General features: G+C 68.9%; 72 protein-coding genes (2 of these 72 cut by a window edge). 23 read left to right on the top strand and 49 right to left on the bottom strand.

Going from position 1 to position 53,344, the window contains the following annotated elements; genetic code table 11:
* A protein-coding gene (locus ACIQK6_RS28690; protein ID WP_329099560.1) for a DUF389 domain-containing protein crosses the window boundary here: on the top strand, positions 1–562 show its 3' portion. 410 nt of this gene lie to the left of the window's left edge; only the last 562 of its 972 coding nucleotides appear in the window; the start codon falls outside the window, past its left edge; the stop codon is at positions 560–562.
* A gap of 5 nt (positions 563–567) precedes the next feature.
* On the opposite strand, the gene glmM is transcribed toward ACIQK6_RS28690, so the two are convergent.
* The 43 genes from glmM to rfbB all read right to left on the bottom strand — a co-directional run bounded on the left by glmM (position 568) and on the right by rfbB (position 30,635).
* On the bottom strand, positions 568–1,926 hold the full coding sequence (gene glmM, locus ACIQK6_RS28685; protein ID WP_329099561.1) for a phosphoglucosamine mutase: 1,359 nt from the start codon (positions 1,924–1,926) through the stop codon (positions 568–570).
* Between the two features lie 136 nt (positions 1,927–2,062).
* A complete protein-coding gene (rpsI, locus tag ACIQK6_RS28680; protein WP_030388851.1) occupies positions 2,063–2,581 on the bottom strand; it encodes a 30S ribosomal protein S9 in 519 nt (172 codons plus the stop codon).
* A 42-nt stretch (positions 2,582–2,623) separates the two neighbouring features.
* Positions 2,624–3,067, bottom strand: coding sequence for a 50S ribosomal protein L13 (rplM, locus tag ACIQK6_RS28675; RefSeq protein WP_030008481.1), 444 nt, complete (start codon positions 3,065–3,067; stop codon positions 2,624–2,626).
* Between the two features lie 231 nt (positions 3,068–3,298).
* Positions 3,299–4,594 carry a glycosyltransferase family 87 protein gene (locus ACIQK6_RS28670; protein ID WP_402695694.1) on the bottom strand — a complete coding sequence of 432 codons (1,296 nt, stop codon included), beginning with the start codon at positions 4,592–4,594 and terminating at the stop codon, positions 3,299–3,301.
* A 70-nt stretch (positions 4,595–4,664) separates the two neighbouring features.
* Complete coding sequence (locus ACIQK6_RS28665; protein WP_329099563.1) at positions 4,665–6,293, bottom strand: ATP-binding cassette domain-containing protein; 1,629 nt, start codon at positions 6,291–6,293, stop codon at positions 4,665–4,667.
* Between the two features lie 56 nt (positions 6,294–6,349).
* Entirely contained in the window at positions 6,350–7,201 is an 852-nt protein-coding gene (gene truA, locus ACIQK6_RS28660; protein ID WP_329099564.1) for a tRNA pseudouridine(38-40) synthase TruA, read from the bottom strand.
* A gap of 97 nt (positions 7,202–7,298) precedes the next feature.
* A complete protein-coding gene (gene rplQ, locus ACIQK6_RS28655; protein WP_069921530.1) occupies positions 7,299–7,763 on the bottom strand; it encodes a 50S ribosomal protein L17 in 465 nt (154 codons plus the stop codon).
* A 140-nt stretch (positions 7,764–7,903) separates the two neighbouring features.
* On the bottom strand, positions 7,904–8,926 hold the full coding sequence (locus tag ACIQK6_RS28650; protein WP_007265920.1) for a DNA-directed RNA polymerase subunit alpha: 1,023 nt from the start codon (positions 8,924–8,926) through the stop codon (positions 7,904–7,906).
* A gap of 152 nt (positions 8,927–9,078) precedes the next feature.
* Complete coding sequence (gene rpsK / locus ACIQK6_RS28645) at positions 9,079–9,483, bottom strand: 30S ribosomal protein S11 (RefSeq protein WP_003956432.1); 405 nt, start codon at positions 9,481–9,483, stop codon at positions 9,079–9,081.
* Positions 9,484–9,537: 54 nt separating this feature from the next.
* Positions 9,538–9,918 (bottom strand): 30S ribosomal protein S13, encoded by a 381-nt coding sequence (gene rpsM / locus ACIQK6_RS28640; RefSeq protein ID WP_007265919.1) that lies wholly within the window; start codon positions 9,916–9,918, stop codon positions 9,538–9,540.
* A 200-nt stretch (positions 9,919–10,118) separates the two neighbouring features.
* Entirely contained in the window at positions 10,119–10,232 is a 114-nt protein-coding gene (rpmJ, locus tag ACIQK6_RS28635; protein WP_003956441.1) for a 50S ribosomal protein L36, read from the bottom strand.
* Positions 10,233–10,305: 73 nt separating this feature from the next.
* A complete protein-coding gene (gene infA, locus ACIQK6_RS28630; RefSeq protein ID WP_003956442.1) occupies positions 10,306–10,527 on the bottom strand; it encodes a translation initiation factor IF-1 in 222 nt (73 codons plus the stop codon).
* Between the two features lie 138 nt (positions 10,528–10,665).
* A complete protein-coding gene (gene map / locus ACIQK6_RS28625; RefSeq protein ID WP_189733350.1) occupies positions 10,666–11,517 on the bottom strand; it encodes a type I methionyl aminopeptidase in 852 nt (283 codons plus the stop codon).
* A 103-nt stretch (positions 11,518–11,620) separates the two neighbouring features.
* A complete protein-coding gene (locus tag ACIQK6_RS28620) occupies positions 11,621–12,268 on the bottom strand; it encodes an adenylate kinase (RefSeq protein ID WP_329099566.1) in 648 nt (215 codons plus the stop codon).
* Entirely contained in the window at positions 12,268–13,581 is a 1,314-nt protein-coding gene (gene secY, locus ACIQK6_RS28615; RefSeq protein WP_329099567.1) for a preprotein translocase subunit SecY, read from the bottom strand. Before secY ends, ACIQK6_RS28620 begins: the two co-directional genes overlap by 1 nt.
* 187 nt (positions 13,582–13,768) lie before the next feature.
* Positions 13,769–14,224 carry a 50S ribosomal protein L15 gene (gene rplO, locus ACIQK6_RS28610; protein WP_030008473.1) on the bottom strand — a complete coding sequence of 152 codons (456 nt, stop codon included), beginning with the start codon at positions 14,222–14,224 and terminating at the stop codon, positions 13,769–13,771.
* Positions 14,225–14,226: 2 nt separating this feature from the next.
* On the bottom strand, positions 14,227–14,409 hold the full coding sequence (rpmD, locus tag ACIQK6_RS28605; RefSeq protein ID WP_005313525.1) for a 50S ribosomal protein L30: 183 nt from the start codon (positions 14,407–14,409) through the stop codon (positions 14,227–14,229).
* Positions 14,409–15,011 carry a 30S ribosomal protein S5 gene (rpsE, locus tag ACIQK6_RS28600; protein ID WP_030008472.1) on the bottom strand — a complete coding sequence of 201 codons (603 nt, stop codon included), beginning with the start codon at positions 15,009–15,011 and terminating at the stop codon, positions 14,409–14,411. Before rpsE ends, rpmD begins: the two co-directional genes overlap by 1 nt.
* Positions 15,012–15,056: 45 nt before the next feature.
* The gene (gene rplR / locus ACIQK6_RS28595; RefSeq protein ID WP_030008471.1) at positions 15,057–15,440 is read right to left on the bottom strand and encodes a 50S ribosomal protein L18; all 384 of its coding nucleotides are present in this window, start codon (positions 15,438–15,440) and stop codon (positions 15,057–15,059) included.
* A 2-nt stretch (positions 15,441–15,442) separates the two neighbouring features.
* On the bottom strand, positions 15,443–15,982 hold the full coding sequence (rplF, locus tag ACIQK6_RS28590; protein ID WP_030008470.1) for a 50S ribosomal protein L6: 540 nt from the start codon (positions 15,980–15,982) through the stop codon (positions 15,443–15,445).
* A gap of 20 nt (positions 15,983–16,002) precedes the next feature.
* Positions 16,003–16,401: a 30S ribosomal protein S8 gene (rpsH, locus tag ACIQK6_RS28585; protein ID WP_007265911.1), complete on the bottom strand. Its 399-nt coding sequence runs from the start codon at positions 16,399–16,401 to the stop codon at positions 16,003–16,005.
* A gap of 222 nt (positions 16,402–16,623) precedes the next feature.
* Positions 16,624–16,809 carry a type Z 30S ribosomal protein S14 gene (locus ACIQK6_RS28580; RefSeq protein WP_003956452.1) on the bottom strand — a complete coding sequence of 62 codons (186 nt, stop codon included), beginning with the start codon at positions 16,807–16,809 and terminating at the stop codon, positions 16,624–16,626.
* A gap of 5 nt (positions 16,810–16,814) precedes the next feature.
* Complete coding sequence (gene rplE / locus ACIQK6_RS28575; RefSeq protein ID WP_030008469.1) at positions 16,815–17,366, bottom strand: 50S ribosomal protein L5; 552 nt, start codon at positions 17,364–17,366, stop codon at positions 16,815–16,817.
* Positions 17,366–17,677: a 50S ribosomal protein L24 gene (rplX, locus tag ACIQK6_RS28570; protein WP_030008468.1), complete on the bottom strand. Its 312-nt coding sequence runs from the start codon at positions 17,675–17,677 to the stop codon at positions 17,366–17,368. Before rplX ends, rplE begins: the two co-directional genes overlap by 1 nt.
* A 2-nt stretch (positions 17,678–17,679) precedes the next feature.
* On the bottom strand, positions 17,680–18,048 hold the full coding sequence (gene rplN, locus ACIQK6_RS28565; RefSeq protein WP_008739701.1) for a 50S ribosomal protein L14: 369 nt from the start codon (positions 18,046–18,048) through the stop codon (positions 17,680–17,682).
* A gap of 105 nt (positions 18,049–18,153) precedes the next feature.
* Positions 18,154–18,435, bottom strand: coding sequence for a 30S ribosomal protein S17 (gene rpsQ / locus ACIQK6_RS28560; protein WP_030008467.1), 282 nt, complete (start codon positions 18,433–18,435; stop codon positions 18,154–18,156).
* Positions 18,435–18,659, bottom strand: coding sequence for a 50S ribosomal protein L29 (gene rpmC / locus ACIQK6_RS28555; RefSeq protein ID WP_008739703.1), 225 nt, complete (start codon positions 18,657–18,659; stop codon positions 18,435–18,437). Before rpmC ends, rpsQ begins: the two co-directional genes overlap by 1 nt.
* Positions 18,659–19,078: a 50S ribosomal protein L16 gene (gene rplP / locus ACIQK6_RS28550; protein ID WP_008739704.1), complete on the bottom strand. Its 420-nt coding sequence runs from the start codon at positions 19,076–19,078 to the stop codon at positions 18,659–18,661. Before rplP ends, rpmC begins: the two co-directional genes overlap by 1 nt.
* 5 nt (positions 19,079–19,083) lie before the next feature.
* Positions 19,084–19,926 (bottom strand): 30S ribosomal protein S3, encoded by an 843-nt coding sequence (gene rpsC / locus ACIQK6_RS28545; RefSeq protein ID WP_030230639.1) that lies wholly within the window; start codon positions 19,924–19,926, stop codon positions 19,084–19,086.
* Positions 19,926–20,273, bottom strand: coding sequence for a 50S ribosomal protein L22 (rplV, locus tag ACIQK6_RS28540; RefSeq protein WP_007265904.1), 348 nt, complete (start codon positions 20,271–20,273; stop codon positions 19,926–19,928). Before rplV ends, rpsC begins: the two co-directional genes overlap by 1 nt.
* 43 nt (positions 20,274–20,316) lie before the next feature.
* Positions 20,317–20,598 carry a 30S ribosomal protein S19 gene (gene rpsS / locus ACIQK6_RS28535; protein ID WP_008739713.1) on the bottom strand — a complete coding sequence of 94 codons (282 nt, stop codon included), beginning with the start codon at positions 20,596–20,598 and terminating at the stop codon, positions 20,317–20,319.
* 12 nt (positions 20,599–20,610) lie between these two features.
* Complete coding sequence (gene rplB / locus ACIQK6_RS28530) at positions 20,611–21,447, bottom strand: 50S ribosomal protein L2 (protein ID WP_008739715.1); 837 nt, start codon at positions 21,445–21,447, stop codon at positions 20,611–20,613.
* Positions 21,448–21,486: 39 nt separating this feature from the next.
* Complete coding sequence (gene rplW / locus ACIQK6_RS28525; protein ID WP_215023440.1) at positions 21,487–21,810, bottom strand: 50S ribosomal protein L23; 324 nt, start codon at positions 21,808–21,810, stop codon at positions 21,487–21,489.
* On the bottom strand, positions 21,810–22,460 hold the full coding sequence (rplD, locus tag ACIQK6_RS28520; RefSeq protein ID WP_402695693.1) for a 50S ribosomal protein L4: 651 nt from the start codon (positions 22,458–22,460) through the stop codon (positions 21,810–21,812). Before rplD ends, rplW begins: the two co-directional genes overlap by 1 nt.
* Positions 22,461–22,464: 4 nt before the next feature.
* Entirely contained in the window at positions 22,465–23,109 is a 645-nt protein-coding gene (gene rplC, locus ACIQK6_RS28515) for a 50S ribosomal protein L3 (RefSeq protein ID WP_007265899.1), read from the bottom strand.
* Between the two features lie 14 nt (positions 23,110–23,123).
* A complete protein-coding gene (gene rpsJ, locus ACIQK6_RS28510; protein ID WP_003948644.1) occupies positions 23,124–23,432 on the bottom strand; it encodes a 30S ribosomal protein S10 in 309 nt (102 codons plus the stop codon).
* 475 nt (positions 23,433–23,907) lie between these two features.
* Positions 23,908–25,038 carry a hypothetical protein gene (locus ACIQK6_RS28505; protein ID WP_402695692.1) on the bottom strand — a complete coding sequence of 377 codons (1,131 nt, stop codon included), beginning with the start codon at positions 25,036–25,038 and terminating at the stop codon, positions 23,908–23,910.
* Positions 25,039–25,184: 146 nt separating this feature from the next.
* Entirely contained in the window at positions 25,185–26,483 is a 1,299-nt protein-coding gene (locus ACIQK6_RS28500; protein WP_402695691.1) for a lipopolysaccharide biosynthesis protein, read from the bottom strand.
* A gap of 25 nt (positions 26,484–26,508) precedes the next feature.
* Positions 26,509–27,393, bottom strand: a complete 885-nt coding sequence (locus ACIQK6_RS28495; protein WP_329099572.1) for a glycosyltransferase — start codon at positions 27,391–27,393, stop codon at positions 26,509–26,511.
* 9 nt (positions 27,394–27,402) lie between these two features.
* Entirely contained in the window at positions 27,403–28,209 is an 807-nt protein-coding gene (locus ACIQK6_RS28490; protein ID WP_329099573.1) for a glycosyltransferase family 2 protein, read from the bottom strand.
* A complete protein-coding gene (locus ACIQK6_RS28485) occupies positions 28,206–28,607 on the bottom strand; it encodes a DUF2304 domain-containing protein (RefSeq protein WP_094744581.1) in 402 nt (133 codons plus the stop codon). Before ACIQK6_RS28485 ends, ACIQK6_RS28490 begins: the two co-directional genes overlap by 4 nt.
* A 142-nt stretch (positions 28,608–28,749) precedes the next feature.
* Positions 28,750–29,661: a dTDP-4-dehydrorhamnose reductase gene (gene rfbD / locus ACIQK6_RS28480; protein WP_402695690.1), complete on the bottom strand. Its 912-nt coding sequence runs from the start codon at positions 29,659–29,661 to the stop codon at positions 28,750–28,752.
* Positions 29,658–30,635, bottom strand: coding sequence for a dTDP-glucose 4,6-dehydratase (gene rfbB, locus ACIQK6_RS28475; protein ID WP_329099575.1), 978 nt, complete (start codon positions 30,633–30,635; stop codon positions 29,658–29,660). Before rfbB ends, rfbD begins: the two co-directional genes overlap by 4 nt.
* 81 nt (positions 30,636–30,716) lie before the next feature.
* Here rfbB and rfbA point away from each other — a divergent pair, with 81 nt between their 5' ends.
* Together rfbA and rfbC are read left to right on the top strand one after the other, a co-directional pair.
* Entirely contained in the window at positions 30,717–31,592 is an 876-nt protein-coding gene (rfbA, locus tag ACIQK6_RS28470) for a glucose-1-phosphate thymidylyltransferase RfbA (protein ID WP_329099576.1), read from the top strand.
* Positions 31,589–32,188 (top strand): dTDP-4-dehydrorhamnose 3,5-epimerase, encoded by a 600-nt coding sequence (gene rfbC, locus ACIQK6_RS28465; protein WP_329099577.1) that lies wholly within the window; start codon positions 31,589–31,591, stop codon positions 32,186–32,188. The genes rfbA and rfbC overlap by 4 nt, the downstream gene beginning before the upstream one ends.
* A gap of 177 nt (positions 32,189–32,365) precedes the next feature.
* On the opposite strand, the gene tuf is transcribed toward rfbC, so the two are convergent.
* The 5 genes from tuf to ACIQK6_RS28440 form a co-directional block, all read right to left on the bottom strand.
* A complete protein-coding gene (gene tuf / locus ACIQK6_RS28460; RefSeq protein ID WP_030008455.1) occupies positions 32,366–33,559 on the bottom strand; it encodes an elongation factor Tu in 1,194 nt (397 codons plus the stop codon).
* A 147-nt stretch (positions 33,560–33,706) separates the two neighbouring features.
* Positions 33,707–35,839, bottom strand: coding sequence for an elongation factor G (gene fusA, locus ACIQK6_RS28455; RefSeq protein ID WP_136229670.1), 2,133 nt, complete (start codon positions 35,837–35,839; stop codon positions 33,707–33,709).
* A gap of 39 nt (positions 35,840–35,878) precedes the next feature.
* On the bottom strand, positions 35,879–36,349 hold the full coding sequence (rpsG, locus tag ACIQK6_RS28450; protein ID WP_007265894.1) for a 30S ribosomal protein S7: 471 nt from the start codon (positions 36,347–36,349) through the stop codon (positions 35,879–35,881).
* Positions 36,350–36,351: 2 nt separating this feature from the next.
* Complete coding sequence (rpsL, locus tag ACIQK6_RS28445) at positions 36,352–36,723, bottom strand: 30S ribosomal protein S12 (RefSeq protein ID WP_007265893.1); 372 nt, start codon at positions 36,721–36,723, stop codon at positions 36,352–36,354.
* Positions 36,724–37,028: 305 nt separating this feature from the next.
* Positions 37,029–37,490 carry a helix-turn-helix transcriptional regulator gene (locus ACIQK6_RS28440; RefSeq protein WP_329099578.1) on the bottom strand — a complete coding sequence of 154 codons (462 nt, stop codon included), beginning with the start codon at positions 37,488–37,490 and terminating at the stop codon, positions 37,029–37,031.
* 206 nt (positions 37,491–37,696) lie between these two features.
* Here ACIQK6_RS28440 and ACIQK6_RS28435 point away from each other — a divergent pair, with 206 nt between their 5' ends.
* From ACIQK6_RS28435 to ACIQK6_RS28405, 7 genes are all read left to right on the top strand, one after another.
* Positions 37,697–37,987 (top strand): WhiB family transcriptional regulator, encoded by a 291-nt coding sequence (locus ACIQK6_RS28435; protein WP_329099579.1) that lies wholly within the window; start codon positions 37,697–37,699, stop codon positions 37,985–37,987.
* Positions 37,980–38,690, top strand: a complete 711-nt coding sequence (locus tag ACIQK6_RS28430) for a hypothetical protein (RefSeq protein ID WP_329099580.1) — start codon at positions 37,980–37,982, stop codon at positions 38,688–38,690. Before ACIQK6_RS28435 ends, ACIQK6_RS28430 begins: the two co-directional genes overlap by 8 nt.
* Complete coding sequence (locus ACIQK6_RS28425) at positions 38,687–38,884, top strand: hypothetical protein (protein WP_329099581.1); 198 nt, start codon at positions 38,687–38,689, stop codon at positions 38,882–38,884. Before ACIQK6_RS28430 ends, ACIQK6_RS28425 begins: the two co-directional genes overlap by 4 nt.
* 323 nt (positions 38,885–39,207) lie before the next feature.
* Entirely contained in the window at positions 39,208–39,615 is a 408-nt protein-coding gene (locus tag ACIQK6_RS28420) for a hypothetical protein (protein WP_329099582.1), read from the top strand.
* A gap of 109 nt (positions 39,616–39,724) precedes the next feature.
* A complete protein-coding gene (locus ACIQK6_RS28415; RefSeq protein ID WP_329099583.1) occupies positions 39,725–40,327 on the top strand; it encodes a phage tail protein in 603 nt (200 codons plus the stop codon).
* A 92-nt stretch (positions 40,328–40,419) separates the two neighbouring features.
* On the top strand, positions 40,420–40,710 hold the full coding sequence (locus ACIQK6_RS28410; protein ID WP_329099584.1) for a hypothetical protein: 291 nt from the start codon (positions 40,420–40,422) through the stop codon (positions 40,708–40,710).
* Positions 40,711–40,823: 113 nt separating this feature from the next.
* Positions 40,824–41,135, top strand: coding sequence for a hypothetical protein (locus ACIQK6_RS28405; RefSeq protein ID WP_329099585.1), 312 nt, complete (start codon positions 40,824–40,826; stop codon positions 41,133–41,135).
* A gap of 9 nt (positions 41,136–41,144) precedes the next feature.
* Here the strand turns inward: ACIQK6_RS28405 and ACIQK6_RS28400 are convergent, their stop codons facing one another.
* Positions 41,145–41,843, bottom strand: coding sequence for a hypothetical protein (locus ACIQK6_RS28400; RefSeq protein ID WP_329099586.1), 699 nt, complete (start codon positions 41,841–41,843; stop codon positions 41,145–41,147).
* 438 nt (positions 41,844–42,281) lie between these two features.
* Between ACIQK6_RS28400 and ACIQK6_RS28395 the strand changes: the two genes are divergently transcribed.
* The 13 genes from ACIQK6_RS28395 to ACIQK6_RS28335 form a co-directional block, all read left to right on the top strand.
* Positions 42,282–42,476: a hypothetical protein gene (locus ACIQK6_RS28395; protein WP_329099587.1), complete on the top strand. Its 195-nt coding sequence runs from the start codon at positions 42,282–42,284 to the stop codon at positions 42,474–42,476.
* A 125-nt stretch (positions 42,477–42,601) separates the two neighbouring features.
* A complete protein-coding gene (locus ACIQK6_RS28390) occupies positions 42,602–43,555 on the top strand; it encodes a hypothetical protein (RefSeq protein WP_329099588.1) in 954 nt (317 codons plus the stop codon).
* Between the two features lie 37 nt (positions 43,556–43,592).
* Positions 43,593–44,792 (top strand): phage tail protein, encoded by a 1,200-nt coding sequence (locus ACIQK6_RS28385; protein WP_329099589.1) that lies wholly within the window; start codon positions 43,593–43,595, stop codon positions 44,790–44,792.
* Positions 44,789–46,072 (top strand): tape-measure protein, encoded by a 1,284-nt coding sequence (locus tag ACIQK6_RS28380; RefSeq protein ID WP_329099590.1) that lies wholly within the window; start codon positions 44,789–44,791, stop codon positions 46,070–46,072. Before ACIQK6_RS28385 ends, ACIQK6_RS28380 begins: the two co-directional genes overlap by 4 nt.
* A 49-nt stretch (positions 46,073–46,121) precedes the next feature.
* The gene (locus tag ACIQK6_RS28375) at positions 46,122–47,033 is read left to right on the top strand and encodes a phage distal tail protein (protein WP_329099591.1); all 912 of its coding nucleotides are present in this window, start codon (positions 46,122–46,124) and stop codon (positions 47,031–47,033) included.
* Between the two features lie 46 nt (positions 47,034–47,079).
* Positions 47,080–48,264 (top strand): hypothetical protein, encoded by a 1,185-nt coding sequence (locus ACIQK6_RS28370; protein WP_329099592.1) that lies wholly within the window; start codon positions 47,080–47,082, stop codon positions 48,262–48,264.
* Positions 48,265–48,381: 117 nt separating this feature from the next.
* Entirely contained in the window at positions 48,382–49,479 is a 1,098-nt protein-coding gene (locus tag ACIQK6_RS28365; RefSeq protein WP_329099593.1) for a hypothetical protein, read from the top strand.
* The gene (locus ACIQK6_RS28360; RefSeq protein ID WP_329099594.1) at positions 49,476–50,585 is read left to right on the top strand and encodes a hypothetical protein; all 1,110 of its coding nucleotides are present in this window, start codon (positions 49,476–49,478) and stop codon (positions 50,583–50,585) included. The genes ACIQK6_RS28365 and ACIQK6_RS28360 overlap by 4 nt, the downstream gene beginning before the upstream one ends.
* Positions 50,585–51,301, top strand: a complete 717-nt coding sequence (locus ACIQK6_RS28355) for a hypothetical protein (protein ID WP_329099595.1) — start codon at positions 50,585–50,587, stop codon at positions 51,299–51,301. Before ACIQK6_RS28360 ends, ACIQK6_RS28355 begins: the two co-directional genes overlap by 1 nt.
* A gap of 16 nt (positions 51,302–51,317) precedes the next feature.
* On the top strand, positions 51,318–51,683 hold the full coding sequence (locus tag ACIQK6_RS28350) for an ATP-binding protein (RefSeq protein ID WP_329099596.1): 366 nt from the start codon (positions 51,318–51,320) through the stop codon (positions 51,681–51,683).
* 229 nt (positions 51,684–51,912) lie between these two features.
* Positions 51,913–52,803 carry a peptidoglycan-binding protein gene (locus ACIQK6_RS28345; RefSeq protein ID WP_329099597.1) on the top strand — a complete coding sequence of 297 codons (891 nt, stop codon included), beginning with the start codon at positions 51,913–51,915 and terminating at the stop codon, positions 52,801–52,803.
* Positions 52,804–52,868: 65 nt separating this feature from the next.
* Positions 52,869–53,150 carry a hypothetical protein gene (locus ACIQK6_RS28340; protein WP_402695689.1) on the top strand — a complete coding sequence of 94 codons (282 nt, stop codon included), beginning with the start codon at positions 52,869–52,871 and terminating at the stop codon, positions 53,148–53,150.
* A protein-coding gene (locus ACIQK6_RS28335; RefSeq protein ID WP_329107720.1) for a hypothetical protein crosses the window boundary here: on the top strand, positions 53,150–53,344 show its 5' portion. It continues 66 nt past the right edge of the window; 195 of the gene's 261 nt are visible here — the first part of the coding sequence; it begins with the start codon at positions 53,150–53,152; its stop codon lies off the right edge, out of view. Before ACIQK6_RS28340 ends, ACIQK6_RS28335 begins: the two co-directional genes overlap by 1 nt.

The following is a 53,344-nucleotide window of genomic DNA, read 5'->3' as shown; positions in this document are numbered from 1 at the left end:
CGCGATCCTGATCGTGGGGGCCATGGCGGTCGGCCCGGAGTTCGGACCGCTCGCCGGCATCTGCACCGGCCTCGTGCAGCGCCGCCGCACGCTCGCCGCCCGCTCGCTCTTCGCCCTGTTCATCGGGTTCACGGCGGCGATCGTGGCGACGACGGTCTTCAGTCTGGCGATGACCGCGCTCGGTCTGTTCGACGAGGCAATGCTGGAGAACCCCCGGCCGAACACCAGCTTCATCTGGCAGCCCGACCCGTTCTCCTTCGTCGTGGCGCTGCTCGCCGGTGTGGCCGGGATGCTGTCGCTGACCTCGGCGAAGGCCGGTGCGCTGGTGGGCGTGGCGATCTCCGTCACCACCGTCCCGGCGGGCGCGAACGCGGCGGTGGCCCTCAGCTACGGCGACTTCTCCCAGATGTGGGGCTCGGCCGTGCAACTGGCACTGAACCTGGGCGGCATCATCCTCTCCGGGACGCTCACCCTCATCTGCTGGAAACTGCTGTGGCGCACCCAGGAGAGCCGGATGGTCCGGAAACCGGGTGCGCCACGCAGGCCGGGCGGAGCCCTTTAGACGGCCTAGCCCAGCGCGGACTTCACGACGTCCGCGAGGCGGCCGGCGACCGAACGGGCCTGCTCGATGTCGGCGGCCTCGACCATCACGCGTACGAGCGGCTCCGTACCGGAGGGGCGCAGCAGCACCCGCCCGGTGGTGCCCAGCTCGCGCTCGGCGTCGGCGACCGCCGCGGCCAGCTCGGCGGAGGTGGTGACGCGGGACTTGTCCACGTCGGGCACGTTGATGAGCACCTGCGGCAGCCGCTGCATGACGCCCGCCAGTTCGGCGAGGGACCTGCCGGTGGCCACGACGCGCGCCGCCAGCAGCAGGCCGGTCAGGGTGCCGTCACCGGTCGTCGCGTGGTCGAGGATGATCACGTGGCCGGACTGCTCGCCGCCGAGCGCGTAGCCGTGCTCCTTCATCGACTCCAGCACGTAGCGGTCGCCGACCCCGGTCTGCACGACCTGGATGCCCTCGGCCTCCATGGCCAGCTTGAAGCCCAGGTTGGACATCACGGTGCCGACCACGGTGTTCTCGCGGAGCTGGCCGGCCTCGCGCATGGCCAGGGCCAGCACGGCGAGGATCTGGTCCCCGTCGATCTCCTCGCCGGAGCCGTCCACGGCCAGGCAGCGGTCGGCGTCGCCGTCGTGCGCGATGCCGAAGTCGGCGCCGTGCTCGACCACGGCCGCCTTGAGCAGGCCGAGGTGAGTGGAGCCGCAGCCGTCGTTGATGTTGAGGCCGTCGGGCTCGGCGCCGATCGTGACGATCTCCGCGCCGGCCCGGGTGAAGGCCTCGGGCGAGACGTACGCGGCCGCGCCGTGGGCCTCGTCGAGGACGACCTTCAGGCCGTCGAGGCGGTTCGGGAGGACGCCGATGAGGTGGGCGACGTACCGGTCGAAGCCCTCGGTGTAGTCGGAGACGCGGCCGACGCCGGAGCCGGTGGGCCGGTCCCAGGGGGCGCCGGTGCGGTGCTGCTCGTAGGTCGACTCGATGCGGTCCTCCAGCTCGTCGGCGAGCTTGTGGCCGCCGCGCGCGAAGAACTTGATGCCGTTGTCGGGCATGGCGTTGTGGCTGGCGGAGAGCATCACGCCGAGGTCGGCGCCCAGCGCACCGGTGAGATACGCCACCGCCGGGGTGGGCAGCACACCGACGCGCAGGACGTCCACGCCCGCGCTCGCGAGGCCGGCCACGACCGCGGCCTCCAGGAATTCGCCGGAGGCGCGGGGGTCCCGGCCGACCACCGCGGTCGCCCGGTGGCCCTCGAAGGTGCCCGCCTCGGCCAGTACGTGGGCAGCCGCCACGGAGAGGCCGAGCGCGAGCTCCGCCGTCAGATCCGCGTTGGCGACGCCGCGTACACCGTCCGTCCCGAAGAGTCGTCCCACTGTTGTCCTCCCGAGTTTCCGCTTCGCGTTATGACCGCTTGTGACAGATATTTGCCGCTTGTGGCGGTAAACGAACCGCCCCGGCAGCACGGAGAGTGCTGCCGGGGCGGTTTCGTTGCAGAACAGCAGGCGCAGATTAACGCTTGCTGTACTGCGGAGCCTTACGGGCCTTCTTGAGACCGGCCTTCTTGCGCTCGACCGCACGGTCGTCGCGGGAGAGGAAGCCGGCCTTCTTCAGCGCCGGGCGGTTGTTGTCCACGTCCGCCTCGTTCAGCGCACGGGCCACACCGAGGCGCAGGGCGCCGGCCTGGCCGGACACGCCGCCACCCGAGATGCGGGCGATGACGTCGTAGCGGCCGTCAAGCTCGAGGAGCTTGAAGGGCTCGTTGACTTCCTGCTGGTGCACCTTGTTGGGGAAGTAGTCCTCAAGGGTGCGACCGTTGATCTTCCACTTGCCGGTGCCCGGAACGATCCGGACGCGGGCGATGGCGTTCTTGCGACGGCCCAGGCCGGCGGCCGGCTGGGGGTCGCCGAAGCGACCGGCAAGGGACTCGGAGGTGTAGTCGCCCTCGACGACGACCTCAGACTCGCTGGTGTACTCCTCGACGTTGCCCTCGAACTCTTCGACGGTCGTCTCGGCGGTGGTCTCGGCCACGATGCTCCTCAGAATTTTCTACGTCTTAGGGGGTGGCCGGAACTACTGCGCGACCTGGGTGATCTCGAACGGCACCGGCTGCTGGGCAGCGTGGGGGTGCTGGTCGCCCGAGTAGACCTTCAGCTTCGAGAGCATCTGACGGCCCAGGGTGTTCTTGGGGAGCATGCCCTTGACGGCCTTCTCGACGGCCTTTTCCGGGTTGTTCGCCAGGAGGTCGTCGTAGCGCACGGAGCGGAGACCGCCCGGGTAGCCGGAGTGGCGGTACGCCATCTTCTGCGACGCCTTGTTACCGGACAGGTGCACCTTGTCGGCGTTGATGATGACGACGAAGTCACCCATGTCCATGTGGGGGGCGTAGGTCGGCTTGTGCTTGCCCTTCAGGAGGGCAGCGGCCTGGGTCGCCAGACGGCCGAGGACAACGTCCTGGGCGTCGATGACGAGCCACTGGCGCGAGATGTCGCCGGGCTTGGGGCTGAACGTACGCACGCGTATGCCTTCGCTTCTTCAGTGGTGGTATCCCAAGGGCGCAAGCCCCACGGGAAGGTCCTGACAGGGTCACCACGGACGATCACGACAGCCCTCGTTCACAGCGGGGACGCACCCGCGTGAAGCTGCTGGTCATCGGTCCGGTGGACCGGCGCAAGGCCCTTTCACGTGAGAATGAGAAAGCCAATACGCATAACAAACCAGCAGGATACCCAAGCAGACCCGTACGGGTCAAAACGCGGTCCGCGATGCCGATTCTGCTGGCGTCGCGGCGCACTCCGGTTCGGTCCTGGATGGGGACCCCGCAGTTGTTACGGGCTCCAGAGTAACCCGTTCCGGGCGCAGCGCACGACGCGCCAGCACGAACGCAAGCCCGCACAGGGTGGCGCAGTCCTTGAAGGCGCGCCGTTTGGCCTCCAGCTCCGACGGCCACGGAATGCCCGCCACCTGGGGCCCCAGCACCGCCCAGAACCAGGGCGAACGCGCCGCCGCGTCCGACCGCACCACCGAAGCCATCAGCAGCGGCAGGACCACCAGCAGGTAGTGGTCGAAGGACGGCCGCGACACCAAGAACGCGGCGAGCATCACCATGCAGGCCGTTTCCACCAGGCGCAGCTCGCCCCCGTCGGTGTCCTCCCGCCGCCACCGGACCCATGCGGCCCACAGGCCCGCCGCGGCTCCCGCGAAGGCCACCAGCACCGCCAGCGGCGCCGGCACGCCCAGCCGCGGCAGCACGGCGATCGGCGAGGCGTCCCACGGCAGCGCGTACGAGTCCTGCCCCTGGAGCAGGAAGGGCAGGGTCTTGGTGAAGAACAGCGACGGGCTCGGCATCACCAGCGCGCCGGCCAGCGAGAACCCCAGCGGCACCAGCACGGCCGCGGCCAGCGCCCGCCACCGCCGGGCGACCAGGAAGAGCAGTCCGAGGGGCACGAGCATCGGCTTGCACGCGATCGCGAGGCCCACGACCAGCCCGGCCGACCCCCACCTGTGCCGCTGCGCGAGCAGCAGCGCCACCGGCAGGGCGGCCGCCGAGATGGCGGTCCAGTTGCCGATCAGCACGAGGTTGACGTACGGCTTGTAGGCGAGGGCGAACACCGCGAAGCCGCCGACCGCGAACCGCGAGCGCAGCGGCACCGCGAATATCCGCAGCGCGGCCAGCCAGCCGACGCCCAGCAGCCCCGACATCCCGAGCGGCAGCAGCCACCGCAGCACCTCGCGCGGCAACAGCGCCTCGGGGACCGCCATGAGCACGGCACTGGGCAGGTAGAGGAACCGCTTGTCCTCGTACGGGGACCCGCCGTCCAGCAGCGTCTGCGCGGCCTTGACCACGAACGCGTTGTCGGAGCCCCAGTTCGCCCGAAGGCTCGTGGAGACGGCGATCCCGAGGAGCACCGCGAGGGAGACCACCTGCCAGGACCGGCCGGCCGGCCGGAGCAGCCAGCCGATCAGCCTGCTCCCGGCTCCCCCGTACCCCGGGCCCCCGTCCCCGGCACCCCGGTTCCCGGGACCCTGGTTCTCCCACTTCATCAGCCAGTTGCTAGGCCGCAGCCCCACGACGCCTGCCCCTCACTCGACCGAGGGGGCCACGGTCGCCCCCCTAGCGCTTGCGTTCGACTCTACGTTCGTCCCAGACGGGTTCCTGAGTCTCCCGCACAACACCGTCCGAACCGAAGACCAGGTAACGGTCAAATGTGCGCGCGAACCACCGGTCGTGCGTGACGCACAGCACCGTGCCGTCGTAGGCCTCCAGTCCGTCCTGCAGCGCCTCCGCCGACTCCAGGTCCAGGTTGTCCGTCGGCTCGTCCAACAGCAGCGCCGTGGTGCCCGCCAGCTCCAGCAGCAGGATCTGGAAGCGCGCCTGCTGCCCGCCCGAGAGCTTCTCGAACGGCTGGTCCCCCTGGCGCTCCAGCTCGTACCGGCGCAGGGCCCCCATCGCCTGCCCCAGGGGCTTCGCCGCCTCCGTCCAGAGGATGTCGACGAGGGTCCGCCCGAAGAGCTCCGGGTGGGCGTGCGTCTGCGCGAAATGGCCGGGAACCACCCGTGCGCCCAGCTTCCACGTACCCGTGTGCTTGACGTCCTCGCCCGCCATCAGGCGCAGGAAGTGCGACTTGCCCGAGCCGTTCGAGCCGAGGACCGCGACCCGCTCCCCGTAGAAGACCTCCAGGGAGAAGGGCTTCATCAGGCCGGTCAGCTCCAGGTTCTCCACGGTCAGGGCGCGCACGCCCGTGCGGCCGCCCTTGAGCCGCATCTTGATGTCCTGCTCCCGCGGCGGCTCCGGCGGCGGGCCGGCCTCCTCGAACTTCTGGAAGCGGGTCTGCATCGCGCGGTACCGCGAGGCCATGTCGGGGCTGCTCGCGGCCTGGTTGCGCAGCCGCAGCACCAGCGCCTTCAGTCGCGCGTGCTCCTCGTCCCAGCGCCGCTTGAGCTCCTCGAAGCGCGCGAAGCGCTCCTTGCGGGCGTCGTGGTACGTGGCGAAGCCGGCGCCGTGCACCCAGACGTCGGAGCCCGTCGGGCTCGCCTCCAGGCTGATGATCTTCTCGGCGGCCTGGGTCAGCAGCTCCCGGTCGTGGGAGACGAAGAGCACCGTCTTGCGGGTGGCCTTCAGCTGCTCTTCCAGCCAGCGCTTGCCGGGGACGTCCAGGTAGTTGTCCGGCTCGTCGAGCAGCAGCACCTCGTCGGGCCCGCGCAGCAGCGCCTCCAGCACGAGGCGCTTCTGCTCACCGCCCGAGAGCGTCCGCACCTCGCGGAACTGCGCGGAGTCGTACGGAATCGCCAGCGCGGCCATGGTGCAGACGTCCCACAGCGTCTCCGCCTCGTACCCCTGGACGTCCGCCCAGTCGCTCAACGCCTGGGCGTAGGCCATCTGGGCGGCCTCGTCGTCCACCGTCAGGATCAGCTGCTCGGCGCGGTCCACCGCCTTGGCGGCCTCCCGGATGCGCGGCTGGGCCACCGAGACCAGCAGGTCCCGTACGGTCGTCTCGTCCCGCACCGAGCCCACGAACTGCGACATCACGCCGAGGCCGCCGGAGACGGTGATCCCGCCGCCGTGCGGCTGGAGCTCGCCGGAGATCATCTTCAGCAGGGTGGTCTTGCCAGCCCCGTTCGCCCCGACGAGCGCGACGACCGACCCCTCCCCCACGCGGAAGGAGACGTCAGGGAGCAGTACCCGCCCGTCGGGAAGGTAGTACTCCAGGTGGCTGGCTTCGAGATGTCCCATGCCGGGCATTGTCCCGGTCCGGCGGCGATCCGCCCAAACGGATTAGCCGGACGCCCGCGGGGCGGTCAGCAGCAGCCGGCGCCCGGCAGGGTCCGCACGTTGCGCGCTTCCTTGCTGCGGGCGGCCAGCAGCTCGTCCGCCGGGTAGCCGACCTCCTCCAGGGTCAGGCCGTGCGGCTTGACCACGTGCACCGAGGAGTCCCGTACGGCGGCCGCCAGCACCTTGCCGGGCCAGTCGGTGGGCCGGTGGCCGTCGCCGACGTGCAGCAGGGCGCCCACCAGCGAGCGGACCATGTTGTGGCAGAAGGCGTCGGCGCGGACGGTCGCGGTGACGATCCCGTCCTCGGCCCGCTCCCAGCTGAGCTGCTGGAGGGTACGGATGGTCGTGGCGCCCTCGCGCTTCTTGCAGTACGCGGCGAAGTCGTGCTCGCCGAGCAGCGGGGCGGCGGCCTCGTTCATGGCGTCCACGTCGAGCGGCCACTGGTGCCAGAGCACGTGCCCGCGGCGCAGCGGGTCGACGCCGCCCTGGTGGTCGCCGACGCGGTAGGCGTAGCGCCGCCAGATCGCCGAGAAGCGCGCGTTGAAGCCTTCGGGGGCCTCGGCGACCTTCCACACCCGTACGTCGTGCGGCAGCCGGCCGGCGAGGCGCCGCAGCAGCTTGTCGTGGTGCTCGGCCCAGACCTCCTCGGCGAGGTCGAACTGGGCGACCTGTCCGCGGGCGTGCACGCCCGCGTCCGTGCGCCCGGCCACGGTCAGCTCGACCGGCTCGGACAGTCGCATCACGGTCTGCAGGGCCGACTCCAGCTCGCCCTGGACGGTCCGCAGCACGCGCTGCTTCGCCCAGCCGGAGAAGTCCTTGCCGTCGTAGCTCAGGTCCAACCGCACCCGGACGTGCCCGGGCTCCACCTCGTCACTCACGTGACCGATCCTCTCAGAAGCTCACATATGCAGAACGGGCCCGCCCCGAAAGGGGCGGGCCCGTTCAGAGCCTTGTCAGCGTGATCCCGGGAGGGGATCAGGCCTCCTTGGTCTCCTCGGCGGCGGGAGCCTCGGTGGCCTCCGCCTCCTTCACGGCGCGCTTGGTGGCGGCCTCGGCCTCACCAGTGGCCTGCTGGGCGACCGTCAGGGCCTCGACCAGCTCGATGACGGCCATCGGGGCGTTGTCGCCACGACGGTTGCCGATCTTGGTGATGCGCGTGTAACCACCGGGGCGGTTCTCGTAGCGCGGGGCGATCTCGGTGAACAGCGTGTGCACGATGCTCTTGTCCGTGATCGTCTGCAGCACCAGGCGACGGTTGTGGATGTCGCCCTTCTTGGCCTTGGTGACCAGACGCTCGGCGTAGGGACGCAGGCGGCGGGCCTTGGCCTCGGTGGTGGTGATGCGGCCGTGCTCGAAGAGCGCCTTCGCGAGGTTCGCGAGCAGGTGCTTCTCGTGCGCGGCGGAACCGCCCAGGCGGGCACCCTTTGCGGGACGCGGCATGGTGTTACTCCTTCATATCTGCACCGGCCGTGTCAGGTACCGGTGTCAGTTCCCCCGAGGCGGATGCCGCGGGAAAGATTTCGGTCCGAGCCCGGCCGGCGACCCGGGCCGAAGGCCTCGGCCGCCGGCGGCGGGGTGGATCAGTACTGCTCGGTCTCGACGAAACCGGCGTCCGCGTCGTCGTCGGCACCGAAGGCGTCGGCGGCGGCGGTCGGGTCGAATCCGGGCGGGCTGTCCTTGAGGGCCAGGCCCATGCCGGCCAGCTTCGCCTTAACCTCGTCGATCGACTTCGCACCGAAGTTGCGGATGTCGAGCAGGTCGGCCTCGGAGCGGGCGACGAGCTCACCCACGGAGTGGATGCCCTCGCGCTTGAGGCAGTTGTACGAGCGGACCGTGAGCTCGAGCTCCTCGATCGGCAGCGCCAGGTCGGCGGCCAGGGCGGCGTCCGTGGGGGACGGGCCCATGTCGATGCCCTCGGCGTCGATGTTGAGCTCGCGCGCCAGACCGAACAGCTCGACCAGGGTCTTACCGGCGGACGCCATGGCGTCACGCGGGCGCATGGCCTGCTTGGTCTCGACGTCGACGATCAGCTTGTCGAAGTCGGTGCGCTGCTCGACTCGGGTCGCCTCGACCTTGTAGGTGACCTTGAGGACCGGGCTGTAGATGGAGTCGACCGGGATGCGGCCGATCTCCTGGCCCAGCTGCTTGTTCTGGACGGCGGAGACGTAGCCGCGACCGCGCTCGACGGTCAGCTCCATCTCCAGCTTGCCCTTGCCGTTGAGCGTGGCGAGGACCAGGTCCGGGTTGTGCACCTCGACACCGGCCGGGGGCGCGATGTCAGCGGCGGTGACCAGGCCGGGACCCTGCTTGCGCAGGTACATCACGACCGGCTCGTCGTGCTCCGAGGAGACGACCAGCTGCTTGATGTTCAGGATGATGTCGGTGACGTCTTCCTTCACACCCGGCACGGTCGTGAACTCGTGCAGGACGCCGTCCACGCGGATGCTGGTGACGGCGGCACCCGGGATGGAGGACAGGAGGGTGCGGCGCAGGGAGTTGCCGAGGGTGTAACCGAAGCCCGGCTCCAGCGGCTCGATCACGAACCGCGAGCGGTACTCGTCGACGACCTCTTCGGTCAGCGAAGGACGCTGAGCGATAAGCATGTCTGTGTTCCTTCATTCGTGGACGCCCACTATTTGACGCCCGACGGACACGGTCCGGAGGACCGCGGACTTACAAGGGTACGGGCGGCACGTCCCCCGCGAGGGGTACGTACCGCCCGGACACTCAAGAACGCACAGGTGCGTCCGCTGCGTCAGACGCGGCGGCGCTTCGGCGGGCGGCAGCCGTTGTGCGGGGTGGGGGTGACGTCCTGGATCGAGCCGACCTCGAGGCCGGTGGCCTGGAGGGAGCGGATCGCGGTCTCGCGGCCGGAGCCCGGACCCTTCACGAAGACGTCAACCTTGCGCATGCCGTGCTCCTGCGCGCGACGGGCGGCCGACTCGGCGGCCATCTGCGCGGCGAAGGGGGTGGACTTGCGCGAGCCCTTGAAGCCGACGTGGCCGGCGGAGGCCCAGGAGATCACGTTGCCGGACGGGTCCGTGATCGAAACGATGGTGTTGTTGAACGTGCTCTTGATGTGGGCGTGCCCGTGAGCGACGTTCTTCTTTTCCTTGCGGCGCACCTTCTTGGCAGCGCCCTGACGACCCTTGGGGGGCATCTAAATCTCCTACGGGAGGTGGTCGGTCCTACAGCGCAAGACCGCTGAACAGGACTACTTCTTGCCCGGCTTCTTCTTACCGGCGATCGCGCGACGCGGGCCCTTGCGGGTACGCGCGTTGGTGCTGGTGCGCTGACCGTGCACCGGGAGGCCGCGACGGTGGCGGATACCCTGGTAGCACTGGATCTCGATCTTGCGGCGGATGTCGCCCTGGATCTCGCGGCGGAGGTCACCCTCGGTACGGAGGTTGGCGTCCACGTACTCGCGGATCTTGACGAGGTCCTCTTCGGCCAGGTCACGAACGCGGGTGTTCGGGTTCACGCCGGTGGAGGCGAGGATCTCCTTGGACCGGGTGCGCCCGATACCGAAGACGTAGGTGAGTGCGATCTCCACGCGCTTTTCGCGCGGGATGTCAACACCGGAAACGCGTGCCATTCAATGGCTCCTGTGTGTTCGGGGGTCTTCAGCAGAACCGACCCCGACCGCCGACCACCCCGAAATGGGTGATGGTACGCCCGGGTCCCCGGCCCCCGCCGGAGGTGCCGCCGGCCCCGTGAAGGGCTGGGCGGGTTCTGCGTATGTACGTTTTCTTACGTCGCGCGAAGAACTGCGGAAGGCAGGTCGGTCGGCGTGCGTCAGCCCTGGCGCTGCTTGTGGCGCAGGTTGTCGCAGATGACCATGACCCGACCGTGACGGCGGATCACCTTGCACTTGTCGCAGATCTTCTTGACGCTCGGCTTGACCTTCATGTTGGTGAGGTTCTCCGGGTCAGTGCCACCACCCGCACCGGGACGGACGCCCAGGCAGGAGTGAGAGCAAGATCTACTTGTATCGGTAGACGATCCGGCCACGCGTCAGGTCGTACGGAGACAGCTCCACAACGACCCGGTCATCGGGGAGGATGCGGATGTAGTGCATACGCATCTTGCCGCTGATGTGCGCGAGGACCTTGTGACCGTTCTGGAGTTCCACCTTGAACATGGCGTTCGGGAGGGACTCGATCACGGTGCCCTCGATTTCGATGGCACCTTGCTTCTTGGCCACGCTTCGCCTTTCGAATCGGCTACCTTGATCGGCTCTGTGCGCCACGCAGACATGGAAGTGCACGAGAGCCGACGAGTCAGTCTACGTCAGGGCACCCAGAAAGACGAATCCGGAAAGTTTGCCCCAGAGTCTAGATCATTAACCGAGGGGGTCCGGAGCCGTGGTGACCCCGTACTCCGCCAGCTTCGCCTTGCCGCAATCCGGGCTGGTCAGGACGATGGGCCCGGCCTCCGTCAGCGCGATGGAGTGCTCCCAGTGCGAGGACCAGGTGCCGTCCGTCGTGATGACCGTCCAGTCGTCCGAAAGGACCTCCGTCTGGGCGGTGCCGAGGGAAACCATCGGCTCGATCGCCAGGCAGAGACCCGGAACGAGCTTGATCCCCTTGCCCCGCTTGCGCGAGACGTAGTTCAGCAGGTGGGGGTCCATGTGCATCTCGGACCCGATGCCGTGGCCGCCGTAGTCCTCGATGATCCCGAACTTGCCGAGGCTGTGCTCACCGGTGGAAGGACGGGGCTGGCGCTTGATGTACGTCTCGATCGCCTTGGAGATGTCCACGAGGCGGTTGCCGAGCTTCATGGCGGCGATCCCGGCCCACATGGACTCCTCGGTCACCCGGGACAGCTCCACGAGCTCAGGCGCGTGCCCGGTGCCCACGAAGGCGGTGTACGCGGCGTCGCCGTGCCAGCCGTCCACGATCGCGCCGGCGTCGATCGAGATGATGTCGCCGTCCTTGAGGACGGTCTTGTCGTCCGGGATGCCGTGGACGACGACCTCGTTCACCGAGGTGCAGATGGTCGCGGGGAACCCGCCGTAGCCGAGGAAGTTCGACTTGGCCCCGGCGTCCGCGATGACCTTGCGGGCCACCATGTCCAGATCCCGCGTCGTGGCACCCGGTACGGCCGCCTCACGGGTCGCGGCGTGGATCGCCGCGACGACCAGCCCTGCCTCGCGCATCTTCGCGATCTGCTCGGGGGTCTTGATCTGGACCATGGGAAATGCCTTCCACCTTCGGATCTGCGTTGTTCAGGTCTTTTCAACAGTACGGCCGCGATGCCCTGGGGACACCGCGGCCGTACCTGCACACAAAGGGTTACTACTTCTTGAGGGCGTCCATCGCGCGCTTGGTGACGTCCGCGACCTCACCGAGGGCCGGAATGGTCACCAGCAGGCCCTGGGCCTTGTAGTAGTCGATGATCGGCTCGGTCTGCGTGTGGTAGACCTCCAGCCGGTTGCGGACCGTGGCCTCGGAGTCGTCGCCGCGCTGGTACAGCTCGCCTTCGCAGGTGTCGCAGACACCCTCGACCTTCGGACGGGCGTACGCCACGTGGAAGACGTGCGAGGAGTCCTTGCGGCAGATCCGCCGACCGGCGATCCGCTTGACGACCTCGTCCTCCTCGACCTCCAGGTCGAGGACGGCGTCGAGCTTCATGCCCTCCGCCTGGAGCATCACGTCGAGCGCCTCGGCCTGCGAGACGTTGCGCGGGAAACCGTCGAGCAGGAAGCCGTTCACGGCGTCCGGCTGCTCCATACGGTCCTTGGCCATGCCGATGGTCACCTCGTCGGGCACCAGGTCGCCGGCGTCCATGTACGCCTTCGCCTGCTTGCCCAGCTCGGTGCCCTGGCTGATGTTGGCCCGGAACAGGTCACCCGTGGAGATGTGCGGAATCGACAGGTTCTTAGCAAGGAACGCGGCCTGCGTTCCCTTGCCGGCACCGGGCGGTCCAACGAGGACGATTCGCATCAGCGGAGGAACCCTTCGTAATTACGCTGCTGGAGCTGGCTCTCGATCTGCTTCACGGTTTCCAGACCCACACCCACGATGATCAGGATGCTCGTCCCGCCGAACGGGAAGTTCTGGTTCGCTCCGAAGCCGGCCAACGCCATCGTCGGCACAAGAGCGATGAGACCCAGGTACAGCGACCCCGGCCAGGTGATCCGGTTGAGTACGTAGCTGAGGTACTCGGCGGTGGGCCGACCGGCGCGGATGCCCGGGATGAACCCACCATACTTCTTCATGTTGTCTGCAACTTCCTCGGGGTTGAACGAGATCGCCACGTAGAAGAACGCGAAGAAGACGATCAGGAGGAAGTAGGCCGCGATGTAGTACGGGTGGTCGCCCTTGACGAAGTGCTTCTGGATCCAGGTGGCCCAGCCTGCCTGGGATCCGCTGAACTGCACGACCAGCGCCGGGATGTAGAGCAGCGACGAGGCGAAGATGACGGGGATGATGCCCGCCTGGTTCACCTTGAGCGGGATGTAGGTCGAGGTGCCGCCGTACGCACGGCGACCGATCATGCGCTTCGCGTACTGGACCGGGATCCGGCGCTGCGCCTGCTCGACGAAGACCACCAGGCCGACCATCGCGAGGCCGACGAGCATGACCACACCGAACTCGACCCAGCCGTCGGCGATCTTGCCCTGGAGCTTGATCTGCCACAGCGCGCCGATGAAGCCGGCGGCGATCGAGATGAACATGAGGATCGACATGCCGTTGCCGATGCCGCGGTCGGTGATGAGCTCACCGAGCCACATCACGACGCAGGTACCGGCGGTCATGGTGACCACCATGACGACCGTGGTGAAGATCGACCGGTCCGGGACGATCTCGCGGCCGACCTGGCAGGTGCCGAAGAGGGCACCGGTGCGAGCGGTGGCGACGAGGCCGGTGCCCTGCAGGATCGCGAGGGCGACCGTCAAATAGCGCGTGTACTGGGTGATCTTCGCCGTGCCGGACTGTCCCTCCTTCTTGAGGGCCTCCAGCTTCGGGATGACCACGGTCAGCAGCTGCAGGATGATGCTCGCCGTGATGTAGGGCATGATGCCGAGCGCGAAGATCGTGATCTGCAGCAGCGCACCGCCGCTGAACATGTTGACCAGGCCGAACAGCCCATTGCTGCTGCCTGCCTGCTCCACACAGATCTGAACGTTCTTGTAGCTCACCCCGGGGACCGGTACGTGGGACCCGAGCCGGAACAGCACGATGATGCCGAGCGTGAAGAGCAGCTTCTTGCGCAGGTCGGGCGTCTTGAACGCCCGGGCGAACGCGGTGAGCACGGTGCCTCCTGCGACCCCCGCGCTACTGCGTCAGAGGTGACGGTCTGAGGGATCGACGAATACGACAAAGCAAAGGTGCACGCCACCTTACCGGCGAGTGTGCCTTCCGTGGAACGACCGACCGGGGATGCCCCATATGTGAGGCATCCCCGGTCGGGTTTCGAGCTATTCAGCCACTGAAATCGTCTTAGACGAGCTCGGTGACGGTGCCGCCGGCAGCGGCAATCTTCTCCTTGGCGGAGGCGGAGACGGCGTCAACCGAAACCTGCAGCGCCACGGAGATCTCGCCCTGGCCCAGGACCTTGACGAGGCTGTTCTTGCGAACCGCGCCCTTGGCGACCAGGTCGGCCACCGTGACTTCTCCACCCTCGGGGTAGAGCGCGCCGAGCTTGTCCAGGTTCACGACCTGGAACTCGGTGCGGAACGGGTTCTTGAAGCCCTTGAGCTTCGGCAGGCGCATGTGGAGGGGCATCTGCCCACCCTCGAAGCGCTGCGGGATCTGGTAACGGGCCTTCTGGCCCTTCGTACCACGACCGGCCGTCTTACCCTTCGACGCCTCACCACGACCGACACGGGTCTTCGCGGTCTTGGCGCCGGGGGCGGGACGGAGGTTGTGGGCCTTCAGCGGGCTGTTCTCAGCCATGATTAGTCAACCTCCTCAACCGTCACGAGGTGGCGGACGGTGTGCACCATTCCGCGGAACTCGGGGCGGTCCTCCTTGACGACGACGTCGTTCAGGCGCTTGAGCCCGAGCGAACGCAGCGTGTCGCGGTGGTTCTGCTTGCTACCGATGTACGACTTCGTCTGCGTGATCTTGAGGCGAGCCATTACGCACCCGCCCCAGCACGTGCACGAAGCAGAGCCGCGGGGGCGACGTCCTCGAGGGGCAGACCACGGCGAGCCGCGATCTCCTCGGGACGCTGCAGGCCCTTGAGGGCCTCCACGGTCGCGTGCACGATGTTGATCGCGTTGTCGGAGCCCAGGGACTTCGACAGGATGTCGTGAACGCCGGCGCACTCCAGAACGGCGCGCACCGGGCCACCGGCGATAACACCGGTACCGGGGGAAGCAGGCTTCAGCAGGACGACGCCCGCAGCCTTCTCGCCCTGGATCGGGTGAGGGATGGTGCCCTGGATGCGCGGAACCTTGAAGAAGTTCTTCTTGGCTTCCTCGACACCCTTGGCGATGGCCGCGGGAACTTCCTTGGCCTTGCCGTAACCGACACCTACGGTGCCGTCACCGTCGCCCACCACGACCAGCGCGGTGAAGCTGAAGCGGCGACCACCCTTGACAACCTTGGCGACGCGGTTGATCGCGACAACGCGCTCAACGTAAGCGGTCTTCTCGGCGGCAGGGCCACCGTCGCGACCCTTCCGGTCCCGCCGCTCGCCGCCACCGGCACCGCTTCCGCGGCGCTGGGGTCCAGCCATTGGATTACCTCTCTCTGTTACGTCCGTGAGTCCCGGAACCGGGGCTTAGAACTTCAGCCCGGCTTCGCGGGCGGCGTCAGCCAGAGCGGCAATGCGCCCGGCGTATCGGTTGCCACCGCGGTCGAACACGACGGTCTCGACACCCGCGGCCTTGGCACGCTCGGCGACGAGCGCGCCGACAGCCTGGGCCTGCGAGCTCTTGTCGCCTTCGCCACCGCGGATCGAAGCGTCCAGGGTCGACGCCGACGCCAGGGTGTGGCCCTGGAGGTCGTCGATGACCTGAGCAACGATGTTGCGGTTCGAACGCGTCACGACGAGGCGCGGACGCTCCGCCGTACCCGAGACGTTCTTGCGGATGCGGATGTGGCGGCGAGCCTTGGCAGCGCGCTTGTACGCGTCGCCCTTGGCGATCTTCACACCGTATGCCATGGCTACTTACCAGCCTTTCCGACCTTGCGGCGGATGACCTCGCCGGCGTACTTGACACCCTTGGCCTTGTACGGGTCGGGCTTCCGCAGCTTGCGGATGTTGGCGGCGACCTCGCCGACCTTCTGCTTGTCGATGCCCTCGACCGTGAACTTGGTCGGCGACTCGACCTTGAAGGAGATGCCCTCGGGCGCCTCCACCAGGATCGGGTGGCTGTAGCCCAGCTGGAACTCCAGGTTGGAGCCCTTCGCCAGGACACGGTAACCGACACCGCTGATCTCGAGAGCCTTGACGTATCCCGTGGTCACACCGGTGATCATGTTCGCCACCAGCGTGCGGGACAGGCCGTGCAGGGCCTTGTTCTGACGCTCGTCGTTCGGACGGGTGACGTTCAGAACGCCGTCCTCGCCCTTAACAACGGCGATGGGAGCCTTGACGGTGTGGGAAAGGGAACCCTTGGGGCCCTTCACCGCAACCGTGCTGCCATCGATGGTGACGTCCACACCGGCGGGAACCTGGATGGGGAGCTTGCCGATTCGCGACATTGCTTTTCCTCCGTTCCCGACTACCAGACGTAGGCGAGGACTTCCCCACCTACGCCCTTCTTGCCTGCCTGCTGGCCGGTGAGCAGACCGTGCGACGTGGAGATGATCGCCACGCCCAGGCCGCCGAGCACCTTCGGCAGGTTGGTGGACTTCGCGTACACGCGCAGACCGGGCTTCGAGATCCGCTTGATGCCCGCGATGGAGCGCTCACGGTTCGGCCCGAACTTCAGCTCGAGGACGAGGTTCTTGCCGACCTCGGCGTCCTCGACCTTCCAGCCGGTGATGAAACCCTCCTGCTTGAGGATCTCTGCGATGTGCGACTTGATCTTGCTGTGCGGCATCACGACGGTGTCGTGGTACGCCGAGTTAGCGTTACGCAGACGGGTCAGCATGTCTGCGATCGGGTCAGTCATGGTCATGAAGTGGCCTTCGGCCTCTCTCGCCGGGGTTTCCTGTATGCGCCATCCCTCTCCCCACTCAGTGGCGGGACGGGTGCGGTGCGGGGACCTACGGCGTAGTAAGTCGATAGGGCGGCGGACGCCCAACCCCACAAGCCTACGGCATGCGGAGCTGGGCACCCACCGACCAGATGCTTACCGAGAGTCTCTGGAACTTCCCAAGTCCTTACGGACGGAAGGGAATTACCAGGAGCTCTTGGTCACGCCCGGCAGCTCGCCACGGTGAGCCATCTCACGAAGGCAGACGCGGCACAGGCCGAACTTGCGGTACACGGAGTGGGGACGACCGCAGCGCTGGCAGCGGGTGTACGCACGCACACCGAACTTGGGCTTGCGGGCAGCCTTCGCGATGAGAGCCTTCTTCGCCATCTCGCTTACGCCTCCTTGAAGGGGAAGCCGAGGTGACGAAGGAGCGCGCGGCCCTCAGCGTCGTTGGTCGCCGTGGTGACCACGGTGATGTCCATACCCCGGGTACGGTCGATCTTGTCCTGGTCGATCTCGTGGAACATGACCTGCTCCGTGAGACCGAAGGTGTAGTTACCACGGCCGTCGAACTGCTTCGGCGACAGACCACGGAAGTCACGGATACGCGGCAGCGCGAGCGACAGCGTACGGTCCAGGAACTCCCACATGCGGTCACCACGGAGGGTGACGTGGCAGCCGATCGGCTGACCCTCGCGCAGCTTGAACTGCGCGATGGACTTGCGGGCCTTCGTGACGGCCGGCTTCTGACCGGTGATCGTCGTCAGGTCCTTGATGGCGCCGTCGATCAGCTTGGAGTCGCGGGCGGCGTCGCCCACACCCATGTTGACCACGATCTTCACGAGGCCGGGGATCTGCATGACGTTCTCGTAGGAGAACTCCTCACGCAGCTTGCCCGCGATGTCCTCGCGGTACTTCGTCTTGAGACGCGGAGTGGTAGCCATCAGATGTCCTCACCCGTCCGCTTGGCAACGCGGATCTTGTTGCCCTCGTCGTCGAAGCGGTAGCCGACGCGGGTGACGACCTTCTTGCCGTCCTTCTCCACAACCAGCTGAACGTTGCTGACGTGGACCGGGGCCTCGGTGATCACAATGCCACCGGCCTGGTTCTGCGCAGCCTTGGTGTGCTTCTTGACCCGGTTGACACCCTCGACGAGGACACGGTTGTCGGCGGGGAAGGCAACGATGACCTTGCCCTGCTTGCCCTTGTCCTTACCGGTGATGACCTGGACCAGGTCGCCCTTCTTGATCTTCATGCTTACAGCACCTCCGGCGCGAGCGAGATGATCTTCATGAACTTCTTCTCGCGCAGCTCACGGCCCACCGGGCCGAAGATACGGGTGCCGCGAGGGTCGCCGTCGTTCTTCAGAATGACGGCGGCGTTCTCGTCAAAGCGGATGTACGAGCCGTCCTGGCGGCGACGCTCCTTGACGGTGCGAACGATGACCGCCTTGACGACGTCACCCTTCTTCACGTTGCCACCGGGGATCGCGTCCTTGACGGTGGCGACGATGACGTCACCGATGCCCGCGTAGCGGCGACCGGAACCACCGAGAACACGGATGCAAAGGATTTCCTTGGCACCAGTGTTGTCGGCGATACGCAGTCGCGACTCCTGCTGGATCACGTGTATCTCCTGTTTGTCTGCCGGTTCCCGGCGGGGGCTTCACTCCGGAGAGCGTCGCCCCCACCGAGCCTGGCGGAACGAACCTGAGGGAAACCCCTCAGATAATTACTTGGCCTTCTCGAGGATCTCGACGATGCGCCAGCGCTTGCTCGCCGACAGCGGACGCGTCTCCATGATGAGGACGCGGTCGCCGACGCCAGCAGCGTTCTGCTCGTCGTGCGCCTTGAGCTTGTTCGTACGGCGGATGACCTTGCCGTACAGGGCGTGCTTCACGCGGTCCTCGACGGCGACGACGACGGTCTTGTCCATCTTGTCGCTGACGACCAGACCCTCACGGGTCTTGCGGAAACCGCGCTCGGTCTTCTCAGTCACGTTGTTCTCGCTCATCAGGCGCTCTCCACCGTCTCGATACCGAGCTCACGCTCGTGCATCAGGGTGTAGATGCGAGCGATGTCCTTACGGACGGACTTGAGCCGGCCGTTGTTCTCCAGCTGACCCGTGGCCGCCTGGAAGCGGAGCTTGAACAGCTCCTCCTTGGCCTCGCGCAGCTTGCCAACGAGCTCCTCGTTGCCGAGCTCACGCAGCTCGGACGCCTTGGTTCCCGTCGCCATCACGACTCACCTGCCTCGCGCCGAACAATCCGGCACTTCATCGGAAGCTTGTGAGCAGCGCGGGTGAGCGCCTCACGAGCAATCTTCTCGTTCGGGTAGGACAGCTCGAACATGACCCGGCCCGGGTGCACGTTGGCGATCCACCACTCAGGAGAACCCTTACCGGAACCCATGCGGGTCTCGGCAGGCTTCTTCGTCAGCGGGCGGTCCGGGTAGATGTTGATCCAGACCTTGCCGCCACGCTTGATGTGGCGGGTCATCGCAATACGAGCCGCCTCGATCTGGCGGTTCGTCACGTACGCCGGGGTCAGCGCCTGGATGCCGTACTCGCCGAACGTGACCTCAGTACCGCCCTTGGCCATACCGCTGCGCTTCGGGTGGTGCTGCTTGCGGTGCTTGACCCTACGAGGGATCAGCATGTCGGTCAGGCCTCCGTTCCGGTGCTCTCGGCCGGAGCGGCGGCGGGAGCGTCGGCCTTGGGGGCCTCGACACCAGCAGCCTGCTGCGGCTTGCGGCCACCACGGCCGCCGCGCTCGCCACCACGGCCACCACGGCCGGCGGGACGGTCGCCAGCGCCCTGCGCGCCACGGGCCGGGCGGTTACCCGCACGGGCCGCAGCGTTCTCGGCGCGAACCTCGGCGATGTTCTTGACGTCGCCCTTGTAGATCCAGACCTTCACACCGATGCGGCCGAAGGTGGTCTTGGCCTCGAAGAAGCCGTAGTCCACGTTCGCGCGGAGGGTGTGCAGCGGCACACGGCCTTCGCGGTAGAACTCGGAGCGGGACATCTCGGCGCCGCCGAGACGGCCGCCACACTGGATCTTGATGCCCTTGGCGCCGGCCTTCATCGTGCCCTGCATGCTCTTGCGCATGGCACGACGGAAGGAGACGCGGGAGGAGAGCTGCTCGGCCACGGCCTGGGCAACCAGCTGAGCGTCAAGCTCGGGGTTCTTGACCTCGAGGATGTTCAGCTGAACCTGCTTGCCCGTGAGCTTCTCGAGGTCACCGCGGATGCGGTCGGCCTCGGCGCCACGGCGGCCGATGACGATGCCCGGACGAGCGGTGTGGATGTCCACACGCACGCGGTCACGGGTGCGCTCGATCTCAACCTTCGAGATGCCGGCGCGCTCCATGCCGGACGTCATCATCCGACGGATGGCGACGTCTTCCTTGACGTAGTCCTTGTACAGCTTGTCGGCGTACCAACGCGACTTGAAGTCGGTGGTGATGCCGAGCCGGAACCCGTGCGGGTTTACCTTCTGGCCCATTACCGGGAACCTTCCTTGCTGCTGACGACCACGGTGATGTGGCTGGTCCGCTTGCGGATCCGGTAGGCACGGCCCTGGGCACGCGGACGGAACCGCTTCAGGGTCGGGCCCTCGTCCACGTACGCCTCGCTGATGACCAGCGTGGAGGCGTCCGGGTGGTTGTAGTTGTGTGCGGCGTTGGCAATGGCGCTGTCCAGCACCTTGCCGACCGGCACGCTCGCGGCCTGCGGGGCGAAACGCAGGACCGCCTGAGCCTCCGTGGCATCCATGCCACGGATAAGGTCCACCACTCGGCGGGCCTTCATGGGCGTGACGCGGATGTACCGCGCCTGGGCCCTGGCTTCCATGGTTGTCCCTTCGGTGTAAGTCATAGTCATAACCACCCCGCCTTTAGCGGCGCTTCGACTTCCGGTCGTCCTTGACGTGGCCGCGGAAGGTGCGAGTCGGCGAGAACTCGCCGAGCTTGTGGCCGACCATCGACTCGGTGACGAACACCGGGACGTGGGTCTTGCCGTTGTGCACCGCGATGGTGTGGCCCAGCATGCTGGGGATGATCATCGAGCGACGGGACCAGGTCTTGATGACGTTCTTGGTGCCGGCTTCGTTCTGGACGTCCACCTTCTTTACGAGGTGGTCGTCGACGAAGGGCCCCTTCTTGAGACTGCGCGGCATCTAAACCCGCTCCTAGCGCTTCTTGTTCGTCTTGCGGCGGCGGACGATGTACTTGCTCGAAGCCTTCTTCGGCGAGCGAGTACGACCCTCCTTCTGACCCCACGGGGAGACCGGGTGGCGACCACCACTGGTCTTGCCCTCACCACCACCGTGCGGGTGGTCAACCGGGTTCATCGCGACACCGCGGACGGACGGGCGAACGCCCTTCCAGCGCATGCGGCCGGCCTTGCCCCAGTTGATGTTCGACTGCTCGGCGTTGCCGACCTCGCCGACCGTGGCGCGGCAGCGCGCGTCGACGAGACGGATCTCGCCCGACGGCATACGAAGGTGGGCCATCGTGCCCTCCTTCGCCAGCAGCTGCACGGAGGCACCAGCCGAACGCGCGAACTTCGCGCCGCCACCGGGACGGAGCTCGATCGCGTGGATCGTGGTACCGACCGGGATGTTGCGGAGCGCGAGGTTGTTACCGGGCTTGATGTCGGCCGTGGGGCCGTTCTCAATCCGGTCGCCCTGCTTCAGAGCCTTCGGCGCGATGATGTAGCGCTTCTCGCCGTCCGCGTAGTGCAGGAGCGCGATGCGCGCGGTGCGGTTGGGGTCGTACTCGATGTGCGCGACCTTGGCCGGCACGCCGTCCTTGTCGTGACGACGGAAGTCGATCACGCGGTAGGCGCGCTTGTGTCCACCACCCTGGTGGCGAACGGTGATCCGACCGGTGTTGTTACGGCCGCCCTTGCTGTGCAGGGGGCGAACCAGCGACTTCTCCGGCGTGGACCGCGTGATCTCGACAAAGTCGGCGACGCTGGAGCCACGACGGCCCGGGGTCGTCGGCTTGTACTTGCGGATACCCATTTCTCAGTCCTCGTCCGATTCCGGACGACTAGACCTCCGTTAGGAGGCCTGGCCGCCGAAGATGTCGATTCGGTCGCCCTCAGCGAGGGTCACGATGGCGCGCTTGGTGTCAGCGCGCTTGCCGAAACCAGTCTTGGTGCGCTTGCGCTTACCCTGACGGTTGATCGTGTTGACCCCGGTGACCTTGACCGAGAAGACCGCTTCCACAGCCTGCTTGATCTGGGTCTTGTTCGAGCCGGGCGCGACGATGAACGTGTACTTGTTCTCGTCGAGCAGCGCGTAGCTCTTCTCCGAGACAACCGGCTTGATCAGCAGGTCGCGCGGGTCAGTGAAGGTCTTGCTGGTAACGGTCGCGTCAGACATTACGCGTCGCTCCCTTCGGTCTCATCGGCCTTGGGGCCAGACACGAAGGACTCGAAAGCGGTCTGAGTGAAGACCACGTCGTCAGAGACGATCACGTCGTACGTGTTCAGCTGGCCCGGCTCCAGGATGTGAACCTGGGGCAGGTTGCGGGCGGACAGCCACGCGGCCTCTTCGGCGCGGTCGACGACCAGGAGCAGGTTCTTGCGCTCCGAGATCTTGCCGAACAGCGTCTTGGCGGCCTTCGTGGAGGCAGCACCCTCGACCACGCCGGTGACGACGTGAATGCGGGAGTGACGCGCACGGTCCGAGAGGGCACCGCGGAGGGCGGCAGCCTTCATCTTCTTCGGGGTCCGCTGGGAGTAGTCACGCGGCTGCGGGCCGTGGACAACGCCACCGCCGACGAACTGCGGCGCGCGGGTCGAACCCTGGCGCGCACGGCCGGTGCCCTTCTGGCGGTACGGCTTGCGGCCACCACCACGGACTTCGCCGCGACGCTTGGTCTTGTGCGTGCCCTGACGGGCAGCAGCCAGCTGAGCGACAACGACCTGGTGGATCAGCGGAACGCTGGTCTTCGCGTCGAAGATCTCCGCGGGGAGCTCGACGGTACCGGCCTTGTCGCCTGCCGGCGAAAGGATGTCAATGGTGCTCATTACCTCAAGCCCCCTTGGCCGCGGTACGGACCAGGACGAGGCCGCCGTTCGGACCGGGGACCGCGCCCTTGATGAGCAGCAGACCCTTCTCCGCGTCAACCGCGTGGATGGTCAGGTTCTGGGTGGTGACGCGCTCGTTACCCATACGACCGGCCATGCGCATGCCCTTGAAGACACGCCCAGGGGTGGCGCAGCCACCGATCGAACCGGGGGAGCGGTGCTTGCGCTGCACACCGTGACCGGCGCCGAGGCCCCGGAAGTTGTGCCGCTTCATGACACCGGCGAAGCCCTTGCCCTTGCTGTTGCCCGTGACGTCAACCTTGACGCCGGACTCGAACACCTCAGCAGTGATCTCCTGGCCGAGCGTGTACTCGCTGGCGTCGGAGGTGCGGAGCTCCACCAGGTGGCGGCGGGGGGTCACGTCGGCCTTGGCGAAGTGGCCCTTGAGGGGCTTGTTCACCTTGCGCGGGTCGATCTCGCCGAAGGCGATCTGGACCGACTCGTAGCCGTCGATGTCGTTCGTACGGACCTGGGTAACGACGCAGGGTCCGGCCTTGACCACGGTCACCGGGACGACACGGTTGTTCTCGTCCCAGACCTGGGTCATGCCGAGCTTCTCGCCCAGGACGCCCTTGATCTGCTTTGCCATCTTCTCGACGCCTCTCAGAGCTTGATCTCGATGTCAACGCCGGCCGGAAGGTCCAGGCGCATCAGCGAGTCAACGGTCTTGGGAGTCGGGTCGAGGATGTCGATCAGGCGCTTGTGCGTGCGCATCTCGAAGTGCTCGCGCGAGTCCTTGTACTTGTGCGGCGACTTGATGACGCAGTACACGTTCTTCTCAGTGGGCAGCGGCACCGGGCCCGCGACCGACGCACCAGTGCGCGTCACCGTCTCGACGATCTTCTTCGCCGAGGAATCGATGACCTCGTGGTCGTAGGCCTTGAGCCGGATGCGGATCTTCTGTCCCGCCATGGCTACTCCGTAGTCCTGTCTGTATGTGGAAACGCTCTGGCTCCCGGTCGGCTGCGGAATGGAATCCCGCCGCCCCTCCTCCGACCCACGCGGTCGGGCGTGTCGCACTCCCTCTACAGAAAATTCCCATACGGAAATTCCCTCATCCAAGGGGGTGCGGTCCCGATGACCGCGATTCGGGGGAGAAACACCCACCGAGTGCCTGGTGGGCACCGTGCTGACACTTCCCAGAAGATTCCCGTACGTCCGTCCCCATTGCTGCCCCGAGAGGCAGATTAAGGACGACGAGTACTGTGGGACTCGCTTCCGGTCCTCCCGGCGGGAGGCGCGCAGCATCGGCACTCAGCCGAGCAACTTGAGTAGTCTGCCATACGAGGCACGTACCTGGCCAATCGGGCCGAAGAGAATACCCCGCCACGCTGAGTGGTCAAACTGCGCCGCACCCTTGGCCCAGCGGAGCTCCTCCCCGGCCGCGTCAGGTCCGCGAGACCGTCCCGCACCCCTCCTGCTCGGGCTGTTCCAGGGCCTGGCTGCGGTCGTACGGGTCCCTGGGCGTCCCTGTCGGCTCGGGGCTGTCGGTCGGCGCGTCCCGGAACATCGGATGCAGGTACCCGTCGTAGACGAAGCACTCCGAATTCGCGATGTCGTACTGGTAGGGCCCGATCTGCATCATCCCCGCCTCGACCCGCCACTTGCGGGGATCGGCGAAGGTGAACTCCATCTGCCTGCGCACGATGGTGCGGCTGACCTCCTCGGCGCCGCTCTTCGCCTGGACCAGCGGGTAGACGAAGGTGTAGTCGGTCATGACGTCGATCTGGCCCGGGCTCGCGCCGGGCTCGACCGTCGTCCGGCCGCGCACCTTCACCACGTCGCCGGCGAGGCGCACCCGTGCGGGGTCGGCGCGGGTGAACACCTGGAGCGGGTCCGCGTCCCTGCCCGGGCGGGCCAGGGCCCCTTCCAACCGGTCCACCATCTCCCGCTGGCCGGGGTCGATCATCTGCAGCGCCGCGGTGGGGCGCTCGCCGCGCAGCGTTGCCGGGTCCAGGTTGGCGAGCACCAGGAACTGCTTCGTGCGCTCCAGCCCCTGGGCGACCAGCTCGCGGCTGACCCCGTTCACGGCGGTGGCCTCGGGCATCTCGATGCCGGCGGCGCCGTCCGCCCACTGCAGGGCCGGGGAGCCCCGGAAGGGCTCTGCCAGGGTCGGTGAATCCGGGGGCACGGCACCCGGGGCCGCGGTCGGCCGGGCCGTCTCCGCGGGCAGCGGCACCCTCGCCGCCTCCCGGGCGGCGGTCTTGCCCGTGACCCGGTCGATCACCAGCTCGGGCCGTACCGCGACCAGCGCGAGCCCGGCGATGAAGACGACGGCCAGGGTGACCTTGATCCCCCGCTTGGCCCGGCCCCGCCCGCCCCGTGTCCCCCGCCCGGTAGGGCCGGTGCGCCAGCCCGGCGGATCCTGCTGGTGGCGCAGCCGCTCGGTCACCATCCGGGCCCGCGCCGACGGCTCGCGCGGCGCCTCTCCGGTGCCCGCGGCAGCCTGCTCCAAGAACGCCGCCAGCTCCTCGTCGGATATGCCCGAGCCCCGCGCGTCCTCGTGTTTCCCGCCCATGTCCCACCCCGTGTGCATCCGTGTGCGGCCCCTCGGCCACCGATCGGGCGACTGGTCCCGTCGCCAGATCAAGAAATCGTACTTTGGGACGATCAAGGCGTGCCGTGCGGCAGGCCCGGAACGGAAACGACCGTCACGTCACGGGGTCAGACCTCGGTGAGCTGTCCCTCGGGCGCCGGTACGGCAGCACGGCGCGGAACGGCGCCGCGCAGCGTCAGCAGCATCGCGCCGGCCGTGGCCAGCGAACCGACCGCGTACGCGAGCCCCACGCGCAGCGCGATGTCCCCGGGCACCAGCGTGATGCCGAGCAGCATCGCGGTGCCGAACGCCCAGCAGGCCAGCTGCGCACGGTGCTTGTGCAACACCATCTGGGCCTGACCGAGCACCATCGCCAGCATGTAGCAGGTCGTCCCGATGGAGAACCAGACGAAGTCGACGTGACCGAGCTGCCCGGGCGTGGCACGGAAGAGGACCTCGATCAGCCAGGGACCGAGCACCACGGCGGGCACACCGCCGACGGCGCCGAGGCCCAGCACCACCACACAGGCCTTGCGCAGCATCCGGGCGAAGCCCTGGTGGTCCCCGGCGGCCACCACGGTGGACAGCCCGGAGAGCAGCGAGGCCTGCAGCGAGCCGAAGACGAACAGCGGCACCCGGGCCAGCACCAGGGCGCTGAGCAGGGCCGAGATCAAGGCGATGCGGGTCGGCTCCAGCAGCTGGGTGCTCATCACCGCCGCGTTGACCACCACCTGCGCCAGCAGGGTGGAGGCGGTCAGCGGCCCGAGTCCACGGGCCAGCTCCCGGGTGGGGAACACCCCGCCGGGCCGCGCCGCGCGCAGCGTCGGGGCCAGCGTGACCAGCAGGGCGACGAACGGCGCCACGACGAGGATCAGGCTGAAGGCGAGCGCCGAGTGCAGCCCGGCGGCGGCGCAGGCGAAGGCCAGCACGATCCGCAGGCCGCCGTCGACCGCGAGCTGGGAGCCGTACGCGGTGAAGCGGCCGACGCCGGCCAGGATGCCCCGGGTGAGGTAGCACAGGGCCATCCCCGCGAAGGCACCGCCGAGCACGGCGACCATCTGGAGGTCACCGTGGAACAGCCGGTCGGCGATCGGCCGGGCGAAGACGGCGAGCACCCCGAGGACCGCGCCGAGGACGCCCCCGGTCAGCAGTCCCGCCTTCCGGAGCACCGGCGCGGAACCCTCACCGCGCACCACGCGGGCGGCGACGATCCGGGTGAGCTCCTGCTCGATCGGGAAGAACAGACCGATCCCGACGGACATCACCAGGGTCCACAGCACCGAGACGCCGGCCTTGTCGGCCTCGGAGAGGCTGTGTCCGGCCACCGCGAGGTGGATGTAGGAGGCGGCGCCGAGTACGGCGGTGCCCCCCGCGACCATGGCGGTCCCGGGGGGCAGGGCCTTGAGCAGTCTTGCTATCGGGTTCATCCCGTGGCTTTCATCGGCCGCACGCTCAGCGCGTGGCGTGGCGGAGCATGGCGCTGACACCGGGCCGGCCGGCCTTGATGGCGGCGCCGGGCAGCAGGGTGATCGCGTGCAGCCGGGAGGAGAGGTGCAGCCTGGACACCTTGGCGGCGCGCGGCCAGCCGTGCCGGTCCAAGCGGTTGGCGGTCTCCACGAAGAAGCGCTTGGCCTCCTCGAAGCGGTGACCGGTGAAGGCCTTGGCCGAGGACTCGCTCTCGGCGTGCCGGCGGTAGCTGAAGCAGACCTCCGGCGTGGTGGCCAGGGACTCCCCCGCCACCAGCAGGTCCACGACCAGGGCGAGGTCCTGGATCACACCGAGGTCGGTGCGGAAGCCGAAGCGCTTGACCGCCTCGGTGCGCCAGCAGATCGACGGGAAGTACAGCCAGTTCCCGCGCAGCAGGCTGGTGGCCAGCTCCTCGCCGCCGAGCAGGGCCCGGCCGGGGCCCTTGGGTGCGTACAGCTTGCGCTTGGTCCGGTCGCCGAGGGTGTCGTACGGCAGGCCGTCGGTGCCGATCACCTGGACGCCGGGCTGGATCATCGCGGCGGTCGGCTCGCGGTCGGCGGCGGCCCGCACCACCTGCAGGTAGTTCGGGTGCATGAGGTCGTCGCAGCCCATGAGCACCAGGTACGCGTACTCGGCGAGCTCGACGCAGCGGTTGAAGTTGCCGGTCACTCCGAGGTTGCGCTCGTTGCGCAGGTAGCGGACGCGGGGGTCGGCGAGCTGCTCGAACCACTCGGGGACGCCCGGCTCGCGGCCGTCGTCGACGACGGTGAGGCGCCAGTCGTCGCCGTCCTGGGCCAGGACGCTGCGGACGGCGTCCTGCATCAGCGCGACGTCGCCGTAGTACGGCAGGAGGATTTCGAAACGCGACATGCTCTCCGCCTACGCCTTGGTCAGTTCGCGCGCGACCAGCTCGGCGGTGCGCTGCTGGAAGGCGCTGTACGCCGGGGTGCCGGGCGTGAACGTCTTGAGCTCGCCGGGCATCCGGCGGATCATCGCGAGCAGCAGCACGAGGCCGGCCCGGGTGAGGTAGACCATGGCCCTGAACGGCGAGGCGCTCGGCCGGCCGGTGGTCCGCTCGCGCATCGCCACGGGAATCTGGCGCACGGTGAAGCCGGATCGGGCGGCGCCCACCATGGACTCGATGGTGTCCCCGAGGTACTCCACGGGGTACCAGCGGGCGAAGAACTCTATGAGCGGCCGGTTGCAGGCACGGAAGCCCGAGGTGGTGTCGGTGAGCTTGGTCCGGGTGATGCGCGACAGCACCACGGACAGCAGCGACATCGCCCACTTGCGCGGGCCGCGCACCGTGTAGTCGCCGTCGCCGGCGAACCGGGCGCCTATGACCAGGTCGGCGTCACCGACGGCGAGGCGCTCCAGCAGCGCCGGTACGTACGCCGGGTCGTGCTGGCCGTCGGCGTCCACCTGGATCGCCACGTCGTAGCCGTGCTGCTGCGCGTAGCGGTAGCCGAGCCGCATCGCGCCGCCGACACCGAGGTTGAAGGGCAGCTGGGCGACGGCCGAGCCGGCCGCCCGGGCCACCTCGGCGGTGTTGTCCGCCGAGCCGTCGTCGACCACCAGGGTGTCCACGTACGGCAGTTGCTGCTGGATCTCCCGCAGGACGGAGGGCAGTCCGTCCTGCTCGTTCCAGGCGGGAAGAATGATCAGAACGCGACGACCGTCGTTCACGAGTTCACCTGTGCCTCGATGGCGCCGGATTCCTCCGCGCGCGGCGACGTACTGGGGTATCCGCCCTGCTGCACGAGGTGCGCGCGGATCAGCGCGACGTCCTCCGCCAGGGTGCGCGTCTCCGCCTCCAGCCGACTGGTCTCCCAGCTGAGGTGCAGGCTCACCAGCAGGACCAGGACGAACCCGATGAAGAACACCAGGCTCACGCCGGACGCCACGCCGAGGCTCCTGGCCACCGGGTCCAGCAGGTCGGGGACGAACCCGAGCGGGGCGGCCAGCAATCCGATGGCGAGCCATATCGCCGCGTACTTCTCCCGCAGTTGCTGGCGGCGCAGCAGCTCGAGGATGTACCCCAGCACCAGAAGACCGGTAATGGAGGTCAAAACGGAGAGTCGCACAGCGGACGGCGCCTTTCGCGCGAAGGGGCCAACATCTTTATAGGAGAAGCATATGGCACGGCACATGACGCCAACGGGGCCCGAAAGGTTGCGTACCGGGCCCCATTGACGACGTGCGTGTGGGGCGATCAGCCCCGCCGGCTCACCTCGTGGAGGGGAGTCCCAGCAGATCAGCGAAGGCGGGGCGGGTGATCGCCTCGGCGAGCTGAACCCTCCAGTCGGCCAGCGGTTCCAGCCCGGCGGCCGACCAGCCGTCGTGAGCAAGGACACTGAAGGCCGGTCGCACGGCGGGACGGACGAACGCCTCGGAGGTCGTCGGCCGGATCCGTTCGGGGTCGAGCCCGCTCAGTCGGTAGGCCTCGCGCGCCAGCCCCATCCAGGTGGTGCGGCCGCTCGCGGTGCCGTGGTAGATCCCGCCGGAGGCCCTGCCCGCCAGCGCGGCGAGACCGAGGTCGACCAGGTGCCGGGCCAGCGCGTAGGACCAAGTGGGCTGACCGTGCTGGTCGTCGACCACGTCGAGGGTGTCCCGCTGGGCCGCCAACTTCAGCATGGTGGCGACGAAGTTCGCCCCGTGCTCGCCGTACAGCCACGCGGTCCGCACGATGTAGCCGTCCTGCGGGAGCAACTCGGCGACGGCCTGTTCGCCGACCAGCTTGGAGCGCCCGTAGGCGTTGACCGGACCGGTCTCGGCGTCCTCGGGGTACGGCTGCACGGCATTGCCGGGCAGCACGTAGTCGGTGGAGACGTGCAGCAGGCGCGCACCGGTGTCGGCACAGGCCGCGGCGAGGACGCGCACGCCGGTGCCGTTGACGGCGGTGGCGGCTTCCTCGGCGGTCTCGGCACCGTCCACGTCGGTCCAGGCCGCGCAGTTGACGACGACGGCCACGCCCTCGACGGCGGCCCGGACGGCTGCCGGGTCGGTGATGTCGAGGTCGGCTCGACGCAGGCCCGCGGCCTCGATGCCGGCGTCCTTCAGGACGGCCAGGACGTCCTGGCCGAGCATTCCGGCGGCGCCGGTGACGAGCCAGCGGCCGGCTCGCAGGTCGGCGGTCACTTCTGCAGGGCCGCCTTCGCCTTCAGCGGCTCCCACCAGGCACGGTTCTCGCGGTACCAGTCGATGGTGGCCTTGATGCCGTCCTCGAAGGTGACCTGCGGGGTGTAGCCCAGCTCGGCGCCGATCTTGCTGATGTCGATGGAGTAGCGGAGGTCGTGGCCCTTGCGGTCCTCGACCTGCTCGACCATGTCCCAGCCGAGGCCGGCGGCCTCCAGCAGGACACCGGTGAGCTCCTTGTTGGTGAGCTCGGTGCCGCCGCCGATGTTGTAGACCTCGCCGGCCCGGCCCTTGCGCATGGCCAGGTCGATGCCGCGGCAGTGGTCGGAGACGTGCAGCCAGTCGCGGACGTTGCCGCCGTTGCCGTACAGCGGGACCTTCTTGCCGTCCATCAGGTTCGAGACGAACAGCGGGATGACCTTCTCCGGGAACTGGTAGTGCCCGTAGTTGTTGGAGCAGCGGGTGACCACCACGTCCATGCCGTGGGTGCGGTGGTAGGCCAGCGCCAGCAGGTCGGACGACGCCTTCGAGGCGGAGTACGGGGAGTTGGGCACCAGCGGCCACTCCTCCGTCCAGGAGCCCTCGTTGATCGAGCCGTAGACCTCGTCCGTGGAGATGTGGACGAAGCGGCCGACGCCGTGCTTGCGGGCGGAGTCGAGCAGCACCTGGGTGCCCACGACATTGGTCATCACGAACGGGCCCGCGCCGGCGATCGAACGGTCCACGTGGGACTCGGCCGCGAAGTGCACGACGACGTCGTGACCGGGCATGACCTGGTCGACGGCGTCCGCGTCGCAGATGTCGCCCTTGACGAAGGCGTATCCGGGGTGGTCGGCGACCGGGGCGAGGTTGGCCTCGACGCCCGAATACGTCAGCTTGTCGAAGACAGTGATCTGCGCCGTGGCATCTGCAGCGAGCTGCTGGCGGACGAATTCTGAACCGATGAAGCCGGCGCCGCCGGTCACGAGGATGCGCATAATACGAAGAGTCTAGCGGTCCGCCCAACGTCACATGTGCTGAGTCCGCTCCCCCACGCCCTCTCGCATAGGGTTCTCTCCATGCGTGGAATCCTCTTGGCCGGTGGCACCGGATCTCGACTCTGGCCGCTGACCCGGGCCGTCTCGAAGCAGCTGCTGCCCGTCTTCGACAAGCCGATGATCTACTACCCCCTCTCGACCCTCGTGATGGCGGGCATCAGCGAAATCCTGATCATCACCACCCCGGACGACCGCGACCAGTTCGAGCGACTGCTCGGCGACGGCTCGCAGTTCGGCCTGCGGCTGGAGTACGCCGTCCAGGAGCGCCCGGAAGGCATCGCCCAGGCGTTCGTCCTCGGTGCCGACTTCATCGGAGACGAGTCCGTCGCCCTGATCCTCGGCGACAACATCTTCCACGGCAGTGGCCTCGGCACCCGCCTCGCCCGGCACACGGACGCCAAGGGCGGCCGCGTGTTCGCGTACCCGGTCGCGGACCCCACCGCTTACGGCGTGGTCGAGTTCGACGAGAACGGCCAGGCGATCTCCATCGAGGAGAAGCCGGAGAAGCCCAAGTCCCGCTACGCGGTGCCGGGTCTGTACTTCTACGACAACCGGGTCGTCGAGATAGCCCGCGGCCTCGAGCCCAGTGCCCGCGGCGAGCTGGAGATCACCGCCGTCAACGACGCGTACCTCCAGGCCGGCGAGCTCAACGTGACCATCCTCGACCGCGGTACCGCGTGGCTGGACACCGGCACCTTCGTCTCGATGGTGCAGGCCTCCGAGTTCGTCCGCGTGATCGAGGAGCGCCAGGGCTTCAAAATAGGCTGCATCGAGGAGGCGGCCTGGCGGGCCGGCCTGATCGACTCCGCGCAGCTGCGCGCGCTCGCCGAGCCGCTGACCAAGAGCGGCTACGGCGACTACCTGCTGATGCTGCTCGCCGAGGAGGACGCCCGATGAAGTTCCGCGAACTCTCCATAGCCGGCGCCTTCGAGGTCACCCCGCAGCTGCACGGCGACCCGCGCGGCCTGTTCACCGAGTGGTACCGCTTCGACCGCCTCGCCGAGGTCGTCGGTCACCCGCTGAACCTGGCGCAGGCGAACCTCTCGGTCTCCTCCGCGGGCGTGGTCCGCGGCATCCACTTCGCCGACGTACCGCGCGGCCAGGCCAAGTACGTGACCTGCGTGCGCGGCGCCGTGCTCGACGTCATCGTCGACCTGCGGGTCGGCTCCCCCACCTTCGGCCAGTGGGAGGGCGTCCGCCTCGACGACGTGGACCGTCGTGCGGTCTACATCCCCGAGGGCCTCGGCCACGGCTTCTGCGCGCTGAGCGACGACGCGACGCTGTCGTACCTCTGCTCGGAGACGTACAACCCGACCGGCGAGCACTCGGTGCACCCGCTCGACCCCGATCTGGGCATCGAGTGGCCGGCCGACGTGCCGCTGCTGTCCGCCCGCGACGAGGCCGCCCCCTCGCTGGCCGACGCCCTCGCGACCGGTCTGCTGCCCGACCACGCCGCGTGCGTCGAGTTCACCGAGTCCCTGCGCGTGAGCTGACCCGCCGCCGCAACACGACTGAGGGCCGCACCCCGTACGGGGGTGCGGCCCTCAGTCGTACCGTCCGCCCGTGGGCGGACATGCCGAAGGGCCCCGGCCCACCGCCGAGGCGATGGGCCGGGGCCCTTCAGTGCAACTTGGTGCCCGGTGAACGGGCTACCAGGTCAGAGCACGAAATTACTTCGTGATCTTGGTGACCTGGCCGGCGCCCACGGTACGACCACCCTCACGGATGGCGAACTTCAGGCCCTCCTCCATGGCGACCGGCTGGATCAGCGCGACCGTCATCTCGGTGTTGTCGCCCGGCATGACCATCTCCGTGCCGGCCGGCAGGGTGACGACACCCGTGACGTCCGTGGTACGGAAGTAGAACTGCGGACGGTAGTTGTTGAAGAACGGGGTGTGACGGCCACCCTCGTCCTTCGACAGGATGTAGGCCTGGGCCTCGAACTCGGTGTGCGGGGTGACCGAACCGGGCTTGATGATGACCTGGCCGCGCTCGACGTCCTCGCGCTTGATGCCACGGAGGAGCAGACCGACGTTCTCACCGGCCTGGCCCTCGTCGAGGAGCTTGCGGAACATCTCGATACCGGTGACCGTGGTGGTGGTCTTGGTCTCCTTGATACCGATGATGTCGACGGTCTCGTTGACCTTCAGGACACCACGCTCGATACGGCCGGTGACGACGGTACCGCGACCGGTGATCGTGAAGACGTCCTCGACGGGCATGAGGAACGGCTTCTCGGTGTCACGCGGCGGGGTCGGGATGGCCTCGTCGACGGCGGACATGAGGCCGAGGAGCTTCTCGCCCCACTCCTTGTCGCCCTCGAGCGCCTTCAGCGCGGAGACGCGGACGACCGGCAGGTCGTCGCCCGGGAACTCGTACTCGGAGAGGAGCTCACGGACCTCGAGCTCGACGAGCTCCAGGATCTCCTCGTCGTCCACCATGTCGGCCTTGTTCAGGGCGACGACGATGTAGGGGACGCCGACCTGGCGGGCCAGGAGCACGTGCTCCTTGGTCTGCGGCATCGGGCCGTCGGTGGCGGCGACCACGAGGATCGCGCCGTCCATCTGCGCGGCACCGGTGATCATGTTCTTGATGTAGTCAGCGTGACCCGGGCAGTCGACGTGGGCGTAGTGACGCGCCTCGGTCTGGTACTCGACGTGCGCGATCGAGATGGTGATACCGCGCTGGCGCTCCTCAGGAGCCTTGTCGATCTGGTCGAAGGCCGAGGCCTCGTTCAGGTCCGGGTACGCGTCGTGCAGCACCTTGGTAATGGCGGCCGTGAGGGTCGTCTTACCGTGGTCAATGTGACCGATGGTGCCGATGTTGACGTGCGGCTTAGTCCGCTCGAACTTCGCCTTCGCCACGGGGTCCTCCTGGAGAGTGGTTCTGTACGCCTTACAGATCGGCGCCAGGTGATCTTTGCTGGAAAGCCGGCCCTCCGGGGCAATGGAGGGGTACTCCTGTTGCCCCAGAGGCTCCGGTGACAAGCCTAAAGCGTGTACTCGGAAGAGTTACTCGCCCTTGGCCTTCGCGATGATCTCCTCGGCGACGTTCCGGGGAACCTCGGCGTAGGAGTCGAACTGCATCGAGTAGCTGGCGCGACCCGAGGTCTTGCTGCGGAGGTCTCCGACGTAGCCGAACATCTCCGAAAGGGGCACGAGGCCCTTCACGACGCGAGCACCGTGACGCTCCTCCATGGCCTGGATCTGGCCACGGCGGGAGTTGATGTCACCGATGACGTCACCCATGTAGTCCTCGGGCGTGGTGACCTCTACGGCCATCATCGGCTCGAGGAGCACGGGAGAAGCCTTGCGCGCGGCCTCCTTGAAGGCCTGCGAACCGGCGATCTTGAAGGCGAGCTCCGAGGAGTCGACCTCGTGGTAGCCACCGTCGAGAAGCGTGACGCGAACGCCCGTCATCTCGTAGCCGGCCAGGATGCCGAACTGCATGGCTTCCTGCGCACCGGCGTCGACCGAAGGGATGTACTCCTTCGGGACGCGTCCACCGGTGACCTTGTTCACGAACTCGTACGCCGGACCGTCGGTCTCGGTGATGGGCTCGATCGCGATCTGCACCTTGGCGAACTGACCGGTACCACCGGTCTGCTTCTTGTGCGTGTAGTCGTGACGCTCGACGGCCTTGCGGATCGTCTCGCGGTACGCGACCTGCGGCTTGCCGACGTTGGCCTCGACCTTGAACTCGCGCTTCATACGGTCGACCAGCACCTCGAGGTGCAGCTCGCCCATACCGCCGAGGATGGTCTGGCCCGTCTCCTCGTCCGAGTGAACGTGGAAGGAGGGGTCCTCCTCCGCGAGACGCTGGATGGCAACACCCAGCTTCTCCTGGTCACCCTTGGACTTGGGCTCGATGGCGACCTGGATGACCGGAGCCGGGAAGTCCATGGACTCCAGGATCACGGGCTGCTTGTCGTCACACAGCGTCTCACCGGTGGTGGTCTGCTTCAGGCCCATGACGGCGACGATGTCGCCGGCGCCCACCGCGTCGATCTCTTCACGCTTGTTGGCGTGCATGCGGTAGATCTTGCCGATGCGCTCCTTCTTGCCCTTGACGGAGTTCAGCACCGCAGTGCCGGCCTCCAGGCGGCCCGAGTAAACCCGGACGAAGGTGAGCTTGCCGAGGTGCGGGTCGCTCATGATCTTGAACGCGAGCGCGGCGAGGGGCTCCTCGTCGGACGGCTTGCGCTTCACGACGACCTCGGCGTCGCGGACGTCGTGGCCCTCGATGGCCTCGATGTCCAGCGGCGACGGCAGGTAGCGGACGACGGCGTCGAGCAGGGGCTGAACGCCCTTGTTCTTGAACGCCGTGCCACAGAACACCGCGGTGATCGTGGGCTCGCCCTTGCCCTTGCCGGAGTTCAGGATGATCCGACGGACGGCGGCGTGCAGCTGCTCGACGGTGGGCTCGTTGCCCTCCAGGAACAGCTCCATGATCTCGTCGTCGTTCTCGGCGACGGTCTCGACCAGCTTGCCGCGCCACTCTTCAGCAGCCTCGGTGTGCGTGGCCGGGATGTCGACGATGTCGTACATCTCGCCCTTGGTCGCCTCGGCGGACCAGACGAACGCCTTCATCGTGACGAGGTCGACGACACCCTGGAAGTCGGCCTCGGCACCGATGGGGAGCTGCATGACGATCGGAACCGCACCGAGGCGGTCCTTGATCATGTCGACGCAGCGGTGGAACTCTGCGCCGGTGCGGTCGAGCTTGTTGACGAAGCAGATGCGCGGCACGCCGTAGCGGTCCGCCTGACGCCAAACGGTCTCGGACTGCGGCTCGACGCCGGCCACACCGTCGAAGACGGTGACGGCGCCGTCGAGGACGCGGAGCGAACGCTCTACCTCGACGGTGAAGTCGACGTGACCCGGGGTGTCGATGATGTTGATCGTGTGGTCAACGTCTTCGAGGGGCCAGTGGCAGGTCGTCGCGGCAGACGTGATGGTGATACCACGCTCCTGCTCCTGCTCCATCCAGTCCATCGTGGCAGCGCCGTCGTGGACCTCACCGATCTTGTACGACACACCGGTGTAGAACAGGATGCGCTCGGTGGTGGTCGTCTTGCCCGCGTCGATGTGGGCCATGATCCCGATGTTGCGGACCTTGGCCAGGTCAAGCGAAGTGGTAGCCATAAGGCTTCGGTCTTCTCTCGGTCTCGATGTGGGGTGGGACTACCAGCGGTAGTGCGCGAAGGCCTTGTTGGACTCGGCCATCTTGTGCGTGTCCTCGCGCTTCTTGACGGCAGCGCCAAGACCGTTGGAGGCGTCGAGCAGCTCGTTCATGAGGCGCTCGGTCATGGTCTTCTCACGGCGGGCGCGGGAGTAACCCACGAGCCAGCGGAGGGCCAGGGTCGACTGGCGACCCGGCTTGACCTCGACGGGGACCTGGTAGGTCGCGCCACCGACACGGCGGGACTTGACCTCGAGGGACGGCTTGACGTTCTCCAGCGCGCGCTTCAGCGTGATGACCGGGTCGTTGCCGGTCTTCTCGCGGAGGCCTTCCATGGCGCCGTAAACGATGCGCTCGGCGGTGGAGCGCTTGCCGTTCAGGAGGATCTTGTTGATGAGCGACGTCACCAGAGGAGATGCGTAGACCGGGTCGATGATGACCGGGCGCTTCGGGGCGGGGCCCTTACGAGGCATTCTTACTTCTCCTTCTTGGCGCCGTAGCGGCTGCGGGCCTGCTTGCGGTTCTTGACAGCCTGGGTGTCAAGCGCACCGCGGATGATCTTGTAACGAACACCCGGCAGGTCCTTCACACGGCCACCACGCACGAGCACGATCGAGTGCTCCTGCAGGTTGTGTCCCTCACCCGGAATGTAAGCGGTGACCTCGATGCCGGAGGTCAGACGCACACGCGCGACCTTACGGAGCGCCGAGTTCGGCTTCTTCGGGGTGGTCGTGAACACACGCGTGCAGACGCCGCGACGCTGGGGCGAAGCCTCAAGCGCGGGGGTCTTTGTCTTCTCGACCTTGTCCTGCCGGCCCTTACGGACCAGCTGCTGGATCGTAGGCACTACTTCTCCGGTTTCTGTGTGCCGTGTAGTGAAACTAACCTGGAACGTTTGCCGACCCACGCGGTCGGGTGTGTCGGATCCGGCGGACCTCCGCGCAAGCACGGAAACGCATGGATCGCGGTGGCCGACTCGGCTCACGTGCGGTTGATGGACACGCACGTGAGCCTAGGCACACCCCAGGCACAAGGTCAGAGCGTACCTACCTCACAGAGGTAGGTCAAAACAAATGCCCAGCACGAAAACACACCGGGCGCAAGTGGTGGCGGCGACCGGGGCCGCCGCCGGTCGAGTGCGGGAAGGCCGGATCAGTCCTGCACCCGGCGGCGCGGCTCCGCGACGGCCGACGGCTCGGCGGGAACCTCGCCCGGGGCCGCGTCGGGCTCCAGAAACTGACTGACGACCTTGACGAAGACCTCGCGGCGGCCCTCGGGGACACCCAGCCACCGGGCGAAGTCCTCGATGGTGGGCGTACGGCCGCCGGGCGGCAGCTCCTGCGCGGCCAGCGGGAGCTCCTCGGGGGCGACCCGGCCGGAGCGGATCAGCATGTCGCGCACGGAGACACCGAGGAGCGGGGCGATCCGGCGCATGGTCTCCAGGTCGGGCATGCTCTGGCGCTGGAGCAGGCGCGTGACGGCGGCACGGTGCACCCCGGCCTCGTCCGCGATCCTCGACTTGCCGCCGCCTCGCGGGCTGTCGATGTCGTATCCACGCTGCCGCATCAGGGTTTCCACCCAGGCCGCGAACGCGTCAAGTTCCAGAGTGCCCATGTGCCGCTCCTCAGTCCGCCGTTCGCAATCCGCACCATGACAGCACATCTTAGCGTGCTTGCGCGCACGGAATTATGACCTCCATAAATAAAGCACAACCTAAGTCAAGGGCAAGTAATGAGGTTCTTGATTGCGCGCTCGCACGCAACATGCCACAGTGAGGCGGCCTTGAGCCACGGTCGTCCCAGCCTCGCGGAGTCGTCACCATGCCCCTTGCCCCGCCCCCAGCCCCACCCGCCGCCGCGCGCACCGCCGTCCCCTGGCCCTGGCAGGCCTCCGCCGCGTGCGCCGACCTCCCGCCCACCGTCGTCTTCGCCCGCCGGATCAAGGACGCGGCCCCGGCCCTGCGCGCCTGCGCCGCCTGCCCGGTCCGGCACCAGTGCGAACAAGCCGTCGCGCCGGCCGAGAGCTGGTTCGACGGAGTGTGCGCCGGCCGGCTGTGGCGCAACGGCCGCCCCGCCGCCCTCACCTCGCCCACCGGGAGCTCCCGTGCCTGACCTCCGTACCGGCGACACCGCGCTGTGGATCGCCTCGCTGATCCGCAACTTCCCCGAGCTCTGCGAAGAGCTGGCGCCCGGGCGCGCCGCCGCCTTCTCCGCGCACGTCCCGGCCCCGCGCGGCCCGCGTGACGACGAGCTCGTCCGCGTGGAGCGGCGCGAGGCCCTGCTCCTGCAGCAGGAGCACGGCCTGACCGCCTCCGGCCACAGCGCCGCCCCGATCCGGCTGCACGTCTCCGACACCATCCGGGACGTCACCGACGGGGTGGTCGAGCTGGAGGAGGCCGTGTGCGCCCGGCTCGGCATCCCCCGCCCCCGGCGCGCTCCGGTCCCGGAGCGGCTGCGCCGGCTCGCCGCCATGCTGGACGGCATCGGGGCCCACCCGGTGCTCGCCCGCCACGTGCGCGACGAGCTGCGCCGGATGGCCCGCCGCTGCGCCCGCGTACTCGGCGACACCGAGCAGGTCGTACGGGTCTCCGGGCGCTGCCCGTGGTGCGACTCCGTCTCGCTGCGCGCGTTCCCCGACCGGCGGGCGGTGCTGTGCGTGAACCCGGCCTGCCGCTGCACGGTCGGGGACTGCGGCTGCCACGACGATCCCGCCTACCGCCACCTGTGGCCCGAGACGGAGTGGGCCACGCTGGCCGCCGAGTCGGGCTGCCGCACCGAGGAACTCGACTCCGCGATGGAAGGAACCCAGCAGTGATCGCTCCGCTCCCCTCCCTGATCCCCGGCCCGGTGGCCGCCCATGAGGCGGGGGTCGCCCCCGCCACGATCCGCAAGTGGGTCCAGCTCGGCCGGCTCACGGCGGCGGGGAAGGCGGGCCGGGCGCAGCTGTTCCGCCTGGAGGACGTGTTCGCCGCGGAACGGGCCGCCAGCCGCCGCGCGGCCCCGGCCTGACCCCCGTACCGCTCGCCCGAACGCACCGATGCCCGGTCTCCCCCGTGGAGGCCGGGCATCCGGCGTTTCGCGAGAAGCGTGCGGAGTCCGCGGGAAGCGGGCCGGACGGCCGCGGGAGACGGCCCGGACGCGGCCTTGGTGAACTGCCCGCACGAATTTGTTGCGCGCGCGCACGCAACGTGTCACAGTTGGTGCAGCGGCAGAGCTGCGCCCGCAGGACGGGCGGCGGCCGGCCGCTCCCCCCGCCGGGCGGTGCCCGCCCCTCGCCCCCCCTTCGGGCACCGCCCGGCATCCCCGCCACCCACCAGCTGAGGTGATCCGTCGTGACCACTCCCCCGAGTGCCTTCCCCGACGTCGAGGCCCTAGTCGTCGACGTCCTCAAGGCCGATTCCGCCCTGTCCGCGGCCGCCGTCGCCGTCGACCCGCCCGCCGGGTTCGACGGCACGCAGCGGGCCGTCCTGGTCAACCGCCGCGGCGGCGCCTGGACCGGCGACCTGCACGTCGACCGTCCGCTGATCGAGCTGGAGGTGTACGGCCCGACCAAGGCCGCCGCCCACACCCTGGCCAACGCCGCGCGGCGGGCCCTGCTCGCCACGCTCGGCAAGACCATCGGCTCGAACGCCTTCACCGATGTCGAGGAGCAGGACGGTCCTCGCTGGCTGCCCGACTACCTGTACCGCGGCGCGAACCGCTACGTCTGCGTGATCCAGGTGTCCCTCAGCGTCTTCTGACGCTCCCACAGACCAAGGCCCCGCCGCCCGGTGGGGCCTTTGCCGTACCCGGACGCGGACACATCCGCGCTCCGGACCGGCAGACCTCTATACAAGGAGAAGCATCACCATGGCAGGAAACTCGTCCGAGATCCGCGTTGCCGGCAGCGGCCGCATCTTCGTCGCCGCCGCCGGTACGGCCCTTCCGACCGCCTTCACCGGCAAGCCGGACACCGACTGGGGCGCCAACTGGAAGGACCTCGGCTTCTCCACGGCCGACGGCGTCACCTTCTCCAAGAAGGACAAGCTCGAGCCCATCGACTCGTGGCAGGCCGTCAGCCCGGTCCACTTCACCTACTCCGACCGGGACCTGTCCCTGAAGTTCTCGCTGCTCCAGTTCAACGAGCTGACGCTGCCGTTCTTCATGGGCGGCGGCGCGGTGGCCGACGAGGCCACCCCGTCCAACGGCATCTACCGCTACGACATCGCGGACTCGCCGAAGTCGGACGCCCGTGCGCTGGGCCTGGAGTTCACCGACACCAAGGCCAGTGACGGCTCGGTCGTGACCTACCGCTTCTACATCCCGCGCGGCCAGGTCACCGCCTCCGACGACATCAAGCTGGCCCGCAAGGCGGCCTCCACGCTCGGCATCACCTTCACCGCGCTGGCCGCGGGCGACGACAAGCCGCTGGCGAGCTTCGTCATGAAGGACGGCGCGTACGCCGCCGGCTGATCCGGCCCCTGACGGGGCGGGGCTGCCTCCGGGCCGCCCCGCCCCACCCCCACCTCTTCCGATCCACCTTCACCCAGAGGAGACCCATCACCATGGCAGGCTTCGACGTCAACGCGGCCCGCGCCCAGCGCCAGGAAGCCCTCGGCCGTTCCTGGTCCTTCCAGCTGGACGACGAGACGTACACCCTCCCCACCGAGCTCAGCCGGGCAGCGGCCAAGGGGCTGCGCAAGCTCGACGACAACGACGTGGACGGTCTGCTGCGCGTCCTCTTGGGTGACAAGCAGTTCGAGCGCTTCGAGCAGCACGACATCACGATGCAGGACGTCGCCGCGATCCTCGAGGCCTACGGCAAGGAGACCGGGCTCGGCCTGGGGGAAGGCTGAGCCTCGTCGAGTTCGTCGACGAACACGCCGAGGCCCTCGAAGCGGACCTGCTCCGCTATTACGGCAAGGACCTCCTTGACTGGCACCGCGGGGAGCTCTCCTCGCGGCGCCTGATGGTCCTGATCAAGCACCTGCCGCAGGACAGCGCCGTCAACCGGGACCTGTTCGGCGAGGCCGCCGACTGGTCGGTGACCGACCACCTGCTGGCGGCCACCGTGGACCACCTGGCGGCCGGCAACTGGATGTTCGCCTGCGTCAACACGGCGGAGGACGACGATCCGCCGGAGGCACCGAAGCCGGTGCCGAGGCCGGACGGCAAGCCGAGGAGTTCCGAGTCGGATGCGGAGTCCGACCCGGACCCGGACACGGACGCGGCCCAGGCCGAAGCCGTCTCCCCGGACAAGCTCGTCCGCTTCTTCGGCTGACCGTACGGGTCAGTCACCCTGCTCGGGGGGCTCGGGCCTGCCCGGGCCGGCCCGGGTCTCCAGGTCCTGAGCCAGGGCCCGGGCCCGGTCGGCCAGAGTCAGCCGGTCCGGGCCCCCGTCCGCCCCCGGCCCGTCCGCCGGGAGGTCGGCCGGGGTGCCCTGCGGGCGCGGCTGTACGGGTACGGATTCCAGTGGCGGCACGATGGGGCGCCCGTTGCGCCGTACGACCTTCCGGCCGACCGGCGTCGCGCGCTTCTCGCGCGCGTCGCCTCGCGCGCGCGTCGCGCGGGCGGCGCCCGGCGCCGCGGGAGCGGTCATGACCGGCTCCCGGGGCGTTTCGCCGTCCTTGTGACGGCGCGGCGGCGGGATGGGTCCCGGATCCGGCTCGGCGGCCGGTGGGGGGCCGGTGTCGGAACGCCGGTCCAGGATCTCCTGGGCCCGGCGCATCCGCTCCTCGGTCTCCACCATCAGGGGCGAGGGTTCGAGCAGCGTGGCGAACGGCAGCCGGATCACGGTGGCCCCCCGGCCGTCGCCGGGAGTGCGCCGGGCGGCCGCATCGCCTCCGCGTCCGCCACCCGCGGCGTACGCCTCTGCGACCCGTTTCTCGTACTCGCGGCGGATCCGAGGCAGTTCCTCGGACATCGCCTCGGCCCATCCGGCGGTGAAGGCGGCCGTCTCCCGGCGGTCGATCTCCGCCCTCGGTATCACGACGAGATCCTCGGGTGCGAAGCCCGCCGCATGTACGAGTTCTGACAGCCGCGCAAACAAATGGGGCAGGTCAGGGACCATTTCAAGCCAGTCGATGGCATGGTCACGCCTTCTGGCGCCCGCTTCCCTGTCCATGCGTCAGCACTGCCTTCCCGCCCCCAGGCTCCCCTCGCGCCCCGCGTGACACGCGCGTTCCTGGGCGGGGAACAGTGATCAAGCGTACCCGGTCGTCCTGAAACTCCCTGTTCTTGGTACACGCATCCCGAGTAACGGACCTCACGCCGGACCCCGTGACGCGCCGAGGGGGCTTTCCAGCTCGACAAACATCGAACGAATGTTCTTAACTCTGTTCGCACACACATTCGACAACCGGTGCCCCCGCTCCCGACCCGCGGCGCCACCACGCAGCAAGGGCAAGCAACTGGAAGGCAGGCGTCCATGACCCAGCAGGCCGAGGGATCACCGCAGCTCGCGCTCCACGACCGCCTCAGCCAGCTTTTGGACGGACCCGCCCCCCTCGACAAGAGGGCCCTGCTCGGCTCCCTGCACGCCGAGATCACCAGCCGCGAGACCCGCGCGTACACGGCCGGCTGGAACGACGCCCTCTCCGAGTCGCGGCGCCCCGCGCAGTAGCCCCGCAGCCCTTTGTCCGACCGAGCCCTCGCCGATGTTCGACCGGCGGGGGCTTCTTGGCGCTTGGCCCGACCGGCCGGAAGCGGAGGAACACCATGGCAATCGAAGACCCGCAGCCTTCACGGGTGATATCCGAAGAAAAACCGCCGGACCCCCCGAAGGGCGAGAAACCGCTCACCGCCTCCCAACTGCTCGAGTGGTACACCTCGCACCCTCCGGAGCTCGTCGCGCAGCTGGGCGCGGCGAACTTCGTCACGAACGTCAGCCTGGCTGCGCTCCTGGAGCCCATCGCCAAGGACATCAAGGACATCCATCACGAGGTCGTCAACCCCCTGGCGGTCGAGCTGCTGCAGCAACTGCGGCTCGAGTCCGCCGCCGCCGCACTCAAGAAGAGCCCCATCTTCGAGAACCACGAGCAGTGGTGGGCGTACGCCGTCACGGCCGCCGCCGGAATCCTCGTCACCATCCTCGCCGCCCGCTTCGTCAGCAAGCTCCCGGCCCGGCTCACCGGCGCGCCGCCAGGCGCCGCCGCGGACCTGACCCCGGAGCGGGTGGAGGCGCTGCGCAGGGAGCTCACCGACACGAACCCGCTGCTGCAGACCTACGCCGACCAGGTGCGGCGACTCCCCCAGGCGAAGGAGATGACCGCCCGGGCGACGGCCATCGGCAAGCTCAAGAATGCCGTGGCCAACCAGAACAACACCGAGGTCACGGCGGCCGCCGATGCGATCAAGAGCCTCAAGACCGCCCTCAGGAACTTCGACCCCAAGAAGCTCCCGACGAACCACTCGGCGCTGAAGAAGACCGCCGACGCCCTCGACAAGCTGAGGGGGGCGATCGAGCGGCTGAAGGTCGATGACGTGAGGAACGCGACCCAGGCCTTCCTCCGCCTCAAGATCGTCCTCCGGAACCTCAAGCCCTCCGACATCCCCAAGTCGGGCGACATGAGGGCCAGCGCCCGGGCCGCCAGCAGCCTCGAGGGCGCCACCCGCAGACTGACCGGCGCCCTCCAGCCCCTGGCTCCCGCGCTGCGGGGTGTCATCTCGTCGGCCCAGACCACCGCCGGCGCCCTCGGCTGATCCGCAGCCCTCACCACACAAAGGAGGTGTGACCACCATGACTCTCGCCAGTTCCACGAAGCGCGCCTCGGACGCTCTGCGCAACCTCAAGACGCAGGCTTCCGGCGCCGCGGCCCCCGTCAAGCGGGTCGGCGACGCCGGCAACCGTGCTTCGGGCCAGCTCAGAACGCTCCGTACGAACGCCCAGGGCTCCACCGGCCAGCTCAAGAGCCTCAAGACCGCCGCCGACCAGGCCGAACGGGCGATGTCCAAGGCCGGCCAGACCGGTCAGCGGGCCGGCACGCAGCTCGGCCGGTTCAAGACCGGCGCCGACCGGGCCGCCTCGGGCCAGGACAAGCTCAACAAGTCCATGAGGGGCAACTTCCTCGCCCGCCTGATCGAACTGTTCATGCCGCTCATCGAGAAGATCGTCGAAATGGCGATGCGCTCGAAGACGATGCAGACCGTGATCCGGACCGCTTTCAACGCCATCCGGACCGTGATCTCCACGGTCATCAAGGCCATCGGCCCGATCATCCGCGGCGCCGGCAACCTGATCAAGTCGGTGTGGAACAGCGTCAAGAGCGCCGTCCTGCCGATCGTCTCGGCCATCGGCAACGCCGTGAAGTCCGCCTTCAACGGCATCAAGTCGGTCATCACCAGTGTGATGAACGGCGTCCGCTCGGTCATCAGCAGCGTGTGGAACGGCATCAAGGCCGTCATCATGCCGGTGGTCGACTGGATCAAGTCGGCCGTCCCGAACGCCTTCAACGCCGTCAAGGACCGGATGTCCAGCGCCTGGAGCGGGCTCAAGGGCATCGCTTCCGGCGCGTTCGGCGCCATCGTCGGCGCGGTCAAGTCCCCCATCAACTCCGTCATCAGCCTGATCAACTCCATGATCAGCCGGATCAACCGGATCCGCGTCAGCGTCCCCGGCTGGGTCCCCTTCGTCGGCGGCAAGAGCTTCGGCGTCAGCCTGCCCACCATCCCCATGCTCGCCACCGGCGGTGTGGTCATGCCGCGCAGCGGCGGTGTCCCGGCGATCCTCGCCGAGGCGGGCGAGGCCGAAGCCGTGCTGCCGCTGTCGAAGCTCGACCGCCTGCTCGCCCGTACGGCCGCCCGCGCCCGGATGACCTCCGCCGCCCCGGGCTCCGGTGAGGGCTCCGCCCTGCACATCGAGCACTACTACGCCGCGCAGAACACCGACCCGCAGCGCACGGCCGACGCGCTGATGTACCTGGCGAAGGCGCGCGGATGAGTGCGGCCGTCGTCGCGGTGAACCCCTTCGGCGGCCTCACGAGGTCCATGGGCCGTGTCCGTACCCAGGTCGGGGCGGCCACCGGGAACGCCCGCCAGGTCGCCTCGTCGCTGAAGCAGGTCGGCTCCGCGGTCAAGAAGGCCGCCTCCGACACGGCACGGCTCGCGCCGGCGGCCGCCCAGGCCGGCAAGGTGCTGGCCGGGCTGAAGACCCAGGCCGCTGCAGCCGCCACGTCCGCGGCCAAGCTCGGCCAGTCCGCGACCCGGGCGGCCACCGGCACCAAGCGGGTGGATTCCGGGGCCCGCGGGGTCGTGGCCTCGCTGCGGAAACTGGCCGCGAAGACCGGTGGCGTCCTGGCCGTCATCGGCGGCCTGCTGCCGGCCATCGGGATCGTCTCCACGCTCATGAGCACCTTCGGCATCGCCATGACCGTGGGCGCCGTCGTGATGACCGCGGTCAACGTGGCCATGCGGGCCAACCCGATCGGCTTCGTGCTCGGCATCCTCATCCCGCTCGGCGCCTGGCTCATCGAACTCGCCATGAACTCCGAGACCGGCCGGCGCCTGATCGAGCAGACGTTCACCGTGGTCCTCAAGGTGTTCGAGGAGTACGCGAAGTTCCTCACCCCGCTGCTCGCGACCGTCCGCACGATCGTGACCACGTACTTCAAGACGTACTTCGAGGTCATCTCGGCGGTGGTGGGCGGTCTGCGCGGAGCCGTCAACGGCTTCTCCCGGACCGGCAGTGCCGCCGGTTCGGCCAGCAACGCGCTGCGCGGCATCGCCTCCGGCACCTTCAACGCGATCATGGCCCCGATCCGCCCGGTGATCACCTTCCTGACCGGCACCCTGCCCGGGGCGTTCTCCCGGGTGAGCTCGTCGCTGTCCGGTTCCCTCAACGGCATCGGCCGCTTCGTCACCACCGGCCTGCAGGCCGTGCTCGCCGTGGTCACCGGCCCGTTCAACGGCATGATCGCCTTCGCCAACTGGATCATCGACGGCCTGGAGGACCTCAGCTTCGAGCTCCTCGGCAAGAAGTTCGGCGTCGACCTCGACAAGATCCCGATGCTCGCCGAAGGCGGCGTCGTCTGGCCGATGTCCATGGGCTCGGCCCCGCGGATCAACCCCGTATCCGACCTCGACCACCGTCGCGTCGCACCCGCGCCTCCGCCCTCCCCGGGCCAGGGCCCCCACCGCATACGGGAGTACCGGGAGTCCGCGGGCGCGGGCCCCCGCTCGACCGCCGAGGACCTGCTCTTCCTCGCCGCCGCCCACGCATGATCCACCGGACATCCCCGCCCCATCCCCGAGAGCGAGGTGACGGCCCGCCATGGCCGAGACCATCACAGACACCTACACCGCCGACCACGCACCCGGCTCACTCATCACCCAGGACGGGCAGATGCAGTGGGCCGGACTGCTTCTCGGGCCCGGTACCCCCTTCACCGTCGACCGGTCGGGACTGACCGGCTGGGAAGACCTGCCGGAGTACGACAGCTCCGACGCCGAACGCCCCACCGGCCACGGCGCCTGGCCCGGCGCCCGCTACGCCAAGCCCCGCAAGATCGGCGGCACGGTGTGGATGACGCCCGCGCGGGGCGCCTCCCTGAGTACGGTCCGCATCCTGCGCCAGGCGATGGCCCTGGGCGACGCCGAACGCTGGCTGGCCGTACGGATGCACGGCGAGGTCCTCGCCGTGCGCGCCCGGATCAGCCAGCGCGTGCTGCCCGCCGACCGCGTGTACGCCACCCAGGGCGCGGCCAAGGCCTCCCTCCAGTGGACGGCCACCGACCCCCGCCGCTACCTGATCGGCGAGCAGTCCGCGATCGTCCCGGCCCCGGAGCCGGAGAGCGGGCTGACCTGGCCGCTGGTCTGGCCCCTGACCTGGGGTCAGGCCGCCAAGACCGGCGACTCGGCGGCCGAGAACACCGGTTCCGCCGCCACCCACCCGGTGATCACCTTCCGCGGCCCGTGCAGCACCCCGTCGGTGACCGAGCGCACCACCCGCCGCCGCCTGCGGTACGACATCGACCTCACCTCCGGCGACGAGCTGGTCGTCGACACGGCGGCCGGCACGGTCACCCTCAACGGCACCGCCTCGCGCCGCCACACGGCCACCGCGGACAGCAGCCCCGAGGAACTCTTCGCCCTTGAGCCGGGTGTCGCCGAGCTGTCCTTCCGTCCGGACAGCGCCGCGCCGGGCGCCGTGATGACCGTCCGCTGGCGCAGCGCCGAGTGGTAGCGGGCACCACCGCCCACCCGATCCACACCGATGAACGGAGAAACCCATGACCCTGCACTCCAGCTGGGTGGCCCTCACCGGCCAGACCCGCGAGAACACCCGGCTCACCCAGGTCGGCGCGACCACCCCCGCCAATCCGCTCCAGGCCCGCTCCGGCATCCTGCCCGGCTCGTACGACGGCCAGTTCCGGGTCTCCGGCTTCTGGATGGAGGGCACCTCCGCCATGGCCGCCACCCTCAACGAGGGCCGTGCCGTCATCCAGGGGCTGAGCAACCAGGGCGCGTACCCGGTGACCCTGGACGCGGACGTGACGCTCACCTTCGCCGACGGCGACGCGTTGGGGAACCGCATCGACCTGGTAGTCCTGCGCATCTACGACGGCTCCTACGACACCTCGGGCAAGTACGAGGCCGCCGTCGAGATCATCCGCGGCACCCCGTCCGCCACCCCGGTCGCCCCCGCGGCGCCCCCGCTCTCCCTCCCCCTCTACAAGGTCTCCGTCCCCGCCGGCGCCAGCGCCGGCAAGGGCGGCATCAACTGGGGCACGGCCCTGACCGACCTGCGAGTCCCCACCGTGTCCGTCGGCGGCATCCTGCCGGTCCTCGGCGACATCGCCCCCGGCGCGTACCCGGGCCAGTACCAGGACTCCAACGGCTCCCTCCAGCGCTGGGACGGCACTGCGTGGGTCCCGTACCCGTCGGCCATGGGCGGCATCGCCCCCAAGGGCACGGTGACGACCGCCAGCTACGTGGGCCAGTACCGGGACACCCCGCAGCGGGTCCTCCAGCGCTGGAGCGGCACCGCTTGGCTGCCCGCCTTCCCCGGCCCGCAGTTCGCCGAGAGCCTCGACGGCGGCTCCACCACCTCCGTCACCTACACCCGGACCCTGGAGGAGAGCGCCGTCCCCCAGGTGCAGGTCACCTTCGCGGCGCCGGCCTCGGGTTCCGTACTCCTCACCTACGGGGCCCGCATGTCACCGGTCGGCAACAGCCAGGCGGCGGCGTACACGAGCGTACGCGTGACCCAGGGGGGCACCGAGATCTGGGCCCCGGACGACGAGCGGGCCGTGATGACCGCCGGTGACCCGGGCACCTCGGCGTCGACCACCACGCGGCTGTCCGGCCTGAGCGCCGACCTCCCCTACGCGGTCACCCTGATGCACCGCGTCAGCATCCCGGGCGTCGATACCTGGTTCGACAACCTCTTCCTCCGCGTCGAGCCGATGATCTAGGACCCCGCTGATCCAGGGCCCCGCGGCCCTGGGAGCCCGCCGCTCCGAAGGCCGCCCTGGCTGCCCCACCCGCCCTGCCCGTTCCTTATTCCACCCCGAGAACCCCAGGAGAAATCCGTGAACGTCCGCTCCGCCTGGCTCCCGGTCACCGGCCAGACCCGCTCCGACACCCGCGTCGCCTCCTTCGGCGCCCTCACCCCCACCTCACCCGTCGCCACCCGGTCCGGTATCCTGCCCGGCTCCCCCGACGGCAAGTGGCGGATCTCCGGCTTCACCGTGATGGGTACCACCGCGATGGGTGCGACCGTCCACCCGGGCCGGGCGGTCATCCAGGGCACCGACGCCCAGGGCGCCTACCCGGTCGCGCTCACCCAGACGCTGGGCCTGACGTTCGCCGACGGCCACGCCCAGTACCCCCGGATCGACCTGATCGTGCTGCGCGTCCGCGACAACGAGTACGACGCGTCCGGGCGCACCGACGCAGCGGTCGAGATCATCACCGGGGTCCCGGCGGCCACCCCGGTCGCCCCCGCGACCCCGGCGCTCTCCCTCGCCCTCTACACGGTCGCCGTCCCGGCCGGCGCCAGCGCGGGCAACGGCGGGATCAACTGGACCAACGCCCTGGTCGGCCAGCGCACGACCACGGTCGGGCTCGGCGGCATCCTGCCGGTCACCGGCGACACCGCGATCGGTGCCTACCCGGGCCAGTACCGGGACATCGACGGCGGCCTGCAGCGCTGGGACGGCACGGCCTGGATGCCGTACCCGCCGAAGCCCACCTGGCAGAACTGGACACCGGTGTGGACCACCTTCACCGGCAACGCCACGCCCTCCTTCGGCAACGCCGAGGTCATCGCCCGCTACATCCAGCAGGGCCCGACCGTGCACATGAACTTCGCCTTCACCTTTGGCACCACCACCAATTTCGGTGCCGGCGCCAGCGCCGCCGACAACTGGCGGTTCACCCTTCCGGTCAAGGCCGCGTCCGCGATCAAGTGCGTCGGCTTCGCCGACCTGGCGATGGGTACACGGGAGCGCGCTGTGGCCAGGATCCGCTGCACCTCGACCACGTTCTTCGAGCTGGAGCTTTCCTCCGGCATGCCGTCCGGCGATTCCGTCGCGGTCTCCGGCATCGTGGACGGCGTCACCCCGTGGACCTGGGCCGCCGGCCACACCCTCCACGGCAGCGCCACCTACGAAGCGGCGGCCCAGTGAGCACCATCCACACCCCCTACCGCGCGATCTTCTGCGATCTGCGGACCGACCGGACCATCGACATCCTGCCCCTGCGGGACGTCTCCATCGACGACTACATCGGCAAGCCGGGCGCGCTGTCCGGCACCATCCCGATCCCGGACTCCGCCATCGCCGCCCGCGTCGCCCGCATCGAGGAGGGCCGCACCGCGGTCTACCTGGAGCGCGGCGGCGACCTGTGGTGGGGCGGCATCGTCTGGACCAGCACCCTGCAGAGCACCGATCGGGGCGTGGTCAGCCTCTCCCTCCAGGCCGCGACCTTCGACTCGTACGCGGCCCGGCGCCGCATCCGCGAGGACATCACCATCCCGCCGTCCATGGAGCAGGTGCAGGCCGCCGAAGAACTGTGGCGCCGGATGCAGGCCACGCCGGGCGGTGACATCGGCGTCACGTTCGAGCCGCAGGTGATGACCGACCGGTACCGCACGGCGTCCTGGCGGGACGGCGACGAGACCGAGTACTCCGAGGCGATCGAGTTCCTGGCCTCCGGGGAGCACGGTTTCGAGCACTACATCTCCGTCTTCCGCGACCCGGCCACCGGGGCCCGCACCCGCCTGCTGCGGCTCGGCAGCCCGCGCATCCACACGGGCGCCACGGACCTCGTACTGGACCGGCCCGGCGCGATCCTCTCGTACTCCTTCCCACGCGACGCCACCCGCGGCGGCACCACCGCCCGGGCCCGCGGCGCCTCGGCCAACACCAACCAGACCGAGGAGTCACGGCCGGTGGTCTCCGCGGAGCAGGTCGCCCAGGACCTGATCACCGGCGGCTGGCCGCGGATCGACCTGTCCTCGGACCACAACGAGGTCTCGGACAAGAACGTGCTGACCTCGCTCGCCAAAGCCGAACTGGCCCAGGCGCGCGGAGCCGTCGTCATCCCCGCGATCACCATCCGCCTGGGCGAGATGGTCCCCCCGACGCTGCTCGGCCGGACCGCCCGCATCCGGATCACCGACGAGTGGTTCTCGGAAGGCCTCGACGCCCGCTACCGGATCATCGGCGCCAAGGTCACCCCGCCCGAGCGGGGCCGGCCGGACACCGCCGAGCTCTACCTTGAGGAGGCCTGATGCCCCAGCTGCCCGAGGACATCATCGACCGGCTGACCGCCATGGAACGCCGGATCCAGCAGCTGTCCACGGCCGTCAACACCCGCCCCGCGCTCAACACCATCTCCGGCGGCGAGGTCAGGATCAGCGACGGCGGCTCGCTGTCCGTGGTGGAGCCCGTGAAAGGCACCAAGATCCTCGGTGTCGGGGCCTGGTCGCCGACGGAGTACGGCCTGGAGATCAAGCGCAAGAGCGGCAAGACCGCGCTGAGCGTGCGCAACGTCTCCACCGGCGACTACGACCAGGCCTTCCGGGTGTTCGACTCGTTCAACAACGAAATCGTCGCCGACGACGTGGTCACCGGCGGCCTCGCCCGGCCGTGGCTGGGCATGCTGCCGCCGCAGGACACCGGCACCACCCGCTGGCCGCAGACCAGCGCGACCGGCTGGACCACCGTCGCCCGCTCGTTCAACCCGATCTGGCAGCCCAAGATGCGGCTCTACTGCCTCACCGCGGCCGCCGCGGGCGTCACCGGCAAGATCCGGGTCCTCGTCGACGGCGAGCCGTGGGGCCCCGAGGTCACCACGCCGACGGTGTTCGACAACACCGGCAAGGTCGCTCCGGACGTCAACGCCCGCTTCGGCAGCGTGGTCAAGATCGAGATCCAGGCCATGGTCACGGGCGGCACCGGCCTCGTATACGTCCAGCCGATGATGCTCTACGGCACCCAGAGCTAACCCGAATCGAGAACCCATGAACATCGACCCGACCCAGCCCTGGGGCATCGCCATCGACTACGCGGGCCGCGCCACCGTCACCGAGCACGGCCACACCATCCAGGTCCGCGTGTACGACGCCGGCCTCGGCGGCGCCCTCGAACCGGACCCGGTCAGCGGCTACCCGGCGGTCTACGTCACCGCCCACTTCACCGAGAACGGCGACCTCGGCGCCCAGCTCCGCGGCTCCGGCCAAGTGGTCCTCAACCCCCCGCCCACGGGCCCGGTCCTGCCCGACCAGACCGCCGTCTCCACGGCGGTCTCGGCCGCCCTGGCGGACTTCGAAGCCCGCGTCACGGCCTACACCACCCTCTGCGCGAGCTTCACCCCCACCACCCCGTAAACCGGGCCGCCCTCCCGACCCCTGCCCGGCGCATCCAGCCCCACCAGGCACGTCCAGCCCCGCCAGGCACCTCCAAGCCCGGCCGGCCACAGCCAGCCCCGCCGGCGTTTGAGGCGCGGGGTCCGGGGCGGAGCCCCGATCTCCGACCCCCGCCCCGCCACCGGTACCCCCAGCCCCGAGCCGAGCCACCGCCCCGGCCGGGGCTTTCGCATGCCCGAAGGAGATCCAGATGGCCACTCCACTCACCGCCGACACCCTCCTCGCCGCGCTCCGCGCGGAAGGGGTAACCGTCCAGGAACACCCCGGCTGGCGCACCCACAACCGCAACCACAGGGGCGCCTGGGGCCCGGTCAACGGCATCGTGATCCACCACACCGTCAGCGCCGGCTCGGCCTCCAGCGTCGCCCTGTGCCGCGACGGCTACGCCGAACTCCCCGGCCCCCTCTGCCACGGCGTCATCGACAAGGCCGGCACCATCCACCTGATCGGCCACGGCCGCACCAACCACGCCGGCTTCGGCGACGGCGACGTCCTGGACGCCGTCGCCGCCGAAGCCCCGCTCCCCAGCCCCCGCCGCAACGACACCGACGGAAACGCCCACTTCTACGGCTTCGAGTGCGTCAACCTCGGCAACGGCACCGACCCCTGGCCCGAAGCCCAGCTCGACGCCATCGAGCGCGCCTCCGCGGCCCTGTGCCGCGCCCACGGCTGGCAGGCCGCCTCCGTCATCGGCCACAAGGAGTGGACCAACACCAAGGTCGACCCGCGCGGTTTCACCATGGAGGCCCTGCGCTCCCGGATCGCCGCCCGCCTCACCGGCAAGCCCACCCCGCCCGCCCCGGGCACCGGCGGCGACGGCACCGGCACCCGCTACCAGCCCTTCCCCGGCTCCGGCTTCTTCACCGCCTCCCCGAACTCGCCGATCGTGACCGCCATGGGCCGCCGCCTGGTCGCCGAGGGCTGCTCCGCGTACTCCGTCGGCCCCGGCCCCCGCTGGTCGGAGGCCGACCGCCGCTCGTACGCGAGGTGGCAGCACAAGCTCGGCTTCCGCGGCGCCGACGCCGACGGCTGGCCCGGCCGTACCTCCTGGGACGCCCTCAAGGTCCCGTACTCCGGCTGATCCGGCCGGGCCGGCCGAACCGACGCCACCCCTCACCGCACCGCACCGCACGAAAGAAGGCCCCCATGTCCGAAGCCGGAAAGCGCACCCTGCGCACCGTCCTCCAGAGCGCCCTGGCGATAGCCGTCCTGCTGCCCGCCACCGTGGACGCCTCCGGAATCCCCGCGACCCTCCCCTGGGTGGCCACCGCCCTGGCCGCCGCCGGCGTCCTCACCCGGGTGATGGCCGTCCCCGGCGTACAGGCCCTGCTGCCCGGCTGGCTGCGCACCGAGCAGCCGTACGACGCCGACCGCGAGCTGCGCGTCCTGCTCGCCCGCGACCCGCGGGACGAGGAGAACAGCGCGTGATGGAGCCGACCCCGCCCGACCCGCTGTCCGTCGCCGTGGAACTGGAACGGCTCCGCGGCACCATGGAAGCCGGCTTCGCCAGGGTCGACGGCTCGCTGGCCCTGCTCGTGCAGCGCAGTGACCAGACCGACCGGCAGCTCGCCGACCACGAGTCACGGCTCGACGCCCTGGAGCGCTCCCGCTGGCCACTCGCC

The sequence above is a fragment of the Streptomyces sp. NPDC091682 genome, from assembly GCF_044756625.1.
In the GTDB taxonomy this organism is placed as follows: Bacteria; Actinomycetota; Actinomycetes; order Streptomycetales; family Streptomycetaceae; genus Streptomyces.
Note: the sequence above shows the minus strand (reverse complement) of the source record. Positions and strands in the feature narration are given on the sequence as shown.

Bases quoted from the DNA above. Each gene is read 5' to 3' on its own strand.
- rplX (WP_030008468.1), bottom strand. From the start codon at position 17,677: ATGAAGATCAAGAAGGGCGACCTGGTCCAGGTCATCACCGGTAAGGAC.
- ACIQK6_RS28435 (WP_329099579.1), top strand. From the start codon at position 37,697: ATGCCCCTTGCCCCGCCCCCAGCCCCACCCGCCGCCGCGCGCACCGCC.
- ACIQK6_RS28580 (WP_003956452.1), bottom strand. From the start codon at position 16,809: ATGGCGAAGAAGGCTCTCATCGCGAAGGCTGCCCGCAAGCCCAAGTTC.
- fusA (WP_136229670.1), bottom strand. From the start codon at position 35,839: ATGGCTACCACTTCGCTTGACCTGGCCAAGGTCCGCAACATCGGGATC.
- rplC (WP_007265899.1), bottom strand. From the start codon at position 23,109: ATGGCAAAGCAGATCAAGGGCGTCCTGGGCGAGAAGCTCGGCATGACC.
- rpsC (WP_030230639.1), bottom strand. From the start codon at position 19,926: ATGGGCCAGAAGGTAAACCCGCACGGGTTCCGGCTCGGCATCACCACC.
- ACIQK6_RS28375 (WP_329099591.1), top strand. From the start codon at position 46,122: ATGGCCGAGACCATCACAGACACCTACACCGCCGACCACGCACCCGGC.
- rpsJ (WP_003948644.1), bottom strand. From the start codon at position 23,432: ATGGCGGGACAGAAGATCCGCATCCGGCTCAAGGCCTACGACCACGAG.
- rplV (WP_007265904.1), bottom strand. From the start codon at position 20,273: ATGGAAGCCAGGGCCCAGGCGCGGTACATCCGCGTCACGCCCATGAAG.
- ACIQK6_RS28650 (WP_007265920.1), bottom strand. From the start codon at position 8,926: ATGCTTATCGCTCAGCGTCCTTCGCTGACCGAAGAGGTCGTCGACGAG.
- rpmD (WP_005313525.1), bottom strand. From the start codon at position 14,409: ATGGCTCGCCTCAAGATCACGCAGACGAAGTCGTACATCGGTAGCAAG.
- rpsS (WP_008739713.1), bottom strand. From the start codon at position 20,598: ATGCCGCGCAGTCTCAAGAAGGGGCCCTTCGTCGACGACCACCTCGTA.
- ACIQK6_RS28385 (WP_329099589.1), top strand. From the start codon at position 43,593: ATGACTCTCGCCAGTTCCACGAAGCGCGCCTCGGACGCTCTGCGCAAC.
- rpsE (WP_030008472.1), bottom strand. From the start codon at position 15,011: ATGGCTGGACCCCAGCGCCGCGGAAGCGGTGCCGGTGGCGGCGAGCGG.
- ACIQK6_RS28380 (WP_329099590.1), top strand. From the start codon at position 44,789: ATGAGTGCGGCCGTCGTCGCGGTGAACCCCTTCGGCGGCCTCACGAGG.
- rpsK (WP_003956432.1), bottom strand. From the start codon at position 9,483: ATGCCCCCCAAGGGTCGTCAGGGCGCTGCCAAGAAGGTGCGCCGCAAG.
- rpmJ (WP_003956441.1), bottom strand. From the start codon at position 10,232: ATGAAGGTCAAGCCGAGCGTCAAGAAGATCTGCGACAAGTGCAAGGTG.
- rpsM (WP_007265919.1), bottom strand. From the start codon at position 9,918: ATGGCACGCGTTTCCGGTGTTGACATCCCGCGCGAAAAGCGCGTGGAG.
- rpsH (WP_007265911.1), bottom strand. From the start codon at position 16,401: ATGACCATGACTGACCCGATCGCAGACATGCTGACCCGTCTGCGTAAC.
- ACIQK6_RS28410 (WP_329099584.1), top strand. From the start codon at position 40,420: ATGGCAGGCTTCGACGTCAACGCGGCCCGCGCCCAGCGCCAGGAAGCC.
- ACIQK6_RS28350 (WP_329099596.1), top strand. From the start codon at position 51,318: ATGAACATCGACCCGACCCAGCCCTGGGGCATCGCCATCGACTACGCG.
- ACIQK6_RS28415 (WP_329099583.1), top strand. From the start codon at position 39,725: ATGGCAGGAAACTCGTCCGAGATCCGCGTTGCCGGCAGCGGCCGCATC.
- rplP (WP_008739704.1), bottom strand. From the start codon at position 19,078: ATGCTGATCCCTCGTAGGGTCAAGCACCGCAAGCAGCACCACCCGAAG.
- ACIQK6_RS28665 (WP_329099563.1), bottom strand. From the start codon at position 6,293: ATGCCCGGCATGGGACATCTCGAAGCCAGCCACCTGGAGTACTACCTT.
- ACIQK6_RS28405 (WP_329099585.1), top strand. From the start codon at position 40,824: ATGGTCCTGATCAAGCACCTGCCGCAGGACAGCGCCGTCAACCGGGAC.
- ACIQK6_RS28500 (WP_402695691.1), bottom strand. From the start codon at position 26,483: ATGAACCCGATAGCAAGACTGCTCAAGGCCCTGCCCCCCGGGACCGCC.
- ACIQK6_RS28355 (WP_329099595.1), top strand. From the start codon at position 50,585: ATGCCCCAGCTGCCCGAGGACATCATCGACCGGCTGACCGCCATGGAA.
- map (WP_189733350.1), bottom strand. From the start codon at position 11,517: ATGGTCCAGATCAAGACCCCCGAGCAGATCGCGAAGATGCGCGAGGCA.
- rplE (WP_030008469.1), bottom strand. From the start codon at position 17,366: ATGGCTACCACTCCGCGTCTCAAGACGAAGTACCGCGAGGACATCGCG.
- rpsQ (WP_030008467.1), bottom strand. From the start codon at position 18,435: ATGAGCGAGAACAACGTGACTGAGAAGACCGAGCGCGGTTTCCGCAAG.
- ACIQK6_RS28670 (WP_402695694.1), bottom strand. From the start codon at position 4,594: ATGAAGTGGGAGAACCAGGGTCCCGGGAACCGGGGTGCCGGGGACGGG.
- ACIQK6_RS28440 (WP_329099578.1), bottom strand. From the start codon at position 37,490: ATGGGCACTCTGGAACTTGACGCGTTCGCGGCCTGGGTGGAAACCCTG.
- rpsG (WP_007265894.1), bottom strand. From the start codon at position 36,349: ATGCCTCGTAAGGGCCCCGCCCCGAAGCGCCCGGTCATCATCGACCCG.
- ACIQK6_RS28505 (WP_402695692.1), bottom strand. From the start codon at position 25,038: ATGGGCGGGAAACACGAGGACGCGCGGGGCTCGGGCATATCCGACGAG.
- ACIQK6_RS28370 (WP_329099592.1), top strand. From the start codon at position 47,080: ATGACCCTGCACTCCAGCTGGGTGGCCCTCACCGGCCAGACCCGCGAG.
- rfbB (WP_329099575.1), bottom strand. From the start codon at position 30,635: ATGCGCATCCTCGTGACCGGCGGCGCCGGCTTCATCGGTTCAGAATTC.
- rpmC (WP_008739703.1), bottom strand. From the start codon at position 18,659: ATGGCGACGGGAACCAAGGCGTCCGAGCTGCGTGAGCTCGGCAACGAG.
- rplF (WP_030008470.1), bottom strand. From the start codon at position 15,982: ATGTCGCGAATCGGCAAGCTCCCCATCCAGGTTCCCGCCGGTGTGGAC.
- rplR (WP_030008471.1), bottom strand. From the start codon at position 15,440: ATGGCATACGGTGTGAAGATCGCCAAGGGCGACGCGTACAAGCGCGCT.
- rplQ (WP_069921530.1), bottom strand. From the start codon at position 7,763: ATGCCGCGTCCCGCAAAGGGTGCCCGCCTGGGCGGTTCCGCCGCGCAC.
- rplD (WP_402695693.1), bottom strand. From the start codon at position 22,460: ATGAGCACCATTGACATCCTTTCGCCGGCAGGCGACAAGGCCGGTACC.
- ACIQK6_RS28340 (WP_402695689.1), top strand. From the start codon at position 52,869: ATGTCCGAAGCCGGAAAGCGCACCCTGCGCACCGTCCTCCAGAGCGCC.
- ACIQK6_RS28395 (WP_329099587.1), top strand. From the start codon at position 42,282: ATGACCCAGCAGGCCGAGGGATCACCGCAGCTCGCGCTCCACGACCGC.
- rplO (WP_030008473.1), bottom strand. From the start codon at position 14,224: ATGGCTGAGAACAGCCCGCTGAAGGCCCACAACCTCCGTCCCGCCCCC.
- rplB (WP_008739715.1), bottom strand. From the start codon at position 21,447: ATGGGTATCCGCAAGTACAAGCCGACGACCCCGGGCCGTCGTGGCTCC.
- ACIQK6_RS28495 (WP_329099572.1), bottom strand. From the start codon at position 27,393: ATGTCGCGTTTCGAAATCCTCCTGCCGTACTACGGCGACGTCGCGCTG.
- ACIQK6_RS28620 (WP_329099566.1), bottom strand. From the start codon at position 12,268: ATGCGAATCGTCCTCGTTGGACCGCCCGGTGCCGGCAAGGGAACGCAG.
- rplW (WP_215023440.1), bottom strand. From the start codon at position 21,810: ATGTCTGACGCGACCGTTACCAGCAAGACCTTCACTGACCCGCGCGAC.
- rfbA (WP_329099576.1), top strand. From the start codon at position 30,717: ATGCGTGGAATCCTCTTGGCCGGTGGCACCGGATCTCGACTCTGGCCG.
- rfbC (WP_329099577.1), top strand. From the start codon at position 31,589: ATGAAGTTCCGCGAACTCTCCATAGCCGGCGCCTTCGAGGTCACCCCG.
- ACIQK6_RS28345 (WP_329099597.1), top strand. From the start codon at position 51,913: ATGGCCACTCCACTCACCGCCGACACCCTCCTCGCCGCGCTCCGCGCG.